Annotated in this window: 50 protein-coding genes (2 of these 50 only partly in view); 28 read left to right on the top strand and 22 right to left on the bottom strand. The window is 73.6% G+C overall.

Going from position 1 to position 57,013, the window contains the following annotated elements:
- The 4 genes in view from purH to D4B81_RS14845 are tightly spaced (at most 56 nt apart) and all read left to right on the top strand, a layout consistent with a single transcriptional unit that may run on beyond the window.
- On the top strand, positions 1-295 hold the 3' portion of the coding sequence (purH, locus tag D4B81_RS14860) for a bifunctional phosphoribosylaminoimidazolecarboxamide formyltransferase/IMP cyclohydrolase (protein ID WP_122263466.1). It extends 1,361 nt beyond the left edge of the window; the window shows 295 of its 1,656 coding nt (coding positions 1,362-1,656); its start codon lies beyond the left edge, outside the window; its stop codon occupies positions 293-295.
- Between the two features lie 56 nt (positions 296-351).
- The gene (locus D4B81_RS14855) at positions 352-882 is read left to right on the top strand and encodes a glycine cleavage system transcriptional repressor (RefSeq protein WP_122263465.1); all 531 of its coding nucleotides are present in this window, start codon (positions 352-354) and stop codon (positions 880-882) included.
- Positions 879-1,739 (top strand): bifunctional methylenetetrahydrofolate dehydrogenase/methenyltetrahydrofolate cyclohydrolase, encoded by an 861-nt coding sequence (locus D4B81_RS14850; protein WP_122263464.1) that lies wholly within the window; start codon positions 879-881, stop codon positions 1,737-1,739. The genes D4B81_RS14855 and D4B81_RS14850 overlap by 4 nt, the downstream gene beginning before the upstream one ends.
- On the top strand, positions 1,736-2,086 hold the full coding sequence (locus D4B81_RS14845) for a DUF3017 domain-containing protein (RefSeq protein WP_161965188.1): 351 nt from the start codon (positions 1,736-1,738) through the stop codon (positions 2,084-2,086). The genes D4B81_RS14850 and D4B81_RS14845 overlap by 4 nt, the downstream gene beginning before the upstream one ends.
- Positions 2,087-2,140: 54 nt before the next feature.
- On the opposite strand, the gene D4B81_RS14840 is transcribed toward D4B81_RS14845, so the two are convergent.
- Positions 2,141-3,130: a malate dehydrogenase gene (locus D4B81_RS14840; RefSeq protein ID WP_202613713.1), complete on the bottom strand. Its 990-nt coding sequence runs from the start codon at positions 3,128-3,130 to the stop codon at positions 2,141-2,143.
- Positions 3,131-3,356: 226 nt separating this feature from the next.
- Here D4B81_RS14840 and D4B81_RS14835 point away from each other — a divergent pair, with 226 nt between their 5' ends.
- On the top strand, positions 3,357-3,923 hold the full coding sequence (locus tag D4B81_RS14835) for a LysM peptidoglycan-binding domain-containing protein (protein WP_122263462.1): 567 nt from the start codon (positions 3,357-3,359) through the stop codon (positions 3,921-3,923).
- A gap of 82 nt (positions 3,924-4,005) precedes the next feature.
- Complete coding sequence (locus tag D4B81_RS14830) at positions 4,006-4,557, top strand: 2'-5' RNA ligase family protein (RefSeq protein WP_122263461.1); 552 nt, start codon at positions 4,006-4,008, stop codon at positions 4,555-4,557.
- Here D4B81_RS14830 and D4B81_RS14825 read toward each other — a convergent pair.
- Entirely contained in the window at positions 4,538-5,692 is a 1,155-nt protein-coding gene (locus D4B81_RS14825) for a glycosyltransferase family 4 protein (RefSeq protein WP_202613712.1), read from the bottom strand. The genes D4B81_RS14830 and D4B81_RS14825 overlap by 20 nt on opposite strands.
- A 131-nt stretch (positions 5,693-5,823) precedes the next feature.
- Positions 5,824-6,936 (bottom strand): mannose-1-phosphate guanylyltransferase, encoded by a 1,113-nt coding sequence (locus D4B81_RS14820; protein ID WP_122263459.1) that lies wholly within the window; start codon positions 6,934-6,936, stop codon positions 5,824-5,826.
- 43 nt (positions 6,937-6,979) lie between these two features.
- Here D4B81_RS14820 and D4B81_RS14815 point away from each other — a divergent pair, with 43 nt between their 5' ends.
- The 8 genes from D4B81_RS14815 (at position 6,980) to D4B81_RS14780 (ending at position 17,340) form a co-directional block, all read left to right on the top strand.
- Positions 6,980-8,119, top strand: coding sequence for a quinone-dependent dihydroorotate dehydrogenase (locus D4B81_RS14815; RefSeq protein WP_122263458.1), 1,140 nt, complete (start codon positions 6,980-6,982; stop codon positions 8,117-8,119).
- Positions 8,120-8,128: 9 nt separating this feature from the next.
- Positions 8,129-9,712 carry an acyl-CoA mutase large subunit family protein gene (locus D4B81_RS14810; protein WP_122263457.1) on the top strand — a complete coding sequence of 528 codons (1,584 nt, stop codon included), beginning with the start codon at positions 8,129-8,131 and terminating at the stop codon, positions 9,710-9,712.
- Positions 9,713-9,864: 152 nt separating this feature from the next.
- Complete coding sequence (locus D4B81_RS14805; protein WP_419866249.1) at positions 9,865-11,127, top strand: amidohydrolase; 1,263 nt, start codon at positions 9,865-9,867, stop codon at positions 11,125-11,127.
- A gap of 165 nt (positions 11,128-11,292) precedes the next feature.
- Positions 11,293-12,501: a BMP family lipoprotein gene (locus D4B81_RS14800; protein WP_337189880.1), complete on the top strand. Its 1,209-nt coding sequence runs from the start codon at positions 11,293-11,295 to the stop codon at positions 12,499-12,501.
- Between the two features lie 163 nt (positions 12,502-12,664).
- The gene (locus tag D4B81_RS14795; protein ID WP_122263456.1) at positions 12,665-14,260 is read left to right on the top strand and encodes an ABC transporter ATP-binding protein; all 1,596 of its coding nucleotides are present in this window, start codon (positions 12,665-12,667) and stop codon (positions 14,258-14,260) included.
- Complete coding sequence (locus tag D4B81_RS14790) at positions 14,257-15,600, top strand: ABC transporter permease (RefSeq protein WP_122263455.1); 1,344 nt, start codon at positions 14,257-14,259, stop codon at positions 15,598-15,600. Before D4B81_RS14795 ends, D4B81_RS14790 begins: the two co-directional genes overlap by 4 nt.
- Positions 15,597-16,886: an ABC transporter permease gene (locus D4B81_RS14785; RefSeq protein ID WP_122263454.1), complete on the top strand. Its 1,290-nt coding sequence runs from the start codon at positions 15,597-15,599 to the stop codon at positions 16,884-16,886. The genes D4B81_RS14790 and D4B81_RS14785 overlap by 4 nt, the downstream gene beginning before the upstream one ends.
- Before the next feature lie 10 nt (positions 16,887-16,896).
- Complete coding sequence (locus tag D4B81_RS14780) at positions 16,897-17,340, top strand: cytidine deaminase (protein ID WP_272914075.1); 444 nt, start codon at positions 16,897-16,899, stop codon at positions 17,338-17,340.
- 44 nt (positions 17,341-17,384) lie between these two features.
- Here D4B81_RS14780 and D4B81_RS14775 read toward each other — a convergent pair whose 3' ends face one another.
- Positions 17,385-18,068 carry a hypothetical protein gene (locus D4B81_RS14775; protein ID WP_122263453.1) on the bottom strand — a complete coding sequence of 228 codons (684 nt, stop codon included), beginning with the start codon at positions 18,066-18,068 and terminating at the stop codon, positions 17,385-17,387.
- Between the two features lie 27 nt (positions 18,069-18,095).
- Between D4B81_RS14775 and D4B81_RS14770 the strand changes: the two genes are divergently transcribed.
- Positions 18,096-18,800 carry a hypothetical protein gene (locus tag D4B81_RS14770; protein ID WP_122263452.1) on the top strand — a complete coding sequence of 235 codons (705 nt, stop codon included), beginning with the start codon at positions 18,096-18,098 and terminating at the stop codon, positions 18,798-18,800.
- Positions 18,793-20,076: a thymidine phosphorylase gene (locus D4B81_RS14765; RefSeq protein WP_122263451.1), complete on the top strand. Its 1,284-nt coding sequence runs from the start codon at positions 18,793-18,795 to the stop codon at positions 20,074-20,076. Before D4B81_RS14770 ends, D4B81_RS14765 begins: the two co-directional genes overlap by 8 nt.
- A 55-nt stretch (positions 20,077-20,131) precedes the next feature.
- On the opposite strand, the gene D4B81_RS14760 is transcribed toward D4B81_RS14765, so the two are convergent.
- The 3 genes from D4B81_RS14760 to deoC are packed head-to-tail and all read right to left on the bottom strand — an operon-like array spanning position 20,132 to position 23,528.
- A complete protein-coding gene (locus tag D4B81_RS14760) occupies positions 20,132-21,064 on the bottom strand; it encodes an aldehyde dehydrogenase family protein (protein ID WP_122263450.1) in 933 nt (310 codons plus the stop codon).
- Positions 21,061-22,500, bottom strand: a complete 1,440-nt coding sequence (locus D4B81_RS14755) for an aldehyde dehydrogenase family protein (RefSeq protein ID WP_122263449.1) — start codon at positions 22,498-22,500, stop codon at positions 21,061-21,063. The genes D4B81_RS14760 and D4B81_RS14755 overlap by 4 nt, the downstream gene beginning before the upstream one ends.
- A 17-nt stretch (positions 22,501-22,517) precedes the next feature.
- Complete coding sequence (deoC, locus tag D4B81_RS14750) at positions 22,518-23,528, bottom strand: deoxyribose-phosphate aldolase (RefSeq protein WP_474100190.1); 1,011 nt, start codon at positions 23,526-23,528, stop codon at positions 22,518-22,520.
- A gap of 59 nt (positions 23,529-23,587) precedes the next feature.
- Between deoC and D4B81_RS14745 the strand changes: the two genes are divergently transcribed.
- On the top strand, positions 23,588-24,709 hold the full coding sequence (locus D4B81_RS14745; protein WP_122263448.1) for an adenosine deaminase: 1,122 nt from the start codon (positions 23,588-23,590) through the stop codon (positions 24,707-24,709).
- Positions 24,710-24,751: 42 nt separating this feature from the next.
- On the opposite strand, the gene D4B81_RS14740 is transcribed toward D4B81_RS14745, so the two are convergent.
- Positions 24,752-25,558: an RDD family protein gene (locus tag D4B81_RS14740; protein ID WP_122263447.1), complete on the bottom strand. Its 807-nt coding sequence runs from the start codon at positions 25,556-25,558 to the stop codon at positions 24,752-24,754.
- A 108-nt stretch (positions 25,559-25,666) separates the two neighbouring features.
- Here D4B81_RS14740 and D4B81_RS14735 point away from each other — a divergent pair, with 108 nt between their 5' ends.
- Positions 25,667-26,662, top strand: coding sequence for a stage II sporulation protein M (locus D4B81_RS14735; protein ID WP_122263446.1), 996 nt, complete (start codon positions 25,667-25,669; stop codon positions 26,660-26,662).
- 110 nt (positions 26,663-26,772) lie between these two features.
- Here D4B81_RS14735 and D4B81_RS14730 read toward each other — a convergent pair whose 3' ends face one another.
- Genes D4B81_RS14730 through D4B81_RS14700 form a run of 7 tightly spaced genes read right to left on the bottom strand, consistent with a single transcriptional unit; the run spans position 26,773 to position 33,631 of the window.
- Positions 26,773-27,702, bottom strand: coding sequence for a cation diffusion facilitator family transporter (locus D4B81_RS14730; protein WP_237566023.1), 930 nt, complete (start codon positions 27,700-27,702; stop codon positions 26,773-26,775).
- 60 nt (positions 27,703-27,762) lie between these two features.
- Positions 27,763-29,076 (bottom strand): DUF58 domain-containing protein, encoded by a 1,314-nt coding sequence (locus D4B81_RS14725; RefSeq protein WP_122263445.1) that lies wholly within the window; start codon positions 29,074-29,076, stop codon positions 27,763-27,765.
- 15 nt (positions 29,077-29,091) lie between these two features.
- On the bottom strand, positions 29,092-30,075 hold the full coding sequence (locus D4B81_RS14720) for an AAA family ATPase (RefSeq protein ID WP_122263444.1): 984 nt from the start codon (positions 30,073-30,075) through the stop codon (positions 29,092-29,094).
- Positions 30,072-31,229, bottom strand: a complete 1,158-nt coding sequence (locus tag D4B81_RS14715) for a DUF4350 domain-containing protein (RefSeq protein ID WP_122263443.1) — start codon at positions 31,227-31,229, stop codon at positions 30,072-30,074. The genes D4B81_RS14720 and D4B81_RS14715 overlap by 4 nt, the downstream gene beginning before the upstream one ends.
- On the bottom strand, positions 31,226-31,864 hold the full coding sequence (locus D4B81_RS14710) for a DUF4129 domain-containing protein (protein ID WP_122263441.1): 639 nt from the start codon (positions 31,862-31,864) through the stop codon (positions 31,226-31,228). Before D4B81_RS14710 ends, D4B81_RS14715 begins: the two co-directional genes overlap by 4 nt.
- 20 nt (positions 31,865-31,884) lie before the next feature.
- On the bottom strand, positions 31,885-32,967 hold the full coding sequence (locus tag D4B81_RS14705) for a DUF7847 domain-containing protein (protein ID WP_122263439.1): 1,083 nt from the start codon (positions 32,965-32,967) through the stop codon (positions 31,885-31,887).
- A gap of 10 nt (positions 32,968-32,977) precedes the next feature.
- On the bottom strand, positions 32,978-33,631 hold the full coding sequence (locus D4B81_RS14700; RefSeq protein WP_122263437.1) for a uridine kinase family protein: 654 nt from the start codon (positions 33,629-33,631) through the stop codon (positions 32,978-32,980).
- Between the two features lie 52 nt (positions 33,632-33,683).
- On the opposite strand from D4B81_RS14700, the gene D4B81_RS14695 reads away from it, so the two are divergent.
- Positions 33,684-34,295 (top strand): hypothetical protein, encoded by a 612-nt coding sequence (locus D4B81_RS14695; RefSeq protein WP_122263435.1) that lies wholly within the window; start codon positions 33,684-33,686, stop codon positions 34,293-34,295.
- Between the two features lie 62 nt (positions 34,296-34,357).
- Here the strand turns inward: D4B81_RS14695 and D4B81_RS14690 are convergent, their stop codons facing one another.
- Both D4B81_RS14690 and D4B81_RS14685 read right to left on the bottom strand, forming a co-directional pair.
- The gene (locus D4B81_RS14690; RefSeq protein ID WP_122263433.1) at positions 34,358-36,064 is read right to left on the bottom strand and encodes a phospho-sugar mutase; all 1,707 of its coding nucleotides are present in this window, start codon (positions 36,062-36,064) and stop codon (positions 34,358-34,360) included.
- Between the two features lie 12 nt (positions 36,065-36,076).
- Positions 36,077-36,907, bottom strand: a complete 831-nt coding sequence (locus D4B81_RS14685) for a purine-nucleoside phosphorylase (protein WP_122263431.1) — start codon at positions 36,905-36,907, stop codon at positions 36,077-36,079.
- Positions 36,908-36,946: 39 nt separating this feature from the next.
- On the opposite strand from D4B81_RS14685, the gene D4B81_RS14680 reads away from it, so the two are divergent.
- The gene (locus D4B81_RS14680; protein WP_122263429.1) at positions 36,947-38,422 is read left to right on the top strand and encodes an NAD(P)H-quinone dehydrogenase; all 1,476 of its coding nucleotides are present in this window, start codon (positions 36,947-36,949) and stop codon (positions 38,420-38,422) included.
- Positions 38,423-38,587: 165 nt separating this feature from the next.
- On the opposite strand, the gene D4B81_RS14675 is transcribed toward D4B81_RS14680, so the two are convergent.
- Both D4B81_RS14675 and D4B81_RS14670 read right to left on the bottom strand, forming a co-directional pair.
- On the bottom strand, positions 38,588-40,381 hold the full coding sequence (locus tag D4B81_RS14675) for an acetyl/propionyl/methylcrotonyl-CoA carboxylase subunit alpha (protein ID WP_122263427.1): 1,794 nt from the start codon (positions 40,379-40,381) through the stop codon (positions 38,588-38,590).
- A gap of 50 nt (positions 40,382-40,431) precedes the next feature.
- Positions 40,432-40,782, bottom strand: coding sequence for a MerR family DNA-binding protein (locus D4B81_RS14670; RefSeq protein ID WP_122263492.1), 351 nt, complete (start codon positions 40,780-40,782; stop codon positions 40,432-40,434).
- 113 nt (positions 40,783-40,895) lie between these two features.
- On the opposite strand from D4B81_RS14670, the gene D4B81_RS14665 reads away from it, so the two are divergent.
- The 3 genes from D4B81_RS14665 to D4B81_RS14655 all read left to right on the top strand — a co-directional run bounded on the left by D4B81_RS14665 (position 40,896) and on the right by D4B81_RS14655 (position 45,173).
- The gene (locus D4B81_RS14665; protein ID WP_122263426.1) at positions 40,896-42,077 is read left to right on the top strand and encodes an acyl-CoA dehydrogenase family protein; all 1,182 of its coding nucleotides are present in this window, start codon (positions 40,896-40,898) and stop codon (positions 42,075-42,077) included.
- Between the two features lie 22 nt (positions 42,078-42,099).
- On the top strand, positions 42,100-43,677 hold the full coding sequence (locus D4B81_RS14660) for an acyl-CoA carboxylase subunit beta (protein WP_419866248.1): 1,578 nt from the start codon (positions 42,100-42,102) through the stop codon (positions 43,675-43,677).
- A 74-nt stretch (positions 43,678-43,751) separates the two neighbouring features.
- Positions 43,752-45,173 carry a VWA domain-containing protein gene (locus D4B81_RS14655; RefSeq protein WP_161965187.1) on the top strand — a complete coding sequence of 474 codons (1,422 nt, stop codon included), beginning with the start codon at positions 43,752-43,754 and terminating at the stop codon, positions 45,171-45,173.
- Here the strand turns inward: D4B81_RS14655 and D4B81_RS14650 are convergent.
- Together D4B81_RS14650 and D4B81_RS14645 are read right to left on the bottom strand one after the other, a co-directional pair.
- Positions 45,170-46,441, bottom strand: a complete 1,272-nt coding sequence (locus D4B81_RS14650) for a threonine/serine exporter family protein (RefSeq protein ID WP_237566022.1) — start codon at positions 46,439-46,441, stop codon at positions 45,170-45,172. The genes D4B81_RS14655 and D4B81_RS14650 overlap by 4 nt on opposite strands.
- Positions 46,442-46,472: 31 nt before the next feature.
- A complete protein-coding gene (locus D4B81_RS14645) occupies positions 46,473-48,413 on the bottom strand; it encodes an alpha/beta hydrolase family protein (RefSeq protein ID WP_122263490.1) in 1,941 nt (646 codons plus the stop codon).
- A gap of 55 nt (positions 48,414-48,468) precedes the next feature.
- On the opposite strand from D4B81_RS14645, the gene D4B81_RS14640 reads away from it, so the two are divergent.
- The 3 genes from D4B81_RS14640 (at position 48,469) to D4B81_RS14630 (ending at position 52,112) form a co-directional block, all read left to right on the top strand.
- The gene (locus D4B81_RS14640) at positions 48,469-49,290 is read left to right on the top strand and encodes a thymidylate synthase (RefSeq protein WP_097187999.1); all 822 of its coding nucleotides are present in this window, start codon (positions 48,469-48,471) and stop codon (positions 49,288-49,290) included.
- Positions 49,287-50,306: a dihydrofolate reductase gene (locus D4B81_RS14635; RefSeq protein ID WP_122263421.1), complete on the top strand. Its 1,020-nt coding sequence runs from the start codon at positions 49,287-49,289 to the stop codon at positions 50,304-50,306. The genes D4B81_RS14640 and D4B81_RS14635 overlap by 4 nt, the downstream gene beginning before the upstream one ends.
- Before the next feature lie 120 nt (positions 50,307-50,426).
- The gene (locus D4B81_RS14630; RefSeq protein ID WP_122263419.1) at positions 50,427-52,112 is read left to right on the top strand and encodes a ribonuclease J; all 1,686 of its coding nucleotides are present in this window, start codon (positions 50,427-50,429) and stop codon (positions 52,110-52,112) included.
- Positions 52,113-52,115: 3 nt separating this feature from the next.
- On the opposite strand, the gene D4B81_RS14625 is transcribed toward D4B81_RS14630, so the two are convergent.
- Positions 52,116-52,535: a 2TM domain-containing protein gene (locus tag D4B81_RS14625; RefSeq protein ID WP_122263417.1), complete on the bottom strand. Its 420-nt coding sequence runs from the start codon at positions 52,533-52,535 to the stop codon at positions 52,116-52,118.
- Positions 52,536-52,881: 346 nt separating this feature from the next.
- On the opposite strand from D4B81_RS14625, the gene D4B81_RS14620 reads away from it, so the two are divergent.
- A complete protein-coding gene (locus tag D4B81_RS14620; protein WP_202613714.1) occupies positions 52,882-55,560 on the top strand; it encodes an FtsK/SpoIIIE family DNA translocase in 2,679 nt (892 codons plus the stop codon).
- Between the two features lie 268 nt (positions 55,561-55,828).
- Positions 55,829-57,013: the 5' portion of a flotillin family protein gene (locus D4B81_RS14615; protein WP_122263413.1), read on the top strand. Its footprint extends 369 nt past the window's final position; 1,185 of the gene's 1,554 nt are visible here — the first part of the coding sequence; it begins with the start codon at positions 55,829-55,831; its stop codon lies off the right edge, out of view.

Below are 57,013 nucleotides of genomic sequence, written 5' to 3'. Positions count from 1 at the left end.
GAACGCGATCCTGCTCGCCTCCGACGGGGCCAGCGTCGGCATCGGCATGGGCCAGGTCAACCGGGTCGACTCCTGCCACCTGGCGGTCCGCCGGGCGGGGGAGCGGGCGGCCGGGTCGGTGGCCGCCTCGGACGCCTTCTTCCCCTTCGCCGACGGGCTGCAGGTCCTCCTCGACGCCGGTGTCCGCGCGGTCGTCTCCCCGGGCGGTTCGGTCCGGGACGAGGAGGTCGTGGCGGCCGCGCGCGCCGCCGGCGTGACGTTCTACCTCACCGGCACCCGCCACTTCGCCCACTGACGGCGGACGGCGCGGGCTCCCGTCCGGGGCCGCACCGGCGCCGCTAGAGTCGGGGCATGACTACCCTCGTCCTGACCGTCATCGGCGACGACCGCGCAGGTCTCGTCAGCGCCCTCGCGGAGGTCGTCGACGAGCACGGCGGCAGCTGGGGCTCCAGCCAGCTCGCCGAGCTCGCGGGCAAGTTCGCCGGGATCGTCACCGTCGAGGTCCCGCAGCAGCAGGTCGCCGCGCTCACCGCTGCGCTCCAGCCGCTCTCCGGGGTCCTCGAGACCACCGTGCACGAGGGGGCGGGCACGACCCCGGGCGGCGAGGACGGCGCGGCCTACCGCCTCGAGCTGATGGGCAACGACCACCCCGGCATCGTGCGCAGCATCAGCGGTGCCCTCGCCGGGCAGGGGGTGAGCATCGCCTCCCTGCAGTCCCGGACGGTGCCCACCCCGGAGTCCGGAGGGCAGACGTTCGAGGCGGAGATCACCCTGCGACCCGCGACCGGGACGGACCTGGACGCCCTGCGCGCGGCGCTGGAGGGGCTCGCTGGAGACCTCCTGGTCGACATCACCCTGGACGAGCAGCAGGCGCAGGCGTGACCGCGACGGTGCTCGACGGCCGGTCGGTCCTGGCGACGATCAAGGAGGAGCTGCGCGAGCGGCTGGCGGTCCTCGCCGGGCACGGCGTGGTCCCCGGCCTGGGGACGGTCCTCGTGGGGGAGGACCCTGCGAGCGCGTGGTACGTCGGGGCCAAGCACCGCGACTGCGCGGAGATCGGCATCGCCAGCCTGCGCCACGACCTTCCGGCGGGGACATCGCTGGAGGAGGTGCTGGAGGTCGTGGACGGCCTCAACGCCGACCCCGCCTGCACCGCCTTCCTCGTGCAGCAGCCGACAGGGCTGGACGAGTTCACCATCCTCTCGCGCGTCGACCCCGCCAAGGACGTCGACGGGCTGCACCCCGTCAACCTCGGGTCGCTCGTCATGGGGCACCCGGCGCCGCTGCCCTGCACCCCCGTCGGCTGCGTGGAGCTGCTGCGTCGCTACGACGTGCCCCTCGACGGCGCCGAGGTGGTCATCGTGGGCCGCGGCCTGACGGTCGGACGCCCCCTCGGTCTGATCCTGACCCGCCGGTCCGAGAACGCCACCGTCACCGTGTGCCACACCGGGACCCGGGACCTGGCCGAGCACACCCGGCGCGCCGACGTCGTGGTGTCGGCCGCCGGTGTCCCCGACCTCATCCGCCCCGAGATGGTCCGTCCGGGCGCCGCGGTCCTCGACGTCGGCGTCGCGCGGCGCGACGGGAAGATCGCCGGAGACGTGCACCCCGACGTCGCCGAGGTCGCCGGCTGGTTCTCGCCGAACCCCGGCGGCGTGGGGCCGATGACCCGAGCGATGCTGCTGTCCAACGTCGTGGATGCGGCCGAGCGCGCCGCGGGACTGCACCCCGGGGCGTGAGCGAGGCGCCCGACCGGGGCGACCGGTCCCGTCGTGCCGGTCCGCTCGACGACGATCCGGAGGCCGAGCGGCGGGCGGCGGTTCCCCGGCAGCCGCTCGGCGCCTGGTGGGTGGGGGTCCTCGGGCTGGCCGGTGCGGGGGTGCTGCTCGTCACCGAGAACCTGCGCGCCTACGGGTATGCCGTCGGCGTCACCATGGGCCTGCTGGCCCTCCTGCGGGCGGTCCTGCCACCCCGGTTGCTCGGCGGTCTCGTGGTGCGGGGGCGCTGGGTCGACGTGGCCACCCTCTCGCTGCTGGGGGTGGCCGTCGCGGTCCTGGCCAGCACGTTGCGCCTCGACGTGCGCTGACGCGCGAGGGCCGCGGTGGTCCTCCACCGCGGCCCTCGCCCAGGCGTGGTCGACTCAGCCGAGCAGGCCCAGCTCGGTGACCGCCTGGCGCTCCTCGGCCAGCTCGGCGACCGACGCGTCGATCCGGCTCCGCGAGAAGTCGTCGATCTCCAGCCCCTGGACGATGCTCCAGCTGCCGTCGCTGACCGTCACCGGGAAGGAGGAGATGAGCCCCTCCTCCACGCCGTAGCTGCCGTCGGAACGGACGGCCATCGAGACCCAGTCGCCCTCGGCGGTGCCCTCGACCCAGGTGCGGGCGTGGTCGATCGTCGCGCTGGCCGCCGAGGCGGCCGAGGAGGCGCCGCGCGCCTCGATGATGGCCGCACCGCGCTTGGCGACGGTCGGGATGAAGGTGCTCTCCAACCACTCCTGGTCGCCGACGGCCTCGGCCGCGTTGCGGCCGGAGACCTCCGCGTGGAAGAGGTCGGGGTACTGCGTCGCGGAGTGGTTGCCCCAGATCGTCATCCGGCGGATCTCGGTCACCGGGACGCCGAGCCGGGCCGCGAGCTGGCTGATGGCGCGGTTGTGGTCCAGCCGGGTCAGCGCCGAGAAGCGCTCCGTCGGGATGTCGGGCGCGTTGCTCATGGCGATGAGGGCGTTCGTGTTGGCCGGGTTCCCCGTCACCGTCACGCGGACGTCGTCGGCCGCGACGTCGTTGAGGGCCTTGCCCTGCGGCGCGAAGATGCCGCCGTTGGCCTCCAGCAGGTCCCCGCGCTCCATGCCCGGTCCGCGGGGGCGGGCCCCGACGAGGAGGGCATGGTTGACACCGTCGAAGACCGTGCGGGGGTCGTCCCCGATCTGCACCCCCGCGAGGGTGGGGAAGGCGCAGTCGTCGAGCTCCATGACGACGCCCTCGAGGGCCTTGAGCGCCGGGGTGATCTCCAGGAGCCTCAGCTCGACCGGGGTGTCCTTGCCCAGCAGCGCGCCGGAGGCGATGCGGAAGAGCAGGCTGTAGCCGATCTGGCCGGCAGCACCGGTGACGGCGACCTTGACAGGAGACTTCACGAGGGGATCCCTTCGGATGGGGGGCGGGTCGGGCCCACCGACGTCGGTTGCCGCCGTGGGTCCCTGCCGCCGACGCTAGCACCCGCCCCGGACCCCGCCACGCCCGGCAGCGGGCGCGGGTCGCCGCGCACCAGCCCCTACGGTTACGGTGGTCTGCGGAACCGGACGGGGGCACGACGCGGGCCCGGCACGGGTCCCGCCCCCGCCTGGACGGAAGGATCGACTCATGGGTTTCTTCGACAAGGTCAAGGACGCGCTGACCACGTCCGACGCGGAGCGGGCCGACAAGGCGCGCAAGGATGCGGCACGGGCCCGGGCCGAGGCCACGACGACCACGGCCGAGGCGCGCGAGCGGGCCGACCAGGTCGCCACGGACGCGCGGAAGAAGGCTGACGAGGCGGCCCGCAAGGCGGAGGAGGCCTCGCGCAGGGCCGGGGACCCGGCCGACAGCACCACCGCCGAGGATGCCGCCACGGCCCGCGACGAGGCGCAGGAGGCCCAGCGCGAGGCCGCCGAGAAGAGCGCCGAGGCCGAGCGGCACGCTGCGGAGAAGGCGGCGAAGGCCGACGAGGCAGCCGCCGAGAAGCAGGCGGAGGCCGCCGAGAAGCAGGCGGACGCGGCTGAGAAGCAGGCGGACCCGGCTCACCGCACCGTCACCGTGCAGCCCGGCGACACCCTCTCCGCCATCGCGGCCCGCCACGGCGTCGACTGGCGCGAGATGGCGACGCTGAACAACCTGGACAACCCCGACCTGATCTACCCCGGTCAGGTCTTCAAGGTTCCCCACAGCTGAGCACCGGTCACGGGCCCCGCAGCGGCCGCTGCGGGGCCCGACCCGTCCCCCGGCCGGGGCAGACCTGGGTAGGGTGAGGCGCGTGACCAGCGCCGGCACCGTCCCTCCCGTCTCCCCGGTGGTCGGTGTCGCGATACCGGTCCCCGAGCCGTGGGGCGGTTACCTGCAGCAGCAGCGGGTCCGCTACGGCGAGGCCCGGGCGGAGCACATCCCGACCCACGTCACGCTGCTCCCGCCCACGCCGCTGCGGCCCGAGCAGCTGCGCCCCTTCCGTGACCACCTGGCCGAGGTGGCGGCGGGGCAGCCGACCTTCGACGTCGTCCTGCGCGGCACGGGGACCTTCCGGCCCGTCTCCGACGTCGTCTTCGTCCAGGTGGCGCTGGGGGTGAGCAGCTGCGAGCGGCTCGAGAGCGCGGTGCGGTCCGGTCCGGTGTCCCGGGAGCTGGCCTTCCCCTACCACCCGCACGTGACCGTCGTGCACGACGAGCCGGACCAGGTGCTCGACCGCGCCTTCGAAGACCTGGCCGCGTTCACCTGCCGCTTCGAGGCCAGCTCCTTCCGCCTCTACCTCCACTCCGGTGACGAGGTGTGGAGCCAGGTCGAGGACTACCGGCTCAGACCACGGAGCGACTGACCTCACGGATCGCCGCCGCGTAGTACCCCACGAGCTGCTCGACCAGCGCCGGCCAGGAGCGCGCCACGACGCGGTCACGACCGGTGAGGCCCATCCGCTCGCGCAGCTCGGCCGCCCCGGGACCCACGAGGGGGCGGACCCTCGCGGCGAGGTCGCCGGGCCGGTCGGGGTCGAACAGCTCGCCGGTGACGCCGACGTCGACCAGGTCGAGCGGCCCGCCGCGTGCCGGGGCGACGACCGGCAGCCCCGCCGCCGCCGCCTCCTGGAGCGTCTGGCCGAACGTCTCGCGGGTGCCGGTGTGCACGAAGACGTCGAACGCGGCATACGCCTGCGCCAGCTCGAGCCCCTCGCACCGCCCGAGGAACACCGCGTCCGGGAGGCTGGCCTGGAGCATCTCCCGGCTCGGGCCCTCGCCGACGAGCACGAGACGGGTCCCCGGCACCGATGCCAGCTCCACGAGGCGGTGCAGCTCCTTCTCCGGCGCCAGCCGCCCGACATACCCGAGGAGCGTCTCGCCGTGCGGGGCGAGCCGGGCGCGCAGGGCGGCGGTCGCCACGTCGGTGCGGCGCCCCGGGTGGAACAGCTCGGCGTCGACGCCGCGCCCCCACAGGGCGGTCCGCGGCACGCCGTGGGCGCGCAGGTCCTCCAGCGCGGCTCTGGACGGCGCGAGGGTGAGGTCGGCCTGCTGGTGGATGCGGCGGATCCAGCGCCACGCCGCCCGCGCGGTGAGGTTGCCCGCGGGCCCCGAGTGCTGCCGGATGTAGGAGGGCATGTCCGTCTGGTAGACGGCGACCGAGGGGATGCCCAGGGCGCGGGCCGCGGTGAGCCCCCGCACGCCCAGCACGAACGGGGAGGCGACGTGCATGACGTCGGGGCGGAAGCGGTGCAGCACCGTCTCGATCTCGTAGGAGGGCAGCCCCACCCGGAACTGCCGCACGGGCACGCTGGTCACGCTGTGCACCGGGAAGCCGGCGTAGTGCTCCGGAGTCGTGGTGGGGCTCCACGGGCTGGTGCCGGGCGCGATGACGAGGGCCTCGTGTCCCTGGTCCCGCAGGCACTCCAGGACCTTGAGCACGCTGGTGGTGACCCCGTTGAGCGCGGGCAGGAACGACTCGGTGACGATGGCGACCCTCACGTGCTCCAGCCTCGCCACCCCAGGTGTGGCGCTGTGGTCGGCCTGGGGTGTGTCGGGTGAGCGACGGGTGACGAGCGGGTGGCCGACGGCGTCGCGGAGGCGTCGTCGGACCGGTTCGCGTGCCGAGGCGCTCAGGTGAGCTCACCCCGACCGGTCGCGCGGAGGGTGGCCACGACGCCCTTGACGTCCTGGGCGTGCTCGCGCGTCGTCACGAGCACGACGTCCGGCGTGTCGACCACGACGAGGTCCGGCACGCCCAGCGTCACCACCGTCCGTCCCCCGGTAGCGACGACCAGGCCCGTCGCCCCCTGGTTGACGACCAGTCCCGGGTCGCCCAGGACGCGCAGCCCCGGGTGCAGGGGGGACTCGTCGAGGAGGTCGGCGAGCGAGGCGAAGTCACCGACGTCGTCCCAGCGGAACGGCGCGGGGACTACCGCGACCCGCCCGGCGGCGGCGGCCGGCTCGGCGACCGCGTGGTCGATGGCCACCGCGGGCAGCGACCCCCACAGGTCGGCGAGCCGGGAGGGATCCTCGGCGATCTGCCGCAGCACCGTGGTCATCTCCGGGTGCTGCTGCGCGAGCAGCTCCAGCAGCACCGAGGCGCGGACCACGAACATGCCGGCGTTCCACAGGTGGTCGCCCGAGGCGAGGTAGTCGCGGGCTCGCGCGACGTCCGGCTTCTCCACGAAGGCGTCGACGCGGTGCGCGTCCGGCGCCCCCGCGGTGCCCAGCGCCGCCCCGACGCGGATGTAGCCGAAACCGGTGGCGGGGGACGTGGGGGTGATGCCGAGGGTGACCAACCAGCCCTCCCGGGCCGCGCTCACCGCCTGGCGGACGCGGTCGGCGAAGACGTCGAGGTCACCGATGACGTGGTCCGCGGCGAACGAGGCGAGGACGGCGTCGGGGTCCCGCCTCTCCAGCACGGCGGCGGCCAGGCCGATCGCGGGCATCGAGTCGCGGGGGGAGGGCTCCACGAGGAGGTCGTCCGGGTCGAGGTCGGGCAGCTGCGCCCGGACCGCGTCCGCGTGCCGCTCGCCGGTCACCACCATGACGCGCGCGCCCACCAGCGGCCGCAGCCGGTCCGCGGTGTCCTGCAGCAGGGTGCGACCCCGGCCGGTGAGGTCGTGGAGGAACTTCGGCGACCCGGCCCGGGACAGCGGCCACAACCGGGTGCCCGCACCGCCCGCGGGGATCACGGCGGTGAGGTCGGGAGGTCCGTCGACCCCGCTGTCCAGGTCGGGCATGCTCCCCAGTCTAGGGAGCGCGTCCGGCTCGTAGGGTTGACCCATGACCTTCGCCGTCGGACCCGCAGCAGCCTCACCCGGCCCGGGGAGGCCGCGGCCCGCCCGCGCCGTGGCGGGCGCGGCATACACCCGGCTGGTGCGCCCGGCCCTGTGGCGCCTCGACGCCGAGACCGCCCACCACGCGACCGTGGTGGGCGCCGGACTGCTGGGCCGCTGGCCGCTCACCCGGGCGCTGACGACCCTGGGCGGGTATGCCGTGGGTCCGGCGGGAGGGCCCGGGGACCCGGTCGAGGTGCTGGGCCTGCGCTTCCCGCACCGGGTCGGGCTGGCCGCGGGCATGGACAAGGACGGACGGGGGGTGGCGACCTGGGGGGCGCTCGGGTTCGGCCACGTGGAGCTGGGCACGGTCACCGCCAGGCCGCAGCCCGGCAACCCGCGCCCGCGGCTGGTGCGCCTGCCGCGCAGCCGGGCGGTGATCAACCGGATGGGCTTCAACAACCAGGGCGTCCACGCGCTCGCCGCCCGCCTGCGCGAGGCGCGCGAGGCGGGCCTGGTCACCGTCCCGGTGGGGGTGAGCATCGGCAAGAGCAAGGTGACCCCGGTGGAGGAGGCCGTCGGCGACTACCTCGAGTCGGTCGCGGCGCTGCAGGGGCTGGCGGACTACCTGGCGGTCAACGTGTCCAGCCCCAACACGCCCGGGCTGCGCTCGCTCCAGGACGCCGCACCGCTGGCCGCGCTGCTCGGCGCCGTGGTGGGGGCGGCGGCGGGCACCCCGGTCCTCGTCAAGCTCTCGCCCGACCTGAGCGACGCCGCGCTGGACGACGCGCTCGAGGTGGCGGTCGGCGCCGGGGTCAGCGGCGTCATCGCCACCAACACCACGCTGGCCAGGGACGGGGTGCACGGCGGCGACCTCGCGGCGGCCGCCGGCCAGGGCGGTGGCCTCTCGGGCGCACCGCTGACCCTGCGGGCCAGGGAGGTGGTGGCGCACGTGGCGGCGCGGACCGCCCTGCCCGTCGTCGGCGTGGGCGGGGTGATGTCGGGCGCCGACGCTCGCGCCCTCCTCGACGCCGGAGCCAGCCTGGTCCAGCTGTGGACCGGCCTCGTCTACCGGGGGCCCGCCCTCGTGGGGGAGGCCGTCGAGGCCACCTCGGCCGCCCGGGGGACGCGACGGGCCCGGGGATAGTCTGGCCCCATGCCAGAGGCGACGACCGAGTCCGGACTGCCGATCAAGGCCGTCTACGGGCCGCAGGACCTGGAGGGCTTCGACCCGTCGGCGAGACTCGGCGAGCCGGGGTCCTACCCCTTCACCCGGGGCGTCTACCCGTCGATGTACACCGGCCGGCCGTGGACGATGCGGCAGTACGCCGGGTTCGGGACGGCGGCGGAGTCCAACGCGCGCTACAAGGAGCTGGTCGCCAACGGGACCGGCGGTCTGTCGGTGGCCTTCGACCTGCCGACCCAGATGGGTTACGACTCCGACCACCCGCTGGCGGCCGGCGAGGTCGGCAAGGTGGGCGTGGCGATCGACTCGCTGGACGACATGCTCGTGCTCTTCGACGGACTGCCCCTCGACGAGGTGTCCACCTCGATGACCATCAACGCCCCCGCCTCGACGCTGCTGCTGCTCTACCAGCTGGCCGCGGAGCACAACGGCATCGCGGCGGACCGGCTCACCGGGACCATCCAGAACGACGTGCTCAAGGAGTACATCGCCCGGGGCACCTACATCTACCCGCCCGCCGAGTCGCTGCGGCTGATCTCGGACATCTTCGCCTACTGCCACGCCGAGATCCCCCGGTGGAACACCATCTCGATCTCGGGTTACCACATGGCCGAGGCCGGGGCCACGCCGGTGCAGGAGGTCGCCTTCACCCTCGCCAACGCGAAGGCCTACGTACAGGCGGCGATCGAGGCCGGCCTGCGCGTGGACGACATCGCGCCGAGGCTGTCCTTCTTCTTCGTGGCGCGGACCACGCTGCTGGAGGAGGTGGCCAAGTTCCGCGCCGCCCGCCGCATCTGGGCGCGGATGATGAAGGAGGAGTTCGGGGCGCAGGACCCCCGGTCGATGATGCTGCGCTTCCACACCCAGACCGCGGGGGTGCAGCTGACGGCCCAGCAGCCCGAGCTCAACCTGGTGCGGGTGGCCGTGCAGGGCCTGGCCGCCGTGCTCGGCGGGACCCAGTCGCTGCACACCAACTCCTTCGACGAGGCGATCGCCCTGCCGACCGCCAAGGCGGCACGGCTGGCCCTGCGGACCCAGCAGGTGCTCGCCCACGAGACCGACGTCACCCGGACCGTGGACCCGTTCGCCGGCTCCTACGTGGTGGAGTCGATGACCGACGACATCGAGGGCGCGGTCGAGGCGCTGATGGCCGCCGTCGACGACCGCGGGGGAGCGGTGAGCGCGATCGAGCAGGGTTTCCAGAAGAGCGAGATCGAGCGGTCCGCGTATGACGTCGCCCTCCAGATCGACGCGGGGGAGCGCGTGATCGTGGGTCAGAACCGCTTCACCGTGGAGGCCGACGAGCACTACGAGCCGCTGCGCGTGGACCCGGCCATCGAGGCCGCCCAGGCGGAACGGCTGGAACGTCTTCGCGCCGACCGGGACGGGGACGCGGTGGAGCGTGCGCTGGGAACGCTGCGCGACGCCGCAGGAGGCACCGACAACCTGCTGTACCCCATGCTGGAGGCCCTCCGGGCCCGGGCCACGGGAGGCGAGGTGGCCGACGCCCTGCGCGACGTGTGGGGGCGCTACGTCCCCCGGGAGACCTTCTGAGCGCTGGCCGCGTGGCGGCCCCTGGCGGGGACCGCGGTCCTGCGGATGTACCCTGGATCAGCGGCGGCAAGCGTCGAGGTGCGTGCATCTCCTTCCCCCGGCCGACCCGCGGCACACCCTGATCATCCTCCCCACCTGCGCAGCGAAGTGACGTGACCACCGAGACGACCGGCCAGCTCCCGACCACGACGACCTCGGTCACCTCCCCCGCCTCTCCGCGGAGCCTGGTGGGGCGGGTGGCCGCCGAGGTGGACGCCCGTGCCGACGAGCTCGTCCGCCTGCGGCGGGAGGTGCACGCCCACCCCGAGCTGGCCTGGCACGAGCTGCGCACCACGTCGTTGCTGACCGAGGTGCTCACCGGCGCCGGTGTCGAGGTGCGCCCGCTGCCCGGTTCGGGGCTGATCGCTGACCTCGGGTCGCCCGAGCCCCGGGTCCGGGTCGCGCTGCGGGCCGACCTCGACGCGCTCCCCCTCGAGGAGTCCACCGGCCTGCCGTTCGCCTCCCGGAACCTCGGGGCCGCCCACGCCTGCGGGCACGACGTCCACACGGTCGGCCTGCTCGGAGCCGGTCTGGCCCTCAAGGCGCTCGAGCACGAGCTGGTGGCACAGGACGTCGCGGTGCGGCTGCTCTTCCAGCCCGCCGAGGAGACCATCCCCGGCGGTGCCCACGCGGTGATGGAGCAGGGCGGCATCGAGGGGGTCGACCGCGTCCTCGCGCTGCACTGCGACCCCTCGATCGACGTCGGCACGGTGGGGCTTCGGGTCGGCCCGATCACGGCGGCGTCGGACTCCGTGCACGTGACACTGACCGGCCGGGGCGGGCACACCTCGCGCCCCCACCTGACGCAGGACCTCACCTATGCTCTGGGGAAGGTGGTCACCGAGGTGCCCGCGGTGCTGTCCCGGCGTCTCGACCCCCGCGCGGGGACGACCCTCGTCTGGGGGATGGTCCGTTCCGGCTCGGCACCCAACGTCATCCCCACCCAGGCCGAGTGCATGGGCACGGTCCGGATGCTCGACGCGGAGGTCTGGGACACGGTCGGTCCGCTCGTCGAGGAGGTCGTCCAGGCCGTCGTCGCGCCCTACGGGGTGACGGCGATCGTGCGCCACGTCCGCGGCGTGCCGCCGGTGGACAACGACAACGCCGCCGTCGTCGCCATGTCGAGGGCCACGATGACCCTGATGGGTCCGAGCGCAGTCGTGCCGACGAAGCAGTCCATGGGCGGTGAGGACCTCGGCTGGTACCTCACCGACGTGCCGGGCGCGATGGGTCGGCTCGGCACCCGCACGCCCGGCGGACCGACCTACGAGCTGCACCAGAGCGACCTCGTGGTCGACGAGCGCGCGGTCATCATCGCCGCCAAGGTGCTGGCCGGCAGCGTCTTCACCTCCGTCGGGCCGGACGGGCTGGCCTGAGCCGCCCCGCAGAGGGGTCTCGCCCCTGATGCAAGGTGGGCCCGGTGGGCCCCGTGGGGCGGGCGTGACGAGAGTTTGCTCGTGGGACACCTCCAGGTCACGAATCAGTCACCTTTGTGTGACCGCCCCGGCGCGGCGCCGGGGATGCCTGGTGGGGGGGATAGCATGCCGATGCACAACCACCTGCTCACAAAGGAGTACCCCGTGCGTCGGGTAATGAAGCTCGCGGCCCTCGGTGCGGCCGCCACCCTCGCCCTCTCCGCCTGCGGCGAGGCCCCTGAAGACGACAGCCCCGGCGGCACGTCCGCCGTCGAGACCACCGACGACGCGGCAGGGGAGACCGACGACGGTGCAGCCACCAGCGACGGTGGCGAGTCGTCCGCCCCGGCCGACGCGGCCGACTTCAAGGCCTGCATGGTCTCCGACGCCGGCGGCTTCGACGACCAGTCCTTCAACCAGTCGGGCAAGGAGGGCATGGACGCGGCCGCCGAGGAGCTCGGCATCGAGACCGTCGAGGTCGAGTCCCAGGCCGACACCGACTACGCCAACAACGTCAACGGGCTGGTCGCCCAGGACTGCGACCTGGTCATCGGCGTCGGCTTCCTCCTCGAGGACGCCATCCAGGCCGGTGCCGAGGCGAACCCCGAGACCAACTTCGCGCTCATCGACTCCAGCTTCTCCGACGAGTCCTTCGCCCCCGTCGAGCTCGACAACGCCAAGCCGCTGCTGTTCAACACCGCGGAGGCGAGCTTCCTCGCCGGCTACCTGGCTGCCGGGATGTCCGAGACCGGCACGGTGGCCACCTTCGGTGGCATCCAGATCCCGTCGGTCGCGATCTTCATGGACGGCTTCGCCGACGGTGTCGCCAAGTACAACGAGGACAACGGCACCGACGTGCAGCTCCTCGGCTGGGACAAGGAGGGCCAGACCGGTTCCTTCTCCGGCGACTTCGACAACCAGAGCCAGGGCCAGACCCTGACCGAGCAGTTCATCGCCCAGGGCGCGGACATCATCATGCCGGTCGCCGGCCCGGTCGGGCTCGGCGCGGCCGCCGCGGCCGAGTCCGCGGACGGGGTCAGGATCATCTGGGTCGACTCCGACGGCTTCCTCACCGCCTCCGACTACTCCTCCCTGATGCTGACCTCGGTCATGAAGGGCATCGGCGCGGCCGTCGAGACCACGATCACCGAGAGCGTCGAGGGCGGCTTCACCAACGAGCCGTACGTGGGCACCCTGGAGAACGACGGTGTCGGCCTGGCCCCGTTCCACGACTTCGAGGACGAGGTCCCCCAGGAGCTCAAGGACCAGCTGGCCGCCTACGAGGAGCAGATCATCTCCGGCGAGCTCGTCATCGAGACGCCGAACGCTCCCTGATCCGACCTCGTCGTCCGCCGGTGAGCCGAGCGGGGCGACGACCGTGCCAGCGGCCCGACCCTGCGGGGTCGGGCCGCTACGCTGTCCCCCCAGGCGGGTCCACGCCCGCCGACCCACCCGGCCGCGTCCACCCCCGTGAGGTGCGTATGAAGCAGGATCCGCGATGAAGCTCGAGCTGCAGGGCATCACCAAGGTCTTCGGTCCCCTGGTCGCCAACGACCACATCGACCTCGTCGTCGAGCCGGGGGAGATCCACGCCCTGCTGGGGGAGAACGGCGCGGGCAAGAGCACCCTGATGAACGTCCTCTACGGCCTCTACGACCCGGACGACGGGCAGATCCTGCTCGACGACCGCCCCGTGCGCTTCAAGGGTCCCGGTGACGCGGTCGCGGCCGGCATCGGCATGGTGCACCAGCACTTCATGCTGGTCCCTGTCTTCACCGTCGCGGAGTCGGTCGCGCTGGGCTACGAGCCGACCGGCCCCGCCGGCGTCCTCAAGCTGGACGAGGCACGCGCACGGGTGAAGCAGATCTCCGACCGCTTCGGCTTCGACGTCGACCCCGACGCGCTCATCGAGGACCTGCCGGTGGGCGTCCAGCAGCGGGTGGAGATCATCAAGGCCCTCAGCCGCGACGCGAAGGTCCTCATCCTCGACGAGCCCACCGCGGTGCTCACCCCCCAGGAGACCGACGAGCTCATCGGGATCATGGGCGAGCTCAAGGAGGCGGGCACCTCCATCGTCTTCATCACCCACAAGCTGCGCGAGGTGCGGGCCGTCGCGGACCGGATCACGGTGATCCGCCGGGGCAAGGTCGTGGGGGAGGCCAGACCCACCTCCACCGAGACCGAGCTGGCCTCGCTCATGGTGGGCCGCTCGGTCAACCTGTCGGTCCAGAAGTCCGCGGCCACCCCCGGCGAGGCGGCCTTCCGCGTGGAGGGGCTGAGCGTCGTCTCGCCCACCGGTGCGGTGCTCGTCGACGACATCTCCTTCGACGTCCACGGCGGGGAGATCATGTGCATCGCGGGCGTCCAGGGCAACGGGCAGACCGAGCTCGCCGAGGTGGTGCTCGGTCTGGAGGAGGCGGACGCCGGCCGGCTCACCCTCGACGGGCAGGACCTGCGCGGCCGATCGGTCAAGCAGCGGCTGCGCGCCGGCATCGGCTTCGTCCCCGAGGACCGGTCCACCGACGGCGTCGTGGCCAGCTTCTCGATCGCGGAGAACCTCGTGCTGGACCTCTACGACACCGAGCCGTTCGCCAAGGGCATCTCGATGAGCCCGGCCCGTGTCGTCGCCAACGCCGAGCAGCGCGCCGAGGAGTTCGACGTGCGCTACACCTCAGTGCAGGACCCCATCTCCACGCTCTCCGGCGGCAACGCCCAGAAGGTGGTGCTCGCCCGCGAGATGTCCCGGCCGCTGCGCCTCCTCGTGGCCTCCCAGCCGACGCGGGGTCTGGACGTGGGGTCGATCGAGTTCGTGCACAAGCGGATGGTGGCCGAGCGCGACAACGGCACCCCGGTGCTCATCGTCTCGACCGAGCTGGACGAGGTGCTCAACCTGGCGGACCGGATCGCGGTCATGTACCGGGGCCGCATCGTCGGCATCGTCGACGTGGCGGAGGAGAACGGCACGGCAGGTGGGGTGAACCGCGACATGCTCGGGCTGATGATGGCAGGTGTCCCGATGGACGAGGCCCGCACCCAGGCGGCCGAGCACCACTCGATCCTGGGCCAGGCCTACATGGAGGAGGACGCGCAGTGACCGACCACTCGCACCAGAGCGAGGGCAGCGACGCCGGCAACGAGCAGGCGGTCGCGGCCGCGCCGCCGGCCGAGGTCGCTGCGGAGGAGACGGCGCCCGGCGGGCACGGCCCGACACACCGTGAGGACGAGCGGCCCTCGGTCATCCACCAGATCCTCGCCGGGGGCGCGCTCATGTCGGTCCTCGCCGTCGTGCTCGCCCTGCTCATCGGCGGGCTCCTCATCGCCTTCGCCGACGAGGACACCCGCGCCGCGTCCGGCTACTTCTTCTCCCGCCCGAGTGACATGCTCTCGGCCGGCTGGACGGCCATGCGCGACGCCTACGTGGCGATGTTCCGAGGCTCCGTCCTCGACTGGAACGCCCCGACGTTCGCCGGCATGATCAAGCCGTTCACCGAGTCGATGGTCTTCTCGGTGCCGCTCATCCTCGCGGGCCTGGGCATCGCCGTCGGCTTCCGGGCCGGTCTGTTCAACATCGGCGCCCAGGGGCAGATCATCGTCGGCGCGATCGTCGCGGCGTGGCTGGGGTTCGCCTTCGACATGCCCCCCGTCATCCACCTGCTCGTCGCGGTCCTGGGCGGCGCGATCGGGGGCGCCGTCTACGCGGGTGTGGCCGGCGTGCTGAAGGCCAGGTTCGGTGCCAACGAGGTGATCGTCACGATCATGCTCAACTACATCGCCGTCTACCTCATCGGCTACATCCTCAAGACGCCGCAGTTCAACCCCGGTCGCACCGGCCAGCGCAGCCCGGCCGTCTCGGCCGAGGCGACGTTCCCGCACCTGGTGCCGGACTGGCTGCTCCCCAACGACTTCCGTCTGCACTGGGGCTTCGTCATGGCGGTCCTGGCGACCGTCTTCGTGTGGTGGCTGCTCGAGCGGTCGACGATCGGCTTCGAGATCCGCGCGGTCGGCGCCAACCCCGCCGCCGCCCGCACCGCCGGCATGTCGGTGGGGCGCATCACCATCATCACCATGCTGGTCGCGGGCGCCCTCGCCGGGCTGGCCGCCTCCGGCCAGGTGCTCGGCACCGAGCGCTCGCTGACGGTGGGGGTCGCGGCCTCGTTCGGCTTCGACGCGATCACCGTGGCCCTGCTGGGACGTTCCAGGCCGTGGGGCACCTTCTTCGCCGGCCTGCTCTTCGGCGCCCTCAAGGCGGGTGGCTTCCTCATGCAGTCGCTGACCCAGACGCCGATCGACATCGTCCTCGTGGTCCAGTCGCTCATCGTCCTGCTCATCGCCGCACCGCCGCTGGTGCGCGCCGTGTTCCGGCTGCCGTCCCCGACGGGGCGGCCCCGGCGTCCCCGCCCCGCCCGCACCACCACCGAGGAGGTCACGGCGTGAGCACCGCGACGACGCCGTCCAGCACCGCGACGGCTCCCGGCACCCGTCCCAGGGTCGGCCTGAAGACCCCGGTCGTCTACGCGACGGCCGCGCTCCTGACGGTGCTGCTCTTCCTGCGCCCGACGCCGGCGGACGTCTCGACCACCTTCCAGTTCGGCACCGCCGCCGAGTGGTTCGCCATCCCCAACGCGTCGGTCCCCGCCCTCCTGACCATCTCCCTGCTCACCGTCGTGATGGCGGCGGCCGCGGTGTGGGCCTTCCTCCTGGTGCGCCAGCGGCGCCGCCCCCCGGTGTGGCTGCACGTCGTCGTGGGGGTCGCCGTCGTCCTGGCCTTCCTCACCTACGCCGGCGCCGGGAAGACGTCCGTCATCCCCATGGTCTCGCTGCTCGCCGGGGCACTCGCCCTCTCGGTGCCGCTGGTCTTCGGCGCCCTCTCCGGCGTCATCTGCGAGCGGTCCGGCATCATCAACATCGCGATCGAGGGCCAGCTGCTCTTCGGGGCCTTCGCCGCGGCCGTCGCGGCCTCGGCCGCGGGCAGCGGCTACGTCGGCCTCGTCGCGGCACCCCTGGCCGGGGCTCTCGTCGGCGCGGCGCTGGCCTGGTTCGCCGTCAGCTTCCGGGTCAACCAGATCATCGTCGGCGTGGTCCTCAACACCCTCATCATCGGGCTCACCGGATTCCTCTTCGCCACCGTCCTGTCGGACAACCGGGCGCTGTGGAACACCCGCATGCCCCTGCCGCGCATCCGCATCCCGGTCCTGGCCGAGATCCCGGTCCTCGGCCCGGTGCTGTTCAACCAGACGGTGCTGATCTACCTCATGTACGTCATCGTCGTCGTCCTGCAGATCATGCTCTTCCGCAGCCGCTGGGGCCTGCGCACCCGCGCCGTGGGTGAGCACCCCAAGGCGGCCGACACCGTCGGCATCAAGGTGAACACCCGTCGCGTGTGGAACACCATCCTGGGCGGGGCGGTCGCCGGCCTGGGCGGGGCCTTCTTCACCGTCGGCTCCGGACTGGCGTTCGGCCGCGAGATGTCGGCCGGCAACGGCTTCATCGCGCTCGCCGCGATGATCCTGGGCAAGTGGAACCCCTGGGGCGCGGTGCTCGCCGCCCTGCTCTTCGGGTTCTCCAAGAACCTGGGCAACGTGCTCTCGACCATCGGCAGCGGCGTCCCGTCCGAGCTGCTGCTGATGCTGCCCTACATCATCACGATCTTCGCGGTGGCCGGGTTCGTCGGTCGGGTCCGCCCGCCGGCCGCCGAGGGCATCCCCTACACCAAGAGCTGAGAGGTATGCCGTGAGCCAGCTTCCCGAGGACGCCTCCGCCGCGCAGGTCGACTGGGAGGGCCTGCACGAGGCCGCTGTCGAGGTCATGCGGCGGGCCTACGTGCCCTACTCGCACTACCCGGTGGGCGTGGCCGGCCTGACCGACGACGGCCGGGTGGTCCGCGGCTGCAACGTGGAGAACGCCGCCTACGGCGTGGCGCTGTGCGCCGAGTGCGGGATGGTGTCCGACCTCGTCGCCGGCGGCGGAGGACTGCTGGTCGCGGTGTGGTGCGTCGATGCCCGCGGCTCCACGATCATGCCCTGCGGCCGGTGCCGGCAGCTGCTCTGGGAGCATGGCGGCGCGGAGTGCCTGCTGCAGACCCCGCAGGGGGTGCTGCGGATGGACGCCGTCCTGCCCCAGGCGTTCGGGCCCGAGGACCTCGCCGCGGTCGCGGAGGCTCCGCGCACCCCCTGACCCACGGGTCCGAAGCGACCCGCTGGTCACCGGGGAACAGGGCGTCAGGCCCCGTCGGTGTCGCTGTCGGTGTGGCTGTCGCCGTCCCCGAGCAGGCAGCGCCGCGGCATACCCGCCTCCAGTGCGAGGCGCGCCGCCTCGGGCGAGCGGGCGACGTAGAGCGCCCGCCCGCCGATCTGCTCGACCCGCTGCTGCAACGTCCTCACGGTGCCCGCGTCCACGACGACCCGACCCTGCTCGGGCGGCAGGAAGGTCTCCTCGCCGAACGTGCCGCCGGTGTCCTTGCGCGCGACCGAGGAGACCGACAGGGGCTTCTGGCCGACGGCATCGGCCAGCACCCGCAGGATGCTCGGGTCTGCGGGCTCGCCCCCGTCGACCGGCCTCGACAGCCGCAGCTCCTCACCCTCCCCCTCGACCTTCTGCAGCACCAGCTTGCCCCGCCGGTCGCGCGTCATCACCGTGTACGCGACCGCGGGGGAGCCGTTGACCACAGCCTCGGCGGCGACCACCAGCACCGAGGCGCCCACGCCGACGGACAGCGTCGAGGCGCAGCTGAGCGTGGCCTCCATCCGCGGTGTGGACACCGCGGCCACCACCCGGTCGTTGCGCAGGGCGATGATGGTGGGGAACATCGGCTGTACCGCGTCCGTCCCACCCCTGGTGCGCGAGCGGCGCAGCAGGTCGGTCACAGGAGGGACGACGAGAGCCATGACGTCAGCGATGAGCACGCGGCACAGGATGTCACACCCGAACTGGTGCTCCCGGTGAACGCCCGGCGCCTCCCCCCGTGGGCGTGGATCCTCGGCATCTTCGTGGTGCTCCGGCTGACGTCGGAGGTGGGGGTCAACCTCGTGCCCCTGCTGGTGCTGGGCTTCGTGGCGTACCTGGTCGTGGGCAACCGTCGGCCGCAGCGGCGGCGCCCGCCGGTCGGCCCCCGCCCAGGCCAAGGGGCAACCGGGCCGGCCGTCCGCCCACCCGCCCAGGACGTGCCGATGCCGCGGATCGACGTCCCGCAGTGGCCGGGCGCGGTCCCCGGAGGGCCCGTGGGCCGTGAGCCCGTCGACCCGTGGGCGGCCCCGGGTGGCCGCCCCCCGAGGCCGGGGACCGGGGTGGCCGGGACGACCGCGGGTATGTCGTCCCTCGGCTCGGACCCGGTCGTCTCCCTCGCGCAGCTGCAGGTCGCCCAGGCCGGGCGCGACCTCGAGCAGGCCGTGGCGGCACGGGACGAGCAGCAGGTGGAGCAGGCGTTGCGCCGGCTCGCCGCGACCGTCGCCCAGGCGCACGACTCGCTCACGGCGGCCGGCTCCGTCGCCGCGGGGCCGGTGCGCGCCTCGCTCGACGGCCTGCGCGGCGCGGCGCAGGAGGCGCTGCGGCAGGGACCGGGGCCGCGTCGCCGCGAGCTCGTCGACCGGATCACCTCGACCTGCCGGGCGATAGGACAGACTGGGCGCCATGAGTGAGTCCTTCGACGCCGTCGACATCATCCGGACCAAGCGGGACAAGGGGGAGCTGTCCTCGGAGCAGATCTCCTGGGTCGTGGACGCCTACACCCGCGAGGTCGTGGCCGACGAGCAGATGTCGGCCCTGGCGATGGCCATCCTGCTCAACGGCATGTCCCGGCGGGAGATCGGGGACTGGACCGCGGCGATGATCGCCTCGGGCGAGCGGATGGACTTCTCCACCCTCTCGCGCCCGACCGCGGACAAGCACTCCACGGGCGGGGTGGGCGACAAGATCACGCTCCCCCTGGCACCGCTCGTCGCGGCCTGCGGGGTGGCGGTGCCGCAGCTGTCCGGCAGGGGCCTGGGCCACACGGGGGGCACCCTGGACAAGCTCGAGGCGGTCCCCGGGTGGCGCGCGGCGCTGTCCAACGAGGAGATCATCAGCCAGCTCGAGGACGTCGGGGCCGTCATCTGCGCGGCCGGATCGGGCCTGGCCCCGGCCGACAAGCGGCTCTACTCGCTGCGTGACGTGACCGGCACCGTCGAGGCGATCCCCCTCATCGCCTCCTCGATCATGAGCAAGAAGATCGCCGAGGGCACCGGTGTCCTCGTGCTCGACGTGAAGGTCGGGTCCGGAGCCTTCATGAAGACCGAGTCCGACGCCCGGGAGCTGGCCCGCACCATGGTCGAGCTCGGCACCGACGCCGGCGTGCACACCGTCGCCCTGCTCACCGACATGTCCACCCCCCTGGGGCTGACGGCCGGCAACGGTCTGGAGGTCCGCGAGAGCGTCGAGGTGCTCGCCGGCGGGGGTCCGGCCGACGTCGTCGAGCTGACCCTGGCGCTGGCGCGGGAGATGCTCGAGGGGGCCGGCGTCACCGGGGTCGACCCGGCCGACGCGCTCGCCGACGGCCGCGCCATGGACGTCTGGCGCCGGATGATCGCGGCGCAGGGCGGCGACCCGGACGCCCCGATGCCGACAGCCCGGGAGACCCACGACGTCACCGCGGGGACCGACGGCGTGCTGACGAGGCTGGACGCCCTCGCCGTGGGGGTCGCGGCCTGGCGCCTGGGGGCCGGCCGCGCACGCAAGGAGGACCCGGTGCAGGCAGCCGCCGGCGTCGAGCTGCACGCCCGACCGGGTGACCGCGTCCGCGCCGGTCAGCCCCTGCTCACCCTCCACACGGACACCCCGGAGCGCTTCGAGCGGGCGGTCGAGGCCCTCGCCGACGCCTGGAGCATCGGCGAGGAGCCGGTCGACGCACCGCGCATCGTCATTGACCGCATCGCCTGACGCCCGCCCGGGCCGGCCCGCCCGGGCCGACCCGCCCGGGGCCGCCGACCCGGACTCAGGTGCCCTTCGGGTGCCAGACGGTCTTGGTCTCGGTGAACGCCCGCAGCCGCGTGAGGTCCGGGGTGGGCAGGAAGTCGGGCTCCTGCGCCCCCGACCCCCCACCGGCAGGGCGGAGCACCCGCTTGAGGTTCTCCGCGGCGGCCCTCTCCAGGTCGCCCCACGCCATACCCTCGACGTCCGCGGCACCGGTGAGGTCGAGGGCGTTGACGTCGCGGTGCGAGGCGAGCCAGGGGGCGACCTCGGCCGTGTGCCCGGTGATGATGTTGACCACGCCACCGGGCACGTCGGAGGTGGCCAGCGACTCGGCGAGGGAGACCGAGGGGATGGGCCGGTCCTGCGAGGCCAGGACCACCGCGGTGTTGCCGGAGACGACGACCGGCGCCACGACCGAGACCAGCCCCAGCAGCGAGGACCGCTGCGGCGCGAGGACGGCGACCACGCCGGTCGGCTCGGCCGCGGAGATGTTGAAGTAGGGGCCGGCGACGGGGTTGAGGGAGCCGTCCACCTGGGTGTACTTGTCGGACCAGCCGGCGTACCAGACCCACCGGTCGATCGCGGCCGAGACGACGGCCTCGGCCCGCGCCGCGGTCAGCCCCTCGGCGGCCTGCACCTCGTTGACGAACTGGGCGCGGCGCCCCTCCATCACCTCGGCCACCCGGTAGAGCACCTGCCCGCGGTTGTAGGCGGTGGCACCACCCCACCCGGGCTGCGCCTTGCGGGCCGCCACGACGGCGTCCCGGGCGTCCTTGCGCGAGCCCTTGGCCACGTTGCCCAGGAACGCCCCACGGGTGCCGGCCGCCGCGCTGCGCGCGCCGCGGGGCGCGGCATACACCTCGTAGGAGCGGCCCGACTCGCTGCGCGGGAACTTTCCCCCGACGTAGAGCTTGTAGGTCTTGCGGACGTCCACCCGGTCGGCGCTCACGCTCATGCTCCCGTCCTCACGTAGGCCTCGAGGCCGTGTCGTCCGCCCTCGCGGCCGTAGCCCGACTCCTTGTAGCCGCCGAAGGGGCTGGTCGGGTCGAACTTGTTGAAGGTGTTGGCCCAGACCACGCCCGCCCGCAGCCGGTCTGCGGTCCACAGGATGAGCGAGCCCTTCTCGCTCCAGACGCCGGCGGACAGGCCGTAGGGGGTGTTGTTGGCCTTGGCGACCGCCTCGGCGGGGGTGCGGAAGGTCAGCACCGACAGCACGGGGCCGAAGATCTCCTCCTGGGCGATCCGGTGCGTCTGGCTGACTCCCGTGAACACCGTCGGTGCGAACCAGAACCCCTTGCTGGGCAGCTCGCACCGGGGCGACCACCGCTCGGCACCCTCGGCCTCGCCCGCGGCCGCGAGCTCGGTGATCCGGTCCAGCTGCTCGCGGCTGTTGATGGCGCCGACGTCGGTGTTCTTGTCGAGCGGGTCGCCGACGCGGAGGGTCTCGAGTCGCCGCTTGAGCCGGGCCTCCACCTCCTCGGCGATCGACTCCTGCACGAGCAGGCGCGACCCGGCGCAGCAGACGTGCCCCTGGTTGAAGAAGATCCCGTTGACGATCCCCTCGACCGCCTGGTCGACGGGCGCGTCGTCGTAGACGATGTTCGCCGCCTTGCCGCCGAGCTCGAGGGTGGCCTTCTTCCGGGTGCCGGCGATGGAGCGGGCGATCGCCTTGCCGACCCCGGTCGAGCCGGTGAAGGCCACCTTGTCGACGTCGCCGTGCTCGACCAGCGCCTGCCCCGTCGGACCGGCACCGGTGACGATGTTGACGACGCCCGGCGGGAGGTCGGCCTGCTGGCAGACCTCGGCGAAGAGCAGCGCCGAGAGGGGCGTCGTCTCCGCCGGCTTGAGCACCACGGTGTTGCCGGTGGCCAGGGCCGGGGCGATCTTCCACGCCAGCATCAGCAGGGGGAAGTTCCAGGGGATGACCTGGCCCACGACGCCGTGCGGGCGGGGGTCGGTGCCCAGCCCGGCGAAGTCGAGCTTGTCGGCCCATCCGGCGTGGTAGAAGAAGTGCGCCGCGGCGAGCGGCACGTCCACGTCACGGGACTCCCTGATCGGCTTGCCGTTGTCGAGGGTCTCCAGGACGGCGAACTCGCGCGCGCGCTCCTGCAGGATCCGGGCGATGCGGTAGAGGTACTTGCCCCGGTCGGTGCCGCTCATCCGGGACCAGACACGGGTGTATGCCGCGCGCGCGGCCGCGACGGCCGCGTCGACGTCGGCAGCGCTCGCCTCGGTGACCTCGGCCAGCACCTCCTCGGTGGCCGGGCTGACCGTCTTGAACGTCGAACCGGTTCCCTCGGTGAACTCGCCGTTGATGAAGAGGCCGTAGGAGGGGGAGAGGTCGACGACGGAGCGGGACTCCGGCGCGGGGGCGTAGTCGAAGGTAGGCATGTCGGTGGTGTCCTTCGTCAGTAGAGGCTCGGCGAGTCGTCGGGGATGTAGTCGGCGCCGGAGTAGGCGCCGGTGCTCATCCGCTGACGCTGCAGCAGCAGGTCGTTGAGCAGGCTGGAGGCGCCGAACCGGAAGTACTCAGGGCTGAGCCAGGCGCCGCCGTGGCCCGCAACCTCGTTGACGGCGACGAGGAACTTGATGGCTTCCTTGCTGGTGCGGATGCCGCCGGCCGGCTTGACGCCGACCATCTGCCCGGTCTGCTCCCTCCAGTCGCGGACGGCCTCCAGCATGATCAGGGTCACGGGGAGGGTGGCCGCCGGGGACACCTTGCCGGTGCTGGTCTTGATGAAGTCCGCCCCGGCCAGCATCGAGAGCCAGCTGGCCCGGCGGACGTTGTCGTAGGTCACCAGCTCGCCGGTCTCCATGATCACCTTGAGGCGGGCGGTCCCGCACACCTCCTTCACGGCCGCGACCTGCTCGAACACCGTGAGGTAGTCGCCGGAGAGGAAGGCGCCGCGGTCGATGACCATGTCGATCTCGTCCGCGCCGGCCTCGACCGCGTCGCGGGTGTCGGCCAGCTTGACCGCCATGCTCGCCCGGCCGCTGGGGAAGGCGGTGGCCACCGCGGCCACCTTGATGCCGGAGTCGCCCAGCACCTCCCTGGCGGTCGCCACCATGTCGCCGTAGACGCAGACCGCCGCGGGGCGCGGGGTCGTCGGGTCCGAGGGCAGGGGGGAGAGGGCCTTCGTGCACAGGCCGCGGACCTTGCCCGGGGTGTCGGCACCCTCGAGGGTGGTCAGGTCGATCATCGAGATGGCCAGGTCGATGGCCCAGGCCTTGGCGGTGGTCTTGATCGAGCGGGTGCCGAGGGTGGCCGCGCGTGCGTCGCAGCCCACCTGGTCGACACCCGGCAGGCCGTGCAGCCACGAGGAGAGGGCCTGGTTGGTGAGTCGGGTCACGCCCAGGTGCTCGGTGGCTCTCGTCGCCTGCCCGGCAGCGGTCACGAGGGGAGCGGGGGTGGTGGTCACCCGGGCGAGTCTACCGTCGCAGGGCTGGCCCGACGCCCTCGATCTGCGACGATGACGAGATGGAGCTCGACGTCGCCACGCTGCCCAAGGTCGTGCTGCACGACCACCTCGACGGTGGTCTGCGGCCTGCCACCGTGCTCGACCTCGCGCACGAGCAGGGGTATGCCGCACTGCCGGCCACCGAGGTCGACGCGCTCGCCGCGTGGTTCGCCGAGGCGGCGGACTCGGGCTCGCTGGTGCGCTACCTCGAGACGTTCGACCACACCGTCGGGGTCATGCAGACCGAGGAGGCGCTCGCCCGGGTGGCGCGCGAGTGCGTGACCGACCTGGCGCGGGACGGGGTCGTCTACGCAGAGGTGCGCTACGCGCCCGAGCAGCACCTGCGGCACGGCCTGACCCTGGACCAGGTGGTGGAGGCGGTGAACCGCGGCCTGCGCGAGGGGGAGGAGGAGGCCGCCGGCGCGGGCGGCCGGATCCGGGTCCGCGCCCTCCTGACGGCCATGCGCCACGCCGCCCGGTCGGAGGAGATCGCCGAGCTGACGGTGCGGCACCTGGGTGAGAAGGTCTGCGGCTTCGACATCGCCGGGGCGGAGGACGGCTTCCCGCCCACCCGGCACCTGCCGGCGTTCGACTACCTGCGTCACCACAACGCGCACTTCACGATCCACGCGGGGGAGGCGTTCGGGCTGCCGAGCATCTGGGAGGCGATCCAGTGGTGCGGGGCCGAGCGGCTCGGCCACGGCGTCCGCCTGGTCGACGACATCACGCTCGACGGCGCCCCGGTCGGCGAGGACCTGCCCGCCGCCATCGCCCGGGCCGCCACCGATCCCGGTGCGTTCCAGCTCGGCCCGCTGGCGGCCTACGTCAAGGACCGGCGGATCCCGCTCGAGATGTGCCCGAGCAGCAACGTCCAGACGGGGGCGGCGCCCTCGATCGAGGCGCACCCCGTCACGCTCCTCAAGGACCTGCACTTCCGCGTCACCCTCAACACCGACAACCGGTTGATGAGCGCGACGTCGATGACCCGCGAGGCGCAGCTCATGGTCGACCGTGCCGGCTGGACCCGCTCGGACCTGCGCCGGGTCGCGGTCAACGCGATGAAGTCGGCCTTCCTGCCCTTCGACGAGCGGCTGGCGATCATCGAGGGCGTGCTCAAGCCCGCGTACGACGACGGCCGGTAGCGACCGGACGCGTTCCCGGACGGCCGAGGGGCGCGCCCACGATCAGGAGGTCTTCGGGAGCACCCTGGCCCGCAGGGCGTCGTCGCGGTCCAGGCGTCGCTCGTCGCGGCGGCGCCGCTCGGCGAGCACCGCGGCCAGGACCTCCTCGGGGGGCGCCTGCGGCGGGGGCGGGGGAGCGACGCGGGGCAGGATCGCGGCATACAGCTCCGCACCGGTGCGCGCCCGCGCCTCGGGCATCAGCTGCCCGGAGCGCTGGAGGAACTGGCGCACCGCCACGACGAGCGCGTCGGGCAGCACGCCGATGTCCGCCTGCCGGGCCCAGGGCGCCAGGGCCTCGGGCATCGTGGGTCCCTCCGCCAGGCGCAGCCGCACGCGGTCGCGGACGACGTAGGTGCCGGCGAGCAGGTCGCCCAGCCGCCGGGCCTTCTCGTTGGTCACGGCGACCAGGAGCGCGAGCCCGCCGAGGGTGAGCCACAGCTCGACGGTCCCGACGAGCGCCCGGATGGTCGCGTGGCGCAGCCCGATGGGCCCGGTGTCCTCGCGCACGGTCCGCAGCCCCAGGACCAGCTTGCCCACGGTCCGCCCCCGCGTCAGCGTCTCCAGCGCGATCGGCAGCCCGGCCATGACGAGCGCCATGAGCACGATGACGAAGGCCTGACCCAGCGCGGCGTCCCGGAGGAACAGCTCCGTCGGCAGCAGCAGCACGAGCAGGACCACGAGGAGCGCGACGACGAGCAGGTCGACCAGGCCCGAGACCATCCGCAGCGGGAGGCTGGCCGCGGGCAGCTCGATCTCGACCGCCTCGCTCGTGACGAAGCGCTCGGCGTCGAAGATCCCCCGCGTCGGCATGGCCGCAGGCTACCTCCCGACACCGACGCCGACGACGACGCCGACCGCGTGCAACCCCGGGGCGCAGCACCGTGCGGGAGGTGCGCGCGCACGTCATACAGTGAGCCGGTGGACCTCGACGCGCTGGTGGGACGACGGCGGGAGGACTGGCAGCGGCTGGGCGCCCTGTCGCGGCAGCGCCGCCTGAGCGGCGCGGAGGCTGACGAGCTCCTCGACGGCTATCAGCGGGCGGCGACCGACCTGTCGACGGTGCGTTCCGCCGCCCCCGACGCGCAGGTCGTGACGCACCTGTCCACGCTCATCGCCGCAGCCCGCGCCCGGGCCTCGCGCGTGCCGACGTTCTCGTGGGCGGGCGTCGGGCGCTTCTTCGCCGAGGACTTCCCGGCCGCCCTCTACCGCCTGCGCCGGTGGTGGGGGATCACGGCGCTGGTCAACGTGGTGGTCGGCCTGCTGCTGGGCTGGTGGCTCTACCACAACCCGGTCGTCGAGAACTCCCTCCTCAGCCCGGAGGAGGTGCAGCTGCTGGTCAACGTGCAGTTCGAGTCGTACTACTCCGAGAACGCCGCCAGCAGCTTCTCCACGCTGGTCTGGGTCAACAACGCGTGGGTGGCCGCGCGCTGCATCGGGATGGGCGTGCTGGGGTTCCCGGTCGTCTGGCTGCTGTGGCAGAACGTCGCCAACGTGGCCGTCATCGGCTCCCTCATGCACCGGCACGGCCGGGGCGAGGTGTTCTGGGGCCTGATCACGCCGCACGGGCTGCTCGAGCTGATGGCGATCTTCGTGGCGGCCGGGGTGGGGCTGCGGCTGTTCTGGGCCTGGGTGGCCCCCGGACCGCGGACCCGCCTGGCCAACCTCGCCGCGGAGGGCCGCACCGCGGCGGGCGTGGCCATCGGGCTGGTCTTCGTCCTGCTGCTCTCCGGGGTGATCGAGGGCTTCGTCACGCCGTCCCCGCTGCCGACGTGGGCGCGGGTGGGCATCGGGGTGCTCGCGCTCCTGGCCTTCTTCCTCTACGTCTTCACGCTCGGGCGACGCGCCGTCCGCGCCGGCGCGACGGGGGACGTGGGGGAGGACCAGCAGTCAGCGGTCGCCCCCTCGGTGGGCTGACCCGGGTCCGGTCCGTGCGTCCCTGCTCCGGGGCGGGTGCCGCTGACGGGGTATGACGTGGACGCCTCGTTGCCGTGGATGGTCGGCCGGAGAGTGGGACGCCAGCCCGACTAGATCCCGATGTCCTCGTAGGAGCGCGGGTCCTCGATCGGCTCCAGGTGACAGCTCACGCGCAGGTCCGGGTACTCGGCGAGGAGAGCGTCGGTGATGTCCTCGGCCAGGTCGTGACCCCGCTGCACCGACCAGGCGCCCGGCACGAGCAGGTGCATCTCCATGAAACGGCGGTGCCCGGACTCGCGGGTGCGGAAGGCGTGGAACTGGATGTCCTCGGCCGTGAAGCGCCCGATGATGCCCCGGATCCGCTCGTTGTCCTCCGCGGGCAGCGAGATGTCCATCAGCCCGGCCGTGGAGGAGCGGATCAGGCCCCAGCCGGTCACGAGGATGTTGATCCCCACCGCGAAGGCGACGATCGGGTCCAGCCGGTCCCATCCCGTCAGCCAGACCAGCACGACCCCGACGACGACGCCGACCGACGTCCACACGTCCGTGAGCAGGTGCCGTCCGTCGGCCGTCAGCGTGATCGACCGGTGCCTGCGACCCGCCCGGAGCAGCACGAACGCCACCGACCCGTTGACGACCGAGGCGACCACCGAGATGAGCAGGCCGACGCCGACGTTCTCGATGGGGGCGGGGTTGAGGAAGCGCTCGACCGAGGCCACGAGGATGACGCCCGCCGCGACGAAGATCATCACGCCCTCGACCGCGGCCGAGAAGTACTCCGCCTTGCTGTGGCCGTAGTGGTGGTTGCGATCGGGGGGCAGCAGCACCACCCGCAGCGCGACCAGGGCGACGATCGCCGCCACGAGGTTCACGAGCGACTCCGCGGCGTCGGAGAGCAGGCCGACGGAGTCGGTCACCAGCCACGCGCTGCCCTTGAGACCGATGGTCAGCAGCGCCGCGGCGATGGACAGCCAGGCGTAGCGGGTGAGGTCCTCCGGCTGGGGGTGCCGGGTGCTCAGGGACGGCTTCTCAGAGCTCACGGGCACCCCTGGAACACGACCGGGAGGGGGAGGGACACGCTCCCCATCCTACCGGCGGGTTCAGAGCAGGCCGCGCGCCTTGAGCGCCAGGTAGTGGTCCACGAGAGCCACGGGGAGTCGCTCGGGAGGTTCGTCGACCACCGTGACGCCGAGCGCCCCCAGCCCGGCCGCGGTGCGCCGTCGCAGCGCCTCCGTCCGCTCGGCGGCGGCGGCGTCGTAGACCGCCTCCAGGGAGGACAGGTCGGCGCGCAGGGCTGCCACCGCGGGGTCCGCCACGGAGGCCACCACCACCCGGTGGTGGGCGGTCAGCGAGGGCAGGACCGGCAGCAGGCCGCTCTCCACCGCGGCCGGCTCGAGGGGGGTCAGCAGCACGACGAGCGAGCGTCGCCGGGTGAGCGCGGTGACGGCCCCGGCCAGCGTGGTCCAGTCGGCCTCGACCAGCACCGGTTCGAGCGGGGCCATCGCGGTGACCAGGCGGTGCAGGACCGCCGACCGCGTCGTCCCCGTGCTCGCGCCCGACCCCACCCGGGCCCGCACCAGGCGGTCGCCGGCGAGCAGGTCGACGCGGTCCCCGGCGTGGCTGGCGACCGCGGCGAGCAGGAGGGCGGCGTCCATGGCGGCGTCGAGACGCGGCTCGTCCCCCACCCGTGCGGCGCTGGTCCGGGAGGTGTCCAGGACGAGGATCAGCCGGCGGTCGCGCTCGGGCTGCCAGGTGCGGACCACGACATGCTGACGGCGGGCCGTGGCACGCCAGTCGATGGCCCGCACGTCGTCCCCCTCGACGTAGTCGCGCAGCGAGTCGAACTCCGTGCCCTGCCCACGGGTGCGTACCGCGGCCCGGCCGTCCAGCTGACGCAGCTGCTCCAGCTTGCTGGACAGGTGGCGGCGGGACCGGAACGGGGGCAGCACCCTCACCGCCCCCGGCACCGCGATCGTCGCCTGCCGGCCGGCCAGTCCCAGGGGCCCGTGCACGCGCAGGGTCACCCCGGCCGCCGGTCGGTCGCCGCGCCGCGTCGGCCGCAGCGTGGTCGTCACCCGACGGCGCTCCCCGGCCGGCAGGTCGAGCACGTGGCGCTCGCCCGCCGCACCCGCCGACGGCACCCAGGCGTCCCGGAGGTGCCCGCGCAGGTGGCGCGACCCGGTGCCGGTCAGCGTGAGGGTCGTCGTCGTCGGCTCATCCAGGCGCACCTGGGGCACTCCCGAGCGGGACAGGGTGACCGATCGCGGGGACGGCGTCAGAAGGACGTCGGCCACGACCAGCACCACCACGCCGAGCACCCACAGGAACGCGACGGTGCGCGACGACGCGGGCCAGGCGGCGACGGGGACCAGCCCCAGGAGCACCAGGGCCAGGACGGGGCCGCGCAGGATCATCGGGCGCCCGCCGGGTCAGCGGGGCACGGGGACGGACGCGAGGACCGTGGCCAGGACAGCCTCGGTGGTCACGCCCTCCAGCTCGGCCTCCGGCCGCAGCGCCACCCGGTGGGCGAGCGTGGCGTGCGCGAGCGCCTTGACGTCGTCCGGGGTGACGAAGTCCCGTCCGGACAACCAGGCCCAGGCCCGGGAGGTCGCGAGCAGTGCCGTCGCGCCGCGGGGGCTCACCCCCAGCTGCAGCGAGGGGGCGGTACGGGTGGCCCGGGCGAGGTCGACGACATACCCGATGATCTCCGGGGAGACCTGCACCCGGCGCACCGCGGCGGCTCCCGCGGCCAGCTCGGCGGCGCCGGCGACGGGCCGCACGCCCGCGGCGGCAAGGTCGCGGGGGTCGAACCCCCGCGCGTGTCGGTCGAGCACCTCCACCTCGTCCTCCCGGACCGGCAGCGGCAGGGTGACCTTGAGGAGGAAGCGGTCGAGCTGCGCCTCGGGGAGGGGGTAGGTGCCCTCGTACTCGACCGGGTTCTGCGTGGCGGCGACGAGGAACGGCGCCGGCAGCGGGTGGCTGGTGCCGTCCACGGTCACCTGTCGCTCCTCCATGGCCTCCAGCAGCGCCGACTGGGTCTTCGGCGGCGTCCGGTTGATCTCATCGGCGAGGAGGAGGTTGGTGAAGACCGGGCCGGGGCGGAAGGTGAAGTCGCTCCGGCCGCTGTCGTAGACCACGGACCCGGTCACGTCGCCGGGCATGAGGTCGGGCGTGAACTGCACGCGGGTGGTGCGCAGGTCGAGCGCGGCCGCGAGGCTGCGCACGAGCAGGGTCTTGGCCACCCCCGGCACCCCCTCGAGCAGGATGTGCCCGCCCGACAGCAGGGCCACGACGAGGCCGGAGACGGCCTGCTGCTGGCCGACCACCGCCTTGCCGACCTCGTCGGTCACCGCCCGCAGCGCCTCGCGCGCGGTCCCGGTCGAGGGGGGTGCCGTGGTGCTGGGCTCGGTCATCGGGAGGGTCCTTCCTCGAGGGAGCGCAGCTCCCGGGCGGTGGTCACGAGGGCCGCGTCGTCGGCGGCGGTGGGGTCGGTCAGGAGCCTGCGGACCTCGGGCGCGGGACGCCCGGTGGCCGCCGCGACCGCGCGGACCAGGCTGTCGGGGTCGGCCCGGGGCGGCAGGCCGGTCCGGGCGGCGAGCCGGTGCCGGGCACCGGCCTGCAGGGCGGCGAGCGCGTGCCGCCGGTCCCGGGCCTCGCGGTAGAGCCGGCCCCGGCTGCGGGTCGTCTGCGCGGCGTGCACGACGGCGGGCAGCGGCTCGACGACGACCGGCCCGAGACGACGGCCCCGCCACAGCGCGAGGACGAGGGCGGCGGCAGCCAGGACGATCACCGCGGGGGTCATGCTGGGAGGCAGCACGTCCCACAGGCCCTGGGGGGCCGCCGTGCCTGCGTCGCCCGGCTGCGGCACGACCCAGAGCAGCCGGTCGCTGCCACCGAGGAGCCGCAGCCCGAGCGCGGCGTGCGCGCCCTCGTCGACCGCGTCGTTGGACAGCGCGGAGGGGAAGCCCACGAGGACGGTCTCGGGCCGGTCGCGGTCGGCCGCGACGGTGAGCAGCGCCCCGGCGCGGGATCCACCTGCGTTGAACCCGGGGCTGGGCGGGAAGCACGCCGTCACCTCCTCGGGCGCGTCCGCCGCGTCCAGCTGGACGTCCCAGACGGTGACCTCGTCCCCGTCGCGCACCCGGGGGTCGGGGCAGGCGCCGAGCAGCCGGGCACCCGTCGGCGTCGTCGTCGTGACGTCGAGCCCGAGCGCGGCGCCCGGGTCCTGCTCCGCGCCGGGCACCAGGACCACGAGGCGGTCCGCGTCGCGGACCCGGCGCAGCAGGTCCTCCCCGGACTCCGGCCCGAGGTATGACGTGTGCGTCACCAGGACCGTCGTGCCCGGCCCGACCCGGTCGGGCAGGGCCGCGGTGCCCGGGACCTCCTGCACGTCCACGCCGCGGGCGGCGAGCACGCGGGCCAGCGCCCGGCCCCCGTCGCGGCCGGGGTTGTCGGCGCCCATCGGCTCGCCGCTGCCCCCACCGGCCAGCACCGCCGCGAGCGCCGCCGCGGCGAGGGCGAGCAGCACCCACGGGGCCCAGCGTCGCAGCGTGCGGACCCGCGTCATCGCCCGACCACGTCCAGGTCGGGGCGGGTGGCGAGGAGCTGCTCGTCGAGCGCGAGGGCGTCCCGGGCCTGCTCCGCCGTGGCGCGGTGGTCGCCGTAGCGCACGGCATCGAAACGGTCGGCGGTGCCGGACAGCGCGACGGCGGAGGAGGGGAAGATCGCGGCCAGCGCGACGGCCACCTCGTGAGCGGTCCGCCCGGGGGCGGCGTCCAGGAGGGTGCGCTCGTCGGCCGAGGCGGCGACGGCGCGGTAGCCGTCGAGGAGGGCGGTGTCGTGGTCACCCGTCCGCAGCGCGGCCCGGGCCCGGTCGCGGTACGCGGCGGCGGGGAGCCGGGCACCGTCCCCGAAGACGCCCACCTCGCCTCCACCCGGGGCCAGCCGGCGGCTGCGCCACCGGTCGCGCGCCGCGAAGGCGAGCACCGCGAGCACGGCGAGCACCACCATCGCGAGCGCGGCCCAGGAGGCCCAGGCGGGCAGCTGGCCGGGGAGGTCGGGGTCGGGAAGCCGGTCACCCAGCCAGTCGAGGAGGCGGCGGACCCAGGACTCGCGGACGGCGTACCCGGGTTGGGCCAGCTCCTCCTGCAGCCACGTACGCGCCTCGTCCCGGCCGGGGTCGAGCGGTGCTCCCGCGAGCATGCCCGGGACGGCGTGCCTGGTCAGCGCGCCCGCCCGACCGCCCGGGCCTGCGCGGCCCGGACGAGGCCCACGTCCAGGCCCTCGCGACGAATCCGCAGGTCGAGGTAGAGCAGGGCGGTCACCCCGGCCGAGAACGGGATGGAGAACGCCTGGACGACGACCTGGACCAGGTGGTCCGTGAGCAGCACCACCGGGTGGACGGGGGACAGACCGCCGGACAGCCCGTCGAGGGCGAGGAAGGTCACGGTGGTGACCGGCAGCTGCACCATGGTCGCGAAGAGACCCGTCACGAGGCCGGCGAGCAGGGTGATCCCCAGCACCCGCCAGGCCTGCCAGCCCCGGGTGAGCGTCCAGCTGCGGCGCAGCGCCCGCCAGGGCCCGGCCCTCTCCAGGACGACCGCGGCGGTCGTCAGCGAGACCCGGGCGCTGCCCCACAGGAGCAGCACCACGGAGGCCAGCAGCAGCGCGAGGAGGAGCACGACGAGGCCGACCACCGCGCCGTCGCCGGCCCCGTCCATCGCCAGGACGATCCCCGCGACCCCCGCCACGAGGGCGGCGGTCGCGAGCAGGAAGAGCAGCGCGATGAGCAGCAGCGCCCCGAGCAGCGCGGGGATCCGCCCGCGCACGGCCTCCCAGGTCTGCCTCAGACCTACCCGGTCGCCCAGGACCGCCTCGCTGACGACATACACGATCATGCCGGTGAGCGCGATCGAGGCGAGCCCGGAGAAGAGGAGGTTGACCAGGGGCACGAGGACCGCCAGGTCCTCCTCGGCCAGGTCCGCGAACCGGGTGATGGCGAGCGAGCCGAGGTAGGAGGGCACCAGCAGCAGCGCCAGGACGACCAGGGCGGTGCCGATGGTTGCGGAGGGGTTGCGCCGCATCGTCTGCAGGGCGCCGCCGAACATGTCGCCCAGGGTGAGGGGGCGCAGGGGGACGACCCCGGGCTGGTGGAGCCTGGCCAGCTGCTCCGGGGCCAGGTGGTGCCAGGTGGTGCCTGCGGCGGGAGGGCCGGGAGGGCCGGGCGCGCCGGGGGGAGGGAAGGGGGCGGGAGGTCCGGGAGGCGGCAGGTCCGGGCCTCGCGTCGTTCCCTCGGGAAAGGTCATCCCCTGCTCCTCATGTCGGTCCGGCCCCCAGCACCCGGGTGGTGGCGACGAGGTCGTCCACCCTCCGCTCGGCCTCGCGGGCCGTCATCGGCTCGGCCCCCAGCGCCTGCTGCGCGGCCACGATACCCGGCTCGGCACGGCGCAGGACGAGGCCCCGGCGCCAGAGGGTGACGGGGGGTTTGCGGCGTTCGAGCAGGTCGCGGGCCAGGCGTCGCCCGAAGGTCACCCAGGGGCGGTTGCGGATGCACCACGCGGCCGCGAGGAGGTCCCGCTCGCGCAGTCCCGCGACGGTGTGGGCGGCGAAGATGCCCTCCGCCACGACGACCGGGTGGGCACCGGTCTCGACGACGTGGTGGCCGGTGATGCTCGAGCTCGCGATGTCGTAGACCGGGACGTCCGTGCGCCCGGTCCGGCAGAGCTCCTCCATCGCCGCCAGCGCGGCGTCGAGGTGCCAGGAGCGCACGTCGTCCCAGTCGGGGAGGCCGAGCGGGCTCATCGGCAGCTCGTCGTCCCCACCCTCGCGGTAGAAGTCGTCGAGCTGCATCAGCGGCCAGCCGTGCGCGGCGTGCAGCCGGCGCGCCAGCCGGGACTTGCCGGCCCCGCTGGGCCCGGCGAGCACGAGCACCCTCGCGCCTGCGGGCACGCGGTGGTCGGCTCGCTCCATGGGGCGACAGTCTAGGCGGCGGGCGGGGCGCCGTCTGACAGACTCTGTCGACGTGAAGCCAGAGTCGTCGATCCTCGCCGGGGAGCCGCTGCGCGTCTACCGGACCCTCCCGGCCCGCGTGATCGGCTGGTCGATGGTGGGCGCCGCCGTGGTGCTGACGGTGCTGACCGTGGTCGACGTGGCGGGCGGCCACCAGTCGCGGGTGCTGGCCCCGGTCGCCCTCATCGCCGGGGTGGGCGCGGCGGCCTGGGTCCTCTTCCTGCGGCCCGCCGTGACCCTGTACGCCGACGGCGTGCACCTGACGAACGTGGTCACCGAGACGACGGTGCCGTTCGCCGCGGTCGAGGAGGTCACCGGCCGGTGGGCGCTGGAGCTGCGGGACGTCCGGGGTCGCACCCACTCCGCCTGGGCCGTCCCCGTGCGGCGGGACATGGTGCGCCGGCGCTCGATCGAGGACTTCGCCGAGACCACCCGTCGTCGGGGCCGGGAGGGCGTCACGGCCCAGGGCGTCATGGACGAGGTGCTGCGCGCGATGCAGCGCTGGCGCCTGGACGGGGGCGGGCGACCGGGGGAGCAGGCCGAGGTGCGCCGCCGCCCCTCCTGGTCGGCGCTGGTCGTGCTCGCGCTCGCGCTCGCCCTGGCCGTCGGCGCCCTCGTCCTCTGAGGGCCCACCGCGCAGGACCCGACCCGACGGGGGGACGGCGGCACCGCCGCGGGCGCCGGTGGTCAGACGGCGGTCAGCTCCTCCATGCTGGCGCGGACGGCGGCGAGGGTGCGGGTCGCCCGCTCGCGGGCCGGCGTCAGGCCGCCCGGCCCGTCGACGGCCACGAGCGCCTCGAGGTAGACCTTGAGCTTGGGCTCGGTCCCGCTCGGCCGCACGATGACCCGCGTCCGGTCCGCGAGCAGGAAGCGCAGACCCTCCGTGGGCGGGAGGCCGTCGATCCCCTCGGAGAGGTCCTCCGCGATCGCGACCGGGACACCCCCGATCTCGGTGGGCGGCAGCGTCCGCAGCCGCGACATGACGTGGGTGATCAGCGAGAGGTCGCTGACCCGCACCGAGAAGGCGTCGGTCTGGTGGACGCCGTGCTGCACCGCCAGCTCGTCGAGGACGTCGAGGAGGGTGCGGCCCTGCGCCTTGAGGGTGGCGGCGAGCTCGGCCACCATGAGGGCCGCGGTCACCCCGTCCTTGTCCGGCACCGTCGCGGGGTCGACGCAGTAGCCGAGGGCCTCCTCGTAGCCGTAGGCCAGCCCGGGCACCCGGCCGATCCACTTGAAGCCGGTGAGCGTCTCCTGCGCCTGGAGGCCGGCGGCCTCCGCCATCGCGCCCAGCAGCCGGGAGGACACGATCGACCGCGCCAGGACCGGCCGGTCGCCGCCGGCGCGTCCCCGCGCCATCACGTGGTGCCCGAGCAGGGCGCCGACCTCGTCACCGCGCAGCATCCGCCACCGGCCGCCGTCCGGCACGGCGACCGCGCACCGGTCGGCGTCCGGGTCGTTGGCGATGACCAGGTCCGGCCGCAGCTCGTCGGCGAGCTCGAGGGCGGCGTCGATGGCCCCGCTCTCCTCCGGGTTGGGGAAGGCGACCGTGGGGAAGGCCGGGTCGGGGTGCTCCTGGCTGGGCACGGGCGAGGGTGCGGGGAACCCCGCCAGCGCGAAGGCCCGCTGGACCACGTCCGAGCCGACGCCGTGGAGGGCCGTGTGCACGACCGTCACGTCCCGGGGGGTGGTCGGGTCGAGCACGGCGACCGCGGCGTCGAGGTAGGCGTCGAGCACCTCCTCGCCCTGGGTCACCCAGCCGTCGGTGCTCATCGGCACGTGGCCCACCGACGCGACCCGGGCGATGTCGGCCGCGATGTCGGCGTCGACGGGCGGGACGATCTGCGACCCGTCCCCGAGGTAGACCTTGTAGCCGTTGTCCTGCGGCGGGTTGTGGCTGGCCGTCACCATCACCCCCGCGTCCGCCCCGAGGTGGCCGATCGCGAACGCCAGCACCGGGGTGGGCAGCGGCCGCGGCAGCATCAGCGCGCGCCCGCCGGCGGCCTCGACCACGGCGGCGGTGTCGCGCGCGAAGACGTCGGAGTTGTGCCGTGCGTCGAAGCCGATGACCACCGCGGGGGCGGGGGTGCGGTCGCCCTCCGCGTCGAGGCGGCGGGTCAGGTAGGCCGTGAACCCGGCCGCCGTGCGGATCACCACCGAGCGGTTCATGCGGTTGGGTCCGGCGCCCAGGGCGCCGCGCAGGCCGGCCGTGCCGAACTCGAGGAAACCGACGAAGCGGTCCTCCAGGTCGGCGAGCGCCGCTGCGTCACCGGCTGCTGCCCGGTCGACGACGGCCGTCAGCTCGTCACGGGTCTGCGGGTCGGGGTCGTCGCCGACCCAGGTGCGCGCCTCCTGCAGGAGCTCGTCGGTGCCTGCGGACGGCGGGGTGCTCGACATACCCGGCTCCTCTCAGAGACGCTCGACGATGCGGGCGAGGAGCGCCCCGCACCGCCCTGCGGCGGCCTGCCCGGCCTCGAGGACTTCCTGGTGGTCCAGCGGGGTCGGGCTGATGCCCGCCGCCGGGTTGGTGACGAGGGAGATGCCGAGCACGTCCAGGCCGGCCTCGCGGGCCGCGATCGCCTCGAGCGTGGTCGACATGCCCACGAGGTCGCCGCCGAGGATCCCGGCCATCCGGACCTCGGCCGGGGTCTCGTAGTGCGGGCCGGGGAACTGGACGTAGACCCCCTCGTCGAGGGTCGGGTCGACCTCGCGGGCCAGCGCGCGCAGGCCCGGGGTGTAGAGGTCGGTGAGGTCGACGAAGGTCGCGCCCTCCAGGGGGGAGGTCGCGGTGAGGTTGATGTGGTCCGAGATGAGGACGGGCGTCCCGGGGGCCCACTCCGGACGCAGGCCGCCGCACCCGTTGGTCAGCACCACCGTGGAGCAGCCCGCGGCGGCGGCGGTGCGGATCGCGTGCACCACCGCCCGGACACCACGGCCCTCGTAGTAGTGGGTCCGGGTGCCGTAGACGAGGACGCGGCGACCGTCGGCGAGGGGGATCGAGCGCAGGGTGCCGGAGTGACCCTCCACCGCGGCGGCGGCGAAGCCCGGCACGTCGGTGTTCTCGATCTCGGTGTCGGCCTCGCCGAGCCGGTCGGCTGCCTGCTTCCAGCCGCTGCCGAGCACGAGGGCGACGTCGTGGCGGGCCGCCCCGGTGCGCTCGGCGATCACGGCGGCGGCGGCCTCGGCGACCTGGCGCGGGTCGGTGGCGGGGTCGGTCAGGTCGGGGACACGGTCGTTCACCGGGACAGCGTACTGGCCGGTCGGCCCGGGGGTGGTTGGATGGTGGGCGTGAGTGCTGCAGACAGGTCCGTGGTCGTCATCGGTGGTGGCCCGGGCGGCTACGAGGCCGCGCTGGGGGCGGCCCAGCTGGGTGCCGAGGTGACCGTGGTCGAGCGGTCGGGGCTCGGCGGCGCCGCCGTCCTGACCGACTGCGTGCCGAGCAAGGCGCTCATCGCGACGGCCGACTTCATGGACCGGTTCAGCGCCGCCAAGCACATCGGGGTGCACTTCGACGGTGCCCACGTGCCGGGTGACCAGGGCGTGACGGCGCACATCACCGACGTCAACGCGCGCATCCTCGAGCTGGCCCGCGCGCAGAGCCGCGACATCGCCGAACGGCTGGAGTCGGCGGGGGTGGAGGTCGTGCAGGGGGCCGGACGCCTGATCGGGCCGGGGCGCGTCGAGGTCGTGGTGGGCGTGGCCGACGTCGCGTCGGGGGAGGAGCCCGCCCCGCACGGTGGCGACCTCACCGGCGGGGGCGGCAGCCAGGAGCTCGAGGCGGACGTGGTGCTCCTCGCGACGGGCGCCCGGCCCCGGGTCATGGACACGGCCGTGCCCGACGGCGAGCGGATCCTGACCTGGCAGCAGATCTGGGACCTGGAGGAGCTGCCCGGCCACCTCATCGTCATCGGGTCCGGGGTCACCGGGGCCGAGCTCGCGCACGCCTACCTCGGCCTCGGCTGCGCGGTGACGCTCATCTCCTCCCGCGACCGGGTGCTCCCGGGTGAGGACGCGGACGCCGCGAACGTCGTGGAGGAGGTCTTCCGGCGACGGGGGATGACGGTCCTCAACCGCTCGCGGGCGGGGGCGGTCCGGCGGGACGGGAACTCGGTCGTCGTCACGCTGGAGGACGGTCGCGAGGTGAGCGGCTCGCACGCGCTGCTCGCGGTCGGGTCGATCCCCAACACCACCGATCTGGGCCTGGAGGAGGCCGGCATCGCGGTGAGCCGGTCCGGCCACATCGAGGTCGACCGGGTCTCGCGCACCAACGTCCCGGGGGTGTATGCCGCCGGGGACTGCACCGGGGTGCTCCCCCTGGCCTCCGTGGCGGCCATGCAGGGTCGGATCGCCGTGGCGCACGCCCTCGGCGACGCGGTGGCGCCGCTCTCGCTCGGCAGGGTCAGCTCCAACATCTTCACCGACCCGGAGATCGCGACCGTCGGCGCCAGCCAGGCCGACATCGACGAGGGCCGGGTCGACGCGAGGGCGGTCATGCTGCCCCTCACCAAGAACCCGCGCGCCAAGATGCAGAACGTCTCCGACGGGTTCGTCAAGCTCTTCGCCCGCAGCGGCAGCCACACGATCGTCGGCGGCGTGGTGGTGGGCCCGCGGGCGAGCGAGCTGATCTTCCCGATCGCGCTGGCCGTGGCCAACCGGCTCAACGTCGACCAGTTCTCCTCGACGTTCACGGTCTACCCGTCGATGAGCGGCTCGCTCGCGGAGGCCGCCCGGCAGCTGCACGAGATCGCGGACTGACCCGGGTCTGACGCCGACCGTCGAGCGATCCTGGGCAGGTCCGCATGTCACAGCGCATCGACGTGCAGTTCTGTTGTGCCACAACGAATGCCAGGGAATTGCCTGTGGCACGACAGCGGTGAACAGGCATCCGGGGCCGGCGTCGGGAGGGGCTCAGGTGGCGGGTCAGTCCTTGAGCTCGCAGATGACCGCGCCGTTGGCGACCGTCTCGCCGACGGCGGCGGACAGGCCGGTGACCGTCCCGTCCTTGTGCGCCTTGATCGGCTGCTCCATCTTCATCGCCTCGAGCACGACCACGACGTCACCCTCGGTGACGGCCTGGCCCTCCTCGACCGAGATCTTGACGATCGTGCCCTGCATCGGCGCGGTCACGGCGTCCCCGGACGCGGCCGCCCCGGCGCCGCCGCCGCGCGAACGCTTCGGCGCCTTCTTCCGGGCACCAGCTGCGCCGTTGCCGCCACCGGCACCGCCACCGCCACCACCGAGCGCGAGCCCGGCGGGCAGCGACACCTCAAGACGCTGACCGCCGACCTCGACGACGACCGTCTGCCGCTCGCCGTCGGCGCCGGGGCCCTCGGCGGTCGGCCCGGAGTAGGGGGGGACCTGGTTGTCGAACTCGGTCTCGATCCACCGGGTGTGCACGGTGAACGCCGCCTCGCCCTCGGGCGCGAAGGCCGGGTCGGACACGATCGCGCGGTGGAAGGGCAGCACCGTGGGCATGCCGTCGACGACGAGCTCGTCGAGGGCGCGTCGCGACCGCTCCAGGGCCTGCTCGCGGGTGCGGCCGGTGACGATCAGCTTGGCGATCATCGAGTCGAAGGCGCCGGCGACGGTGTCGCCCTCGACGATCCCGGCGTCCCAGCGGACACCCGGGCCGTGGGGGACGACCATCCGCGAGACGGTCCCAGGGGCGGGCATGAAGTCGCGGCCGGCGTCCTCACCGTTGATGCGGAACTCGAACGAGTGCGCGTGGGGGCTCGGGTCGCCATACCCCAGCTCCTCGCCGTCGGCGATCCGGAACTGCTCGCGCACGAGGTCGATGCCGGTGACCTCCTCGGTCACGGGGTGCTCGACCTGCAGGCGGGTGTTGACCTCGAGGAAGGAGATCGTGCCGTCCTGCGCCACGAGGAACTCGCACGTGCCGGCGCCGACGTAGCCCGCCTCCTTGAGGATGGCCTTGGAGGCCCGGACGAGCTCGGCGCGCTGCTCGTCGCTGAGGAACGGGGCCGGGGCCTCCTCGACGAGCTTCTGGTTGCGCCGCTGGAGCGAGCAGTCGCGGGTGGAGACGACGACCACGGTGCCGTGCTGGTCGGCCAGGCACTGCGTCTCGACGTGACGCGGCTTGTCGAGGAACTTCTCGACCAGGCACTCTCCGCGCCCGAAGGCGGTGACCGCCTCACGGACCGCGGAGTCGAAGAGCTCCGGGATCTCCTCCAGGGTGCGGGCGACCTTGAGCCCGCGGCCGCCACCGCCGTAGACGGCCTTGATGGCGACGGGGAGACCGAACTCCTGGGCGAGCGCGACGACCTCGTCGGCGTCCTTGACCGGGTCCTTGGTCCCGGGCGCCAGCGGGGCACCAGCCTTGACGGCGATGTGCTTGGCCTTCGCCTTGTCCCCCAGCGCGTCGATCGCGTCGGGGCCGGGACCGATCCAGGTCAGCCCGGCGTCGAGGACGGCCTGGGCGAAGGAGGCGTTCTCGGCGAGGAAGCCGTAACCGGGGTGCACCGCGTCCGCACCGGCCTGGCGGGCGACGTCGAGCAGCTTCTCCTGGACCAGGTAGGACTCGCCGGGGGTGGAGCCGCCCAGCGCGTAGGCCTCGTCCGCCACCTTGACGTGCAGCGCGTCCCGGTCGGGGTCGGCGTAGACGGCCACCGAGCCCAGCCCTGCGTCCTTGCAGGCACGGGCGATGCGGACGGCGATCTCGCCGCGGTTGGCGATGAGGACCTTGCTGATCGGCATGCGCACACCCTAGTGGCAGGGGTATGGCGTGGGCGCGCAGGTCCGGCGGGTCAGGGCAGCCTCTGGAGGTCCTCCGCGCAGCGCCGCTCGAGGTCGCCCAGCTCGCGCAGGCTGTCCTCGATGTCGCGCCGGCGACGCTCGAGGTCGGTGCGGCGATCGTCGATCTGGGAGAGGAGGTAGCGCAGCTGGCCGGCCTCGCCGGGCTGGTTGTCGTACATGTCGAGGATGGTCGCGATCTCCTCGAGGGGGAAGCCGAGGCGCCGGCCGCGCAGGATCAGGGCCAGGCGCGTGCGCTCGCGACGGTGGTAGACGCGACGCTGGCCGTCGCGCTCCGGTGACAGGAGGCCGAGGTGCTCGTAGTGGCGCAGCGCCCGGTGGGTCACCTCGAAGTCGTCGGCCATCTGGGCGATCGTCCAGGTGGGGTCGTCGGTCACGGTTGTCTTGTCCTTACGTCAAGTGGGGTGCAGGAGCCATCGTGCTTGACGTTGACGCTCACGTCAAGCACGATGGCCTCGTGTTCGAGCTGACCCAGGACCACGAGGACTTCCGCCGCGTCGTGCGCGACTTCGCCGAGCAGGAGGTGGCGCCGCACGTCGAGCGGTGGGACCGCGACGCGCACTTCCCCACCGACCTCGTGCCGAAGATGGGCGAGCTGGGCCTCTTCGGCCTCAACGCCCCCGAGGAGTTCGGCGGCGCGGGCCTGGAGGAGGGCGGCTTCACCTACCTCTGCCTGGCGATCGAGGAGCTCGGCCGGGTCGACCAGTCGATCGGGATCACGCTCTCCGCAGGCGTCGGCCTGGGCATCAACCCGATCCTGTCCTTCGGCTCGCAGGAGCAGAAGGAGCGCTACCTCCCCGACCTCCTCGCGGGCCGCGCCCTCGCCGGCTTCGGCCTGACCGAGCCCGAGGCCGGCTCGGACGCGGGGGCCACCCGCACCCGCGCCCGTCTGGAGGACGGGTCGTGGGTGATCAACGGGTCCAAGGCGTTCATCACCAACTCCGGCACCGACATCACCTCGGTCGTCACGGTCACGGCGCGCACCGGTGAGAGCGCGGACGGCCGCGCGGAGATCAGCGCGATCATGGTGCCCAGCGGCACCGACGGCTTCACCGTCGAGCCGGCCTACCGCAAGCTCGGCTGGCACATCTCGGACACCCACGGGTTGAGCTTCGAGGGCTGCCGCGTGCCGGAGGACAACCTCCTCGGTGCGCGCGGCGAGGGGTTCAAGCAGTTCCTCAAGACCCTCGACGACGGTCGTGTCGCGATCTCCGCGCTGGCCGTCGGGTGCGCGCAGCGGATGCTCGAGGAGTCGGCGGCCTACGCCACGTCGCGCATCGCCTTCGGTCGCCCGATCGCGGTCAACCAGGGCGTGTCCTTCCAGATCTCCGACCTCGCCGTGATGGTCGAGGCCGCGCGTCTGCTCACCTACAAGGCCGCCTGGCTCAACGACGAGCGGGAGGCCGGCCGGCGCTCGCTCGCCGAGGTCAAGCAGGCCGCCGCGATCGCCAAGCTCTACTCGACGGAGGCGGCGGTCACCGCGACGCGGATCGCTACCCAGGTCTTCGGCGGCAACGGCTTCATGGAGGAGTACCCCGTCGCCCGCTTCTTCCGCGACGCGAAGATCCTCGAGATCGGCGAGGGCACCTCCGAGGTGCAGCGGATGGTCATCGCGCGGGGCCTCGGCCTGCCCTCCTGAGGGGGCTGACAGGATGAGCGGTATGCCGTCGACCCCACCTCCCGCAGGCGCCAACGCCCACCCCGACCCCCGCGTCGGGGAGCTGCGGACCAGGCTGGAGACGGCATACCGGGCCTCGGCGGAGCCGCCCGCGAAGGCGCGCGCGAAGCTCGACGCCCAGGGCAAGCTGTACGTCCGGGACCGCATCGCCCTGCTCTTCGACGAGGGGACGTTCGTCGAGGACGGGCGCTACGCCAACGCCACGGCCGAGGGGCTGCCCGCCGACGGCGTCGTGACGGGGCGGGGCGAGGTCGAGGGCCGACCCGCGATCGTGGTGGCCAACGACCCGACGGTCAAGGCCGGGTCATGGGGCGCGCGGACCGTCGAGAAGATGATCCGGGCCACCGAGGCGGCGCTGCGCGAGGAGCTGCCGCTGTTCTGGTTCGTCGACTCCGCCGGCGCCCGGATCACCGACCAGGTCGACCTCTTCCCCGGACGCCGGGGCGCCGGACGGATCTTCCACAACCAGGTCGCGCTGTCCGGCAGGGTGCCGCAGATCTGCTGCCTGTTCGGGCCGAGCGCTGCCGGCGGAGCCTACATCCCCAGCTTCACCGACCTCGTGATCATGGTCGAGGGCAACGCCTCGATGTACCTCGGCAGCCCCCGGATGGCCGAGATGGTCGTGGGCGAGAAGGTCAGCCTCGAGGAGATGGGCGGCGCGCGGATGCACTGCACCGTCTCGGGCGTGGGTGACCTGCTGGCCGGGGACGACGCCGAGGCGATCGACCTCGCCCGCCACTTCTTCTCCTACCTGCCCGAGACCTGGCACGACCCGGTGCCCCACTACGAGGCGGAGGCGCCGGCCGTGCCGCTGACCCGCGACACCGTGCCGGAGGCCGAGTCGGTGCCCTTCGACGTCCACGAGGTCATCGAGGGGCTCGTCGACGCGGACAGCTTTTTCGAGGTCAAGCCGCTCTTCGCCGCCGAGCTCGTCGTGGGTCTGGGCCGGGTGGAGGGGCAGAGCGTCGGCATCGTGGCCAACAACTCGGCGGTCAAGGGCGGGGTGCTGTTCACCGACTCCGCCGACAAGGCGTCGCGGTTCATCTGGCTGTGCGATGCCTACGGCATCCCGCTGCTCTACCTCGCCGACGTGCCCGGCTTCATGATCGGCTCCGAGGTCGAGCGCGGCGGCATCATCCGGCACGGCGCCAAGATGGTGTCCGCGGTGTCGGAGGCGACGGTGCCCCAGCTGTGCGTCGTGGTGCGCAAGGCCTACGGCGCCGGGCTCTACGCGATGGGCGGGCCGGGGTTCGGGCCGGAGGCGACGATCGCGCTGCCCACCGCGCGGATCGCGGTGATGGGCCCCGAGGCCGCGGTCAACGCGGTCTACGCCAACAAGATCGCCGAGATCAGCGACCCCGCCGAGCGCGAGGCGTTCGTCGAGGCGCGTCGGGCGGAGTATGTCGAGGACGTGGACCTCGAGCGCCTCGCGGCCGACCTCGTCATCGACGCGATCGTCGAGCCCGAGGACCTGCGCGAGGAGGTCGTGCGCCGGCTGCGCTACGCCGCCCGCCGCGACCGCCACTTCTCGACCCGGCACCGCTCCATCCCACCCGTCTGAGGCCGCGGCGCGCGCTCCGTTAGGGTTGTTCGCTGTCGCGACGACGTGGAGGGGATCCGCAGATGGTTCGAGGTATGACGTCCGTGCTGGCGTGCGCGCTGGTGCTCACCGGGTGCGCGGGAGGCGGGCAGGAGCCCACCACCGACGAGGCGGTGGCGTCGTCGACGCCTCCGGCCGACGCGGCGGTCACGACGACCGGGTCCCCCCCGGTGGGGCGGGCCGCGGGTGACCCGCTCACCCGCTGGCTGACGCCCGTGGAGCTCACGGACCCGCCCCGGGAGCTGACCGCGCTCGAGCGCACGATGCTCTTCGAGCCGGGCCCCTTCGCCAAGCAGGCCGACACCCCGGCCGAGGCGCTCCTGAGCGACACCGAGCGGGAGCAGGCCGCCGCAGCCGCCGCGGCGCTCGCCCCGCAGACCGAGCAGGAGTGGATCGGTGCGGTGCTCGCCCAGGTCCACGGGGACTACGTGCAGGACGTGCGCGACACCGTCTTCTTCGACACCAGCACCGGTGACGGCTCGGCCGCGCCCACGGCGGGGCCTCCGCCCACGGAGGCCGTCGGAACCAACCACTACGCGCTCGTCCTGGACGCCAGCGGCTCCATGGCGGCCGCAGGGTCCGCCGGCACGCGGATGGACGAGGCGAAGGCAGCGATCGAGGCGTTCGTCGGCCAGCTGCCGGACAGCAGCACCGTGTCGCTGCGGGTCTACGGGCACGAGGGCAGCAACGACGAGGCCGGTAAGGCGGACTCGTGCACGGCGAGCGAGGTCGTCTTCGAGGGGACCAGCTCGGACCATGGCGGGTTGTCCGACGCCATGGACGAGGTCGCCCCCGTCGGCTGGACCCCGCTCGCCAGGGCGATCGACGACGCGGAGGGCGACATCCCCGCCGGGGCCACCGACAGCATCGTCTACGTCGTCACCGACGGCCTGGAGACCTGCGGGGGCGACCCCGTGACCGCGGCCACGGCGCTGGCGGGGACCGACATACGGCCGGTGGTCAACGTCCTCGGCTTCCAGACCGGGGACGCCGACCAGGCGGCGCTCGCGGCGATCGCCGACGCCGGGGGCGGCGAGTTCACCGCCGCGGGGTCCGGCGCCGAGCTCGACGCGTACTGGGAGCAGGAGCGTCGCCGGATGGATCAGGCCTGGGCCCGCTGGCGCCAGGAGGAGGCCAGCCGCATCACGACGGCCGGCGAGGCCAACAAGATCGAGGCCGACGACGTCGGTGAGCGGATCAAGACGACGAGCAACGTGGAGTCCCAGGCGGGCAAGGACCTTGCCCGGGAGCTGGAGCGCCAGGGTCTCGTCGACAGCGACACCTCCTCGGCGATCTGGCAGTGGTTCGCCGACCGCAGCTCGCCGATCTGGAACTACGGCAACGACACCGCCTCGGAGAACTGGGTCGCCTCCGACGACCGGGCGGACGCCGACCGGGCAGAGGTCTACGAGCAGGCCGACCGCAGCTGGAGCGAGTACTACCGCGGCGAGGACTAACGTCGGCGGCCGCGGCGGACCAGGCGGAGCATGTGCAGCAGGCCCCTTCGTCGCGCGGCGGCCCGCAGGGGGAAGGTCAGGCTCGCACCGACCACGACGCCGAGCGCGATCGCGGCCAGGAGCAGCGTCACCGCACCGAGGGAGCTGAGGGCCGCCTCCGGTCCTACCTCGAGCTGGGTGACCGAGATGAGACCGAAGGACCCCGGCACGAGCAGCCAGAAGCTCGGGAGGAAGACCACGGATCTCGGCAGGGCAGGCCGGGCCAGCTCCACGAGCGTCGCCACGAGGATCGCCACCATGGCACCGACGAAAGCTCCGGCCCACCGGGCGTCCGCGACCGTCTGCCCCAGCAGCTGGGCCAGGTAGGTCGCCAGGGCGGTGAGCATCACCCAGGGCATCAGCGCCAGCCGCAGCCCCTCCATGAGCGAGATCGCGACCGTGACGACCGCGACACCGAGCAGCGGCGCCCACCAGCCGAGCTCGACCGGGCGCGAGGGGTCGAGCAGGGACGGGGGCACGTCCAGCAGGGCCGCCGCCGCTCCCACGCCGAGGGCGAAGAGCAGCAGCTGAACGGAGCCGTGACCCAGACGTGAGGTGCCGGCCACCATCGACCCGGCCGCCAGCTCGACCAGGCCGGTGACGAGGGTCGCGCCCGGGAGCAGCACCGCGATCGGGGCGACGAGGGTCCACAACGGGGCCGGGACCAGGCCGGCGGACGCCGCCGAGAAGGCGGTCACGGAGGCGATGAAACCCGCGAGCAGCGGGGTGAGGGTTGCGACCGTGCGGTAGCGGCCGGAGAGCACCATGAGCAGCACCGTCACGGGCGCGACCAGCGCCGCGAAGAGTACCGAGGGCCATGCTGGCGCCAGGACCAGGGCGATGCCGGCCCCTGACAGCACGCCCCCCGCCGCCAGGCCGGGGACGGCATACCGGTGCGGCGTGGCGCGCAGCGCACCCAGACGGGCCAGGGCGTCCTCGACCGGCATCCGGCCGGCCCGCAGGCCGGCCAGGACGGTCGACACGTCCGCCAGCTGGTCCAGCCGCACGGTCCCGTCGACCTGCTCGAAGGTGGACGGCTCACCGGGGGCGAGAGCGACGTGAAGTCCACGGGGCAGGCAGGCAACCTGCGCCCGGGGGTGACCGAGCGCGCCGGCCGCCTGCCGGACGTCCTCCTCGACCTCCTGGGTGGGCATGCCGCCCGCGAGGAGCCCAGCCCCCAGCCAGGCCAGCAGCTGGCGCGATCGCTCCGGCGTCACCTCGGTCGGCACGAGCACCCTTCCGCGGCCCGGGGGATCCCGCTCACCGCAGGTGCTCGTCCCACCACGCCAGGATGTGCTCGAAGCGCTGGACGCGGTGCCGGGGCTGACCCGAGCGCGAGAGCTCGTGACCCTCGCCCGGGAAGACGAGCAGCTTGGTGGATACCCCGTTGCGCCGCAGCCGTGCGTAGAGGCGCTGCCCCTGCTCGAGGGGGCACCGGAAGTCCCGCTCGGAGTGGATGACGAGGGTGGGGGTGCGGATGGAGTCGGCCCACGTCAGCGGCGACTGCTCGTGCGCGTGGGCGCCGACGTACTCGTCCCCGAAGAACCACCCGATGTCCGAGGTCCCCGCGAAGGAGTCCCAGGCGTTGACCGCGCGTTCGCTGATCGCGGCGGTGAACCGGTCGCTGTGCCCGACCAGCCAGGTGGTCATGAGCCCGCCGTAGGACCCGCCCATCACCCCGACCCGTGAGTCGTCCAGACCGGGCAGGGTGAGCGCGTGGTCGAGCAGCGCCGTGAGGTCCGCCACGTCCACGGTGCCGATCGCCTCCTTGACCGCCCGCCCGTGCGCCGCGCCGTAGCCGGACCCGCCGCGCGGGTTGCCGAGCACCACGGCGTACCCCGCTCCCGCAAGCACCTGCGCCTCGTCGAAGAGGTTGCCCGAGTACTGCGTGTACGGCCCGCCGTGGATCATCAGCACGACCGGGTGACCCGCGGCGCGGGGCGCCTCGGAGGTGGGTCGGACGAGCCAGCCGTGGACCGGGTAGCCGTCCGGGGCCTCGGTCGACAGCTCCTCGGGCTCGAGCGGCACGGCCGTGCCGGTGAGGTGCAGCGCCAGGTCGGTCACCGGTGCGAGGCGCCCGCCGACACGTCCCAGGAACAGCTCGGAGTATGACGTGCGCGTCCCCGCGACCGCGGCCACCACCCCGCCCCCGACCGCGACGGCGGACACGCTGACGTGGCCGTCCAGCAGGACGTGCCCGGTGCCGACGTCGCGCACGAGCGTGTCGCCGCGGTGCTCCAGCGCCACCACGAGCGTGCCCTCCGCGCCGAGCGCCGGCGCGCACGCCAGGTGGTCGGTCTCGGCGTCCGTCAGCGGCGCCTCCGGCCGGCCGAGGTCCCGCAGCACCGAGTTGCGCGCCACGAAGTCCTGGCCGCTCGCGCCGAGGTCCCCGGCGGAGTAGACGACGGTGCCGTCGGCGCTCACGAGGGCCCCGCCCACCGAGGCCGTGCCGTCGGTGTGACGCCGGAACCCTTTTCCGCGCAGGTCGACCGAGCACAGGTCGGACACGAGGGTGTCGGGCCGCCAGGCGCCCCGGCCGTCGCGAGCCGCCACGAACCCGACCCGGTCCGGCGCCAGCCAGACGGGGCCGGAGTCGTCGCCGTCCCCGGTCGTCAGCTGCGTCGGCTCCGGGAGGGCGTCGGCGTCGGGCTCGTCGTCGGCGGGCAGCGCGTCGAGGTCGACGACGAAGATCTTGCTCGGCCGGTCCAGGAGGTAGCCGAGGCCGTCGGAGAGGTAGCGGCTGTGCTCGATGAGGCGGGGGGCCTCCTGGACCGGCTTGACCTTGTCGTCGGTCCCGTACCGGCCCTCCTCCGGGACGCGCGCGGCATACGCGATGCGCCGGCCGTCCGGGGACCAGACGGGCTCGCTCACCCCGAGCTTGTGCTCGGTGAGCCGGCGGGCGTCTCCGCCCCCGGCGGGCAGCACGTGGAGCTGTGGCGGACCGTCCTCGCCGGCCCGGAGGAAGGCGACGAGGGTGCCGTCGGGGGAGTGGACCGGCGAGGAGTCGCGGGTGCAGCGGGTCAGGCGCACGGCGTCGCCCTCCGGGGACCCCTCGGCGTCCACCCGCAGCCGCCAGAGGCTGCTCCGGTAGCGGTTCTCGTCCACGTCGGGCCGGCTGACCACGTAGACGACGGCGCGCCCGTCCGCCGAGACGGTGGGGGAGGAGAGGGTGCGGATCTTGGTCAGGTCGCTGGGCTGCACGCGGGCGAGCGTAACCGAGCCGGGTCCGTCCGGGTGGGTCACCTAGGCTTCCCCCATGCGGCAATACCTTGACCTCCTGCAGCGGATCCGCACCGAGGGCGTCGAGAAGGAGGACCGCACCGGCACCGGCACCCTGTCGGTCTTCGGGCACCAGATGCGGTTCGACCTGACACAGGGTTTCCCGGCGCTGACGACCAAGCGCCTGCACCTGAGGTCGGTGATCGGCGAGCTGCTGTGGTTCCTGCGCGGCGACACCAACGTGCGCTGGCTCCAGGAGCGCGGGATCTCGATCTGGGACGAGTGGGCGGACGAGAACGGCGACCTCGGCCCGGTCTACGGGCACCAGTGGCGGTCCTGGCCCACCCCCGACGGGGGCTCCGTCGACCAGATCGCCAGGGTGGTTCAGGGGCTGCGGACCAACCCGGACTCGCGCCGCCACCTCGTCTCGGCCTGGAACGTCGCGGAGGTCGGGCAGATGGCGCTGCCGCCCTGCCACACGATGTTCCAGTTCTACGTCGCCCCGGCCTCCGCCGACGACGAGGACCGGCGCGGGTGGCTCTCCTGCCAGCTCTACCAGCGCAGCGCGGACACCTTCCTCGGGGTGCCGTTCAACATCGCCAGCTACGCGCTGCTGACGCACATGGTCGCCCAGGTGACCGACCTGCGCCCCCGGGACTTCGTGCACACGCTGGGCGACGCGCACCTCTACCTCAACCACCTCGACCAGGCCGAGCAGCAGCTCGCCCGCGAGCCGGGACCGCTGCCGACGCTCTGGCTCAACCCCCTGGTGCGCGAGATCGACGCGTTCGAGCTGGAGGACGTGCAGGTGCGCGACTACGTCGCGGCCCCGACCATCAAGGCACCGATCGCGGTATGACGTCCCGGTTCCAGGTGGTGCCCGCCGCCTACGTGGCCCTGCTGCGGGAGGGCCCCGACGGGGTGGAGGTGCTGCTGCAGCTGCGGAGCGGCACCGGTTACATGGACGGGCGCTGGGCCCACGGTGCGGCCGGGCACGTCGAGCTCGGCGAGAGCGCGCTGGCGGCGGCGGCGCGGGAGGCCGCCGAGGAGCTCGGGGTGGGGGTGGACCCCGCCGACCTGGCGCACGTGGCGACGGTGCACCGCACGGTCGCGGTGCACCGCCCCTCCGAGGAGCGGGTCGACCTGTTCGTCGCGACGCGGCGGTGGTCGGGGGAGCCGAGCCCCCTGGAGCCGGGCAAGGTGGCCGAGCTGCGCTGGTGGCCGCTGGCCGCCCTGCCGGACGACGTCGTGCCCCACGAGCGCGCGGCCCTCGACGTCCTCGTGCGCCGCGAGGTCCCCGGGGGGGCGGCCGGCGACGCCGGCCCGACGCTCCTCACGCTCGGCTTCGACCAGAGGCTGACCCTCGTCGCCGCCGTCGGGACCAACGGCGTCATCGGGGACGGTGCGCGGATGCCCTGGCACCTGTCCGAGGACCTGCGCTTCTTCCGGCGGACGACGACGGGAGGGACCCTGCTCATGGGGCGTGGCACCTGGGACTCGATCGGTCGGGCGCTCCCGGGCCGGCGCACGATCGTCATCACCCGGCAGCGGTCGTGGACCGCGCCCGGTGCGGAGGTCGCGCACTCGCTGGAGGAGGCGCTGGCGCTCGCCGGTGACGGGGAGGTGTTCGTCGTCGGCGGCGGGGAGGTCTACGCGCAGACGATCGACCACGCGTCGCGCCTGCTGGTCACCGAGGTCGGCCTGGCGCCGCCGGGAGGGACCCGGTTCCCCGAGATCGACCCCCGGGTATGGCGCGAGGTCGCGCGGGTGCCCGGGTCCGGCGACGTCCTCGGCTGGGTGACGTGGGAGCGGTCCGCCGCCGGCGCGGCAGGGTGGCCCATGCGGAGTGACGCAGATCACTCTACTGGTGCGTAACGTTTCGTCCGCCCGGTCGATGTAGTCAGTGGTCGCGCTGCTGCCTGGACCCCCCGAGCGGGTAGCAGCGCGACTGTTCTCCTTCCCGGGGGCGGGGGAGGGCGGCGATATCCTGCCGCCATGAGTCATCCGCACCCCGAGCTGACCGCCCCCGGTCCCCTCCAGGAGGGGGGCGTCCGGGTGATCCCGCTCGGCGGCCTGGGCGAGGTCGGGCGCAACATGGCGGTCGTGGAGCACCGGGGCAAGCTGCTGGTCATCGACTGCGGCGTCCTCTTCCCGGAGGAGAACCACCCCGGCGTCGACCTCATCCTGCCCGACTTCGGACCCATCGAGGACCGTCTCGACGACGTGGTCGCGGTCGTGCTGACGCACGGTCACGAGGACCACATCGGCGCGGTGCCGTACCTGCTCCGCCTCAGGGACGACATACCCCTCGTCGGCAGCCGGCTCACCCTCGCGCTGGTGGCGGCCAAGCTCAAGGAGCACCGGATCACCCCCCTCACCCTGGTGGTGCGCGAGGGTGACCGCGAGGTGCTGGGTCCCTTCGACTGCGAGTTCGTCGCGGTCAACCACTCGATCCCGGACGCGCTGGCGGTCTTCGTGCGGACCTCGGGCGGGACGGTCCTGCACACCGGTGACTTCAAGATGGACCAGCTGCCGCTGGACGGGCGCATCACCGACCTCCGGGCGTTCGCGCGGATGGGGGAGGAGGGCGTCGACCTGTTCATGACGGACTCCACCAACGCCCACGTGCCCGGCTTCACCACGCCGGAGCGCGAGATCACCCCGGCGATCGAGCGGGTCTTCCACCAGGCGCAGCGGCGCATCATCGTCGCGTGCTTCGCCTCGCACGTGCACCGGGTGCAGCAGGTGCTCGACGCCGCCGAGGAGGCGGGCCGCAAGGTCGCGATGGTCGGCCGCTCGATGATCCGGAACATGGGCATCGCCAAGGACCTGGGCTACCTGCGCGTCCCGGACGGGGTGCTGGTCGACCTCGGCCGGCTCACCCAGCTGCCCGACGAGCAGCAGGTCCTCATCAGCACCGGGTCCCAGGGCGAGCCGATGGCCGCGCTGTCCCGGATGGCCAACGGCGACCACAAGATCGACGTCGGCCCGGGAGACACCGTGCTGCTGGCGAGCTCGCTCATCCCCGGCAACGAGAACGCCGTCCACCGCGTCATCAACGGCCTCACCCGGCTCGGCGCCAGGGTCGTGCACCGGGAGAACGCGCTCGTGCACGTCTCCGGGCACGCCAGCGCCGGTGAGCTCCTCTACTGCTACAACCTCGTGCGGCCACGCAACGTCCTGCCGGTGCACGGCGAGTGGCGCCACATGGTCGCCAACGCCGACCTGGCGGTCGCGACCGGGGTGCCACCCGAGAACGTGGTCCTGGTCGACGACGGGGTGGTCGTCGACCTGATCGACGGCAGGGCGCGGATCGCGGGGGCGGTGGACGTGGGCTACGTCTACGTGGACGGCTCGCTCGTGGGCGCCGCGGACGAGACGCTGCTGAAGGACCGGCGGATCCTGCGCGACGAGGGGTTCGTGACGGTCATCGTGGTCCGCGACGCCTCCTCCGGGGCGGTCGCCGCCGGCCCGGAGATCCAGACCAGGGGCTTCGCCGAGGGTGGGGACGTCTTCGAGCAGGTGCGACCCCGTCTGGTCACCGCGCTCGCGGAGGCGCAGCGCAACGGCGTCCAGGACACCCACCAGCTGCAGCAGGTGATCCGCCGCACGGTGGGCTCCTTCGTCGGCAGCACGCTGCGCCGCCGCCCGATGATCATCCCGATCGTCATCGACGCCTGAGGATCAGTCCTCGATGGCGTCGCGACGCGGCGTCCCCCGTTGCGCGAGCCGGCGGGCCTCGGCGTCGACCTCCTCCTCGGTGGGCTCCTTGTCCCAGCCCAGCGAGGCGCGGTGCAGCACCAGGCCCAGACCCCAGCCCAGGGCCGGCCAGATCGGCCAGTAGTAACCCAGCCCGTTCCCGAGACCGGTCGCCAGCCAGATCGCCGTGAGCAGGCCGATGACCGCGAGGTAGACGGTCAGGTGGATCCGGAAACCCTTCTCCGCCTCCAGCTTCTTCAGCGCCCGGGCCCGCAGCGCCGGGTCCGCGGCCGGGTCGGACCGGCCCGTCGACGCGCGGGGCGGCTGGTAGGGGGGCAGCAGCGGCGGGGCGGCGCGGGACGGGTCCTCCTCGGGGAGGGCCGGGTCGCGCGGCTGGTCGGTCATGGTGCGTCCTCCGGTCGGGTGTTCCCAACGCTAGCCCCCGGGCGCCGCGCCGGGCCACAGGTGCGGGTCGGCCCCGGTCCGCGCGGCGTGTGAGGCGTGTGACGCACGTGGTGGTTGGTACCGTGCGACGGTGGCCAAGTCTGTGACGTCCTCGAGCCGGCCCCGCAACGGCGGGTCGCGCGCAAGCTCGGGCGCGAGTCGTCCCTCAGGACGCGCGGCGCCCGCGGGCGGCACGCGCGCTGCCGGCGGACGCGGCGCGACCAGGGCCGAGCCACCCCGCACCGGCTCGATCCCCGGCAAGGCCTACCGCGGGATCGCGGGGGCGGCCGGTGGCACGGTCCGGGCGATGAGCGACGCCGCCCACGACCTCGAGCCGGAGCACCGCCGTGACGGCGCGGGCTTCCTGCTCCTCGTGCTCGCCGTCGTCGTGGCGCTGCGCGAGTGGTGGAACCTCGACGGGCTGTTCGGCGACGCGGTGCACAGCGTCGTCGCCGGCACCGTGGGGCGCGTGGCGCTCGTCCTGCCCCTCGTCCTCCTCTTCTTCGCGATCCGCATGTTCCGCCGCCCGACGGAGGGGCAGGCCACCAACCGCATGTCGATCGGCACCGTCGCCCTGCTCCTCTCCGCCGCGGGCATCACCCACCTCGCCACCGGGGCCCCGGACTACGCCGAGGGCGCCCACGTCCTCGAGGGCAGCGGCGGCATCCTCGGTTTCATCCTCTCCTCGATGCTGGCGGCCGCGATCACCGACATCGGTGCCTACGCCGTCCTCGGCGTCCTCGGCGTGTTCGGCTTCCTCGTCCTGACCCGGACGCCGGTCCACCGCATCCCCGACCGCCTCCGGGAGCTCGAGCAGCAGCTCTTCGACTCGGCCCGCTTCGACGAGGTCGACCCGGTCACCGGTGAGGTCCTGCCCCGTCGGCGTCGGCCGCGGCGCGGCGGCGACCTCCAGGGGGAGCGCGACGGCGACGTCGCCTTCGAGCAGGCCGCGGTCGTGGACCGGGGCAGGGGCGGGCGCTCGCTGCGCGCCTCCGGCCCCCGGCGCCGACCCGCCGAGGACGCGTATGACGTGGACGCGGCCGCGGACGCGACCGGCGAGGGGGGCGCCACCCCCGCCCCGGCCCCCACGAAGGGGGGCGGCGCACGGCATACCCGCCAGGGGGAGGCGCCCCGGGGGGACGCGACCGAGGAGATCCCGGCCCTGCGGCCCGGGCAGAAGCGCCCTGCGCCCCCCAGCGCCGCCGACCGGGCGAAGGGCGCGGCCGAGCAGGCCAAGGCCCAGCTCGAGGCCCCGCCCACGACCCAGCTGCCGCAGCGCGTCGAGCAGCTGCAGCTCGCCGGCGACGTCACCTACACGCTCCCGGACTCGGTCCTCCTGCGGCCGGGCAGCCCCCACAAGGAGCGCTCGGAGGCCAACGACCGCGTCGTCGACGCCCTCACCAGCGTCCTGGACGACTTCAACATCGACGCCCAGGTCACCGGCTTCATGCGCGGTCCGACGGTGACCCGCTACGAGGTCGAGCTCGGCCCGGGCGTGAAGGTCGAGCGGATCACGGCCCTGTCCAAGAACATCGCGTATGCCGTCGCGTCGGCGGACGTGCGGATCCTCTCGCCGATCCCCGGCCGGTCCGCCGTCGGCGTGGAGATCCCGAACACCGACCGCGAGAACGTCAACCTCGGCGACGTGCTGCGCAGCCAGGCAGCACGCAACAACGCCCACCCGATGGTCATGGGTGTCGGCAAGGACGTCGAGGGCGGCTACGTCATCGCCAACCTCGCCAAGATGCCGCACCTGCTCGTCGCCGGCGCGACCGGCTCGGGCAAGTCGAGCTTCGTGAACTCGATGATCACCTCGATCCTCATGCGGTCCACGCCCGACGAGGTCCGGATGATCCTCGTCGACCCCAAGCGGGTGGAGCTGACGGCCTACGAGGGCATCCCGCACCTCATCACCCCGATCATCACCAACCCCAAGAAGGCCGCCGAGGCGCTGGCCTGGGTGGTCAAGGAGATGGACCAGCGCTACGACGACCTCTCGGCGTTCGGCTACAAGCACGTCGACGACTTCAACAAGGCCGTCCGGGCCGGCACGGTCACCGCGCCGCCCGGGTCCGAGCGCGTCATGCAGCCCTACCCCTACCTGCTCGTCGTCGTCGACGAGCTGGCCGACCTGATGATGGTGGCCCCGCGCGACGTCGAGGAGTCGATCGTGCGCATCACCCAGCTGGCCCGGGCCGCCGGCATCCACCTCGTCCTGGCGACCCAGCGACCCTCGGTCGACGTGGTCACCGGCCTGATCAAGGCCAACGTGCCCTCCCGGATGGCCTTCGCGACCTCCTCCCTCGCGGACAGCCGGGTCGTCCTCGACATGCCCGGCGCCGAGAAGCTCATCGGCCAGGGCGACGCCCTGTTCCTGCCGATGGGCGCCTCCAAGCCGATGCGCGTCCAGGGCGCCTGGGTCGCCGAGTCGGAGATCCACGACGTGGTCAAGCACGTCACCGGGCAGCTGCGGCCGACCTACGTCGCCGAGGTCACCGCCGTCCCGGCGAAGAAGACGATCGACGAGGACATCGGCGACGACCTCGACCTGCTGCTGCAGGCGGCCGAGCAGGTCATCACCACCCAGTTCGGCTCGACCTCGATGCTGCAGCGCAAGCTGCGGGTGGGCTTCGCCAAGGCCGGGCGGCTCATGGACCTCATGGAGTCGCGCGGGATCGTCGGGCCCTCCGAGGGGTCGAAGGCGCGCGACGTCCTCGTCAAGCCGGACGAGCTCGAGGAGACGCTCGCGCTGCTCCAGGGTCACGAGCCGGCGGCCCGTCCCGAGGTGGTCACCGACTCCGCGCCCTTCGACGCGCTGGCGGCGGAGGTGGTGGGCGAGGACGGCGAGTATGCCGAGACCGTGCCCCCGGTGCGTAACACCCGCTACGACGGTGACCCGGTCGGCGACAGCCTCGTCGCCGAGGAGGACGACGAGGAGTCCGAGGACGCCTGGGGGCTCACGGACCGCGGTGACGAGCGCTACTGAGGCCTTCGCTCGGGGCGCGCAGACACCCACGGGCTCCGCGCCGCTCCTCAGCCCGCCCTGACGTGGGCGTCTGCGGCGGATGGTGGCCCCCATGGGGGCCACGAGTCGCCGCGACGGTGCGCTGACACGCGTCGGGGACCGCGCCCGGTTCAGTCCCCTGACAACCCGATAGGGTGATCCGGTCCGACCGGTGGGGGGAGGCCCGCGGCGGTCGGCGCCAGGCCGCTCGAGGCGGCTGTCCCGTCCGAAGGCCTGAACGAGGAGTCCCATGGATCTCGCGCGTCCCCTGCTCATCGCCGCTGCTGTCGCCGTCGCCCTGCTGGTCCTGATCGTCGTCGCCGTCGCCTACGCCAAGGTCCGGTTCAAGATCGCGACGCCCGACGAGGCGCTCATCATCACTGGTCGCAAGAGCGGCACACCGGTGATCAACCCGGAGACGGGTGAGGAGAGCACCGACCTGTCGGGGCAACGTGTCGTCATCGGCGGCGGCACCTTCGTCAAGCCCATCTTCGAGCAGGTCGCCCGGCTCTCGCTGGCGTCCCAGAGCTTCCCGGTGACGGCCGAGGACGCGACGACCAAGAGTGGTGTGGGGGTCACGCTGCGCAGCATCGCCGTCGTCAAGGTCGGCGGGACCGAGCGGATGGTGCGGGCCGCGGCCCAGCGCTTCGCCGGGCGGAGCCAGGAGGCGGTCATCGAGCAGCAGACCAGCGAGGTCCTGGTCGGCGTGCTGCGCACGATCGCGGGCACGCTCACCGTGGAGTCGATCCTGTACGAGCGTCAGGACTTCTCCAAGGAGGTCAAGGACATCGCCGTCCCGATGCTCGCCGAGCGGGGTCTGGTGCTGGAGAACTTCGAGATCCAGACGGTCGAGGACTCCGGCAACTACATCCGCAACCTCGGGCGTCCCCGGGCGGCCGCGGTGGCACGGGACGCGGAGATCGCGGAGGCGCAGGCCAGCCAGGAGAGCACCCAGCGTTCCAACGAGGCTGCGGTCCAGATCGCGGAGTCCAACAAGGCTCTGGCGCTGCGCAACGCCCACATCGCCCAGGAGACGGCCACGGCGCAGGCCGAGGCGGAGGCGGCGAAGGAGCGTGCCGAGGCAGAGGCTCAGCAGGCCGTCCTCATCGAGCGGGAGCAGGTGGCGCTGCGTCGGGCGGCACTGCGCGAGCAGGAGCTGCAGACCGAGGTCCGCAAGCCCGCCGAGGCGCGCAAGTACGAGGCGGCGCAGGAGGCCGACGCCCGCAAGTACGCCGCGGAGCAGGAGGCGGAGGCGGCCAAGACGTCGGCCATCCGCAAGGCGGAGGCCGAGGCGCAGCGCACGACCGCTCAGGCGGAGGCGGAGGCGCAGGCACTCCGTGCGCGGGCCGAGGCCGCCCTCGTCGAGCAGCAGCGTCGGGCAGAGGGTGCGCTCGCGCTCGCCCGGGCGGAGGCGGACGGGGTCCAGGCCCGCGGC

This window comes from Ornithinimicrobium cerasi (assembly GCF_003702705.1).
GTDB lineage: Bacteria > Actinomycetota > Actinomycetes > Actinomycetales > Dermatophilaceae > Ornithinicoccus > Ornithinicoccus cerasi.
Note: the sequence above shows the minus strand (reverse complement) of the source record. Positions and strands in the feature narration are given on the sequence as shown.

Bases quoted from the DNA above. Each gene is read 5' to 3' on its own strand.
- D4B81_RS14855 (WP_122263465.1), top strand. From the start codon at position 352: ATGACTACCCTCGTCCTGACCGTCATCGGCGACGACCGCGCAGGTCTC.
- D4B81_RS14835 (WP_122263462.1), top strand. From the start codon at position 3,357: ATGGGTTTCTTCGACAAGGTCAAGGACGCGCTGACCACGTCCGACGCG.
- D4B81_RS14820 (WP_122263459.1), bottom strand. From the start codon at position 6,936: ATGCCCGACCTGGACAGCGGGGTCGACGGACCTCCCGACCTCACCGCC.
- D4B81_RS14815 (WP_122263458.1), top strand. From the start codon at position 6,980: ATGACCTTCGCCGTCGGACCCGCAGCAGCCTCACCCGGCCCGGGGAGG.
- D4B81_RS14810 (WP_122263457.1), top strand. From the start codon at position 8,129: ATGCCAGAGGCGACGACCGAGTCCGGACTGCCGATCAAGGCCGTCTAC.
- D4B81_RS14800 (WP_337189880.1), top strand. From the start codon at position 11,293: ATGCCGATGCACAACCACCTGCTCACAAAGGAGTACCCCGTGCGTCGG.
- D4B81_RS14795 (WP_122263456.1), top strand. From the start codon at position 12,665: ATGAAGCTCGAGCTGCAGGGCATCACCAAGGTCTTCGGTCCCCTGGTC.
- D4B81_RS14765 (WP_122263451.1), top strand. From the start codon at position 18,793: ATGAGTGAGTCCTTCGACGCCGTCGACATCATCCGGACCAAGCGGGAC.
- D4B81_RS14760 (WP_122263450.1), bottom strand. From the start codon at position 21,064: ATGAGCGTGAGCGCCGACCGGGTGGACGTCCGCAAGACCTACAAGCTC.
- D4B81_RS14755 (WP_122263449.1), bottom strand. From the start codon at position 22,500: ATGCCTACCTTCGACTACGCCCCCGCGCCGGAGTCCCGCTCCGTCGTC.
- D4B81_RS14745 (WP_122263448.1), top strand. From the start codon at position 23,588: ATGGAGCTCGACGTCGCCACGCTGCCCAAGGTCGTGCTGCACGACCAC.
- D4B81_RS14740 (WP_122263447.1), bottom strand. From the start codon at position 25,558: ATGCCGACGCGGGGGATCTTCGACGCCGAGCGCTTCGTCACGAGCGAG.
- D4B81_RS14725 (WP_122263445.1), bottom strand. From the start codon at position 29,076: ATGATCCTGCGCGGCCCCGTCCTGGCCCTGGTGCTCCTGGGGCTGGTC.
- D4B81_RS14720 (WP_122263444.1), bottom strand. From the start codon at position 30,075: ATGACCGAGCCCAGCACCACGGCACCCCCCTCGACCGGGACCGCGCGC.
- D4B81_RS14715 (WP_122263443.1), bottom strand. From the start codon at position 31,229: ATGACGCGGGTCCGCACGCTGCGACGCTGGGCCCCGTGGGTGCTGCTC.
- D4B81_RS14710 (WP_122263441.1), bottom strand. From the start codon at position 31,864: ATGCTCGCGGGAGCACCGCTCGACCCCGGCCGGGACGAGGCGCGTACG.
- D4B81_RS14705 (WP_122263439.1), bottom strand. From the start codon at position 32,967: ATGACCTTTCCCGAGGGAACGACGCGAGGCCCGGACCTGCCGCCTCCC.
- D4B81_RS14700 (WP_122263437.1), bottom strand. From the start codon at position 33,631: ATGGAGCGAGCCGACCACCGCGTGCCCGCAGGCGCGAGGGTGCTCGTG.
- D4B81_RS14690 (WP_122263433.1), bottom strand. From the start codon at position 36,064: ATGTCGAGCACCCCGCCGTCCGCAGGCACCGACGAGCTCCTGCAGGAG.
- D4B81_RS14680 (WP_122263429.1), top strand. From the start codon at position 36,947: ATGGTGGGCGTGAGTGCTGCAGACAGGTCCGTGGTCGTCATCGGTGGT.
- D4B81_RS14675 (WP_122263427.1), bottom strand. From the start codon at position 40,381: ATGCCGATCAGCAAGGTCCTCATCGCCAACCGCGGCGAGATCGCCGTC.
- D4B81_RS14670 (WP_122263492.1), bottom strand. From the start codon at position 40,782: ATGGCCGACGACTTCGAGGTGACCCACCGGGCGCTGCGCCACTACGAG.
- D4B81_RS14660 (WP_419866248.1), top strand. From the start codon at position 42,100: ATGCCGTCGACCCCACCTCCCGCAGGCGCCAACGCCCACCCCGACCCC.
- D4B81_RS14655 (WP_161965187.1), top strand. From the start codon at position 43,752: ATGACGTCCGTGCTGGCGTGCGCGCTGGTGCTCACCGGGTGCGCGGGA.
- D4B81_RS14640 (WP_097187999.1), top strand. From the start codon at position 48,469: ATGCGGCAATACCTTGACCTCCTGCAGCGGATCCGCACCGAGGGCGTC.
- D4B81_RS14635 (WP_122263421.1), top strand. From the start codon at position 49,287: ATGACGTCCCGGTTCCAGGTGGTGCCCGCCGCCTACGTGGCCCTGCTG.
- D4B81_RS14630 (WP_122263419.1), top strand. From the start codon at position 50,427: ATGAGTCATCCGCACCCCGAGCTGACCGCCCCCGGTCCCCTCCAGGAG.
- D4B81_RS14625 (WP_122263417.1), bottom strand. From the start codon at position 52,535: ATGACCGACCAGCCGCGCGACCCGGCCCTCCCCGAGGAGGACCCGTCC.
- D4B81_RS14620 (WP_202613714.1), top strand. From the start codon at position 52,882: ATGAGCGACGCCGCCCACGACCTCGAGCCGGAGCACCGCCGTGACGGC.